This is a genomic window from Pseudomonas sp. KB_12 (genome assembly GCF_052114545.1).
Lineage (GTDB): Bacteria > Pseudomonadota > Gammaproteobacteria > Pseudomonadales > Pseudomonadaceae > Aquipseudomonas > Aquipseudomonas brassicacearum.
Genome location: NZ_JBFREY010000031.1, coordinates 1 through 57,671, shown reverse-complemented (window position 1 = coordinate 57,671; position 57,671 = coordinate 1). Strand labels below are relative to the sequence as shown.

At 62.4% G+C, this 57,671-nt stretch carries 48 protein-coding genes (1 of these 48 running past the window's edge); 28 read left to right on the top strand and 20 right to left on the bottom strand.

Annotated features, from left to right (window positions below; translation table 11 throughout):
* The 6 genes from AB4Z20_RS22165 to AB4Z20_RS22140 form a co-directional block, all read left to right on the top strand.
* On the top strand, window positions 1-606 hold the 3' portion of the coding sequence (locus AB4Z20_RS22165) for a TIGR01777 family oxidoreductase (protein ID WP_013692020.1). It extends 837 nt beyond the left edge of the window; the window shows 606 of its 1,443 coding nt (coding positions 838-1,443); its start codon lies beyond the left edge, outside the window; it ends in the stop codon at window positions 604-606.
* A 9-nt stretch (window positions 607-615) separates the two neighbouring features.
* The gene (locus AB4Z20_RS22160) at window positions 616-3,051 is read left to right on the top strand and encodes a PEP-utilizing enzyme (RefSeq protein WP_442090600.1); all 2,436 of its coding nucleotides are present in this window, start codon (window positions 616-618) and stop codon (window positions 3,049-3,051) included.
* Between the two features lie 605 nt (window positions 3,052-3,656).
* Window positions 3,657-4,433 (top strand): efflux RND transporter periplasmic adaptor subunit, encoded by a 777-nt coding sequence (locus AB4Z20_RS22155; protein WP_214511037.1) that lies wholly within the window; start codon window positions 3,657-3,659, stop codon window positions 4,431-4,433.
* Entirely contained in the window at window positions 4,430-5,749 is a 1,320-nt protein-coding gene (locus AB4Z20_RS22150) for an efflux RND transporter periplasmic adaptor subunit (protein ID WP_442090599.1), read from the top strand. Before AB4Z20_RS22155 ends, AB4Z20_RS22150 begins: the two co-directional genes overlap by 4 nt.
* Before the next feature lies 1 nt (window position 5,750).
* Window positions 5,751-7,847: a biotin/lipoyl-binding protein gene (locus tag AB4Z20_RS22145; protein ID WP_442090598.1), complete on the top strand. Its 2,097-nt coding sequence runs from the start codon at window positions 5,751-5,753 to the stop codon at window positions 7,845-7,847.
* A gap of 9 nt (window positions 7,848-7,856) precedes the next feature.
* On the top strand, window positions 7,857-8,348 hold the full coding sequence (locus AB4Z20_RS22140) for a GNAT family N-acetyltransferase (protein ID WP_442090597.1): 492 nt from the start codon (window positions 7,857-7,859) through the stop codon (window positions 8,346-8,348).
* A gap of 162 nt (window positions 8,349-8,510) precedes the next feature.
* Here AB4Z20_RS22140 and AB4Z20_RS22135 read toward each other — a convergent pair whose 3' ends face one another.
* Complete coding sequence (locus tag AB4Z20_RS22135) at window positions 8,511-8,822, bottom strand: DUF6916 family protein (RefSeq protein ID WP_253470839.1); 312 nt, start codon at window positions 8,820-8,822, stop codon at window positions 8,511-8,513.
* Window positions 8,823-8,868: 46 nt separating this feature from the next.
* The gene (locus AB4Z20_RS22130) at window positions 8,869-9,456 is read right to left on the bottom strand and encodes a phage tail protein (protein ID WP_253470841.1); all 588 of its coding nucleotides are present in this window, start codon (window positions 9,454-9,456) and stop codon (window positions 8,869-8,871) included.
* A gap of 302 nt (window positions 9,457-9,758) precedes the next feature.
* Here AB4Z20_RS22130 and AB4Z20_RS22125 point away from each other — a divergent pair, with 302 nt between their 5' ends.
* From AB4Z20_RS22125 to AB4Z20_RS22105, 5 genes are read left to right on the top strand one after another with little or no spacing between them, the layout of a single operon-like run.
* Window positions 9,759-10,604: a sulfotransferase family protein gene (locus AB4Z20_RS22125; protein ID WP_214511031.1), complete on the top strand. Its 846-nt coding sequence runs from the start codon at window positions 9,759-9,761 to the stop codon at window positions 10,602-10,604.
* Between the two features lie 52 nt (window positions 10,605-10,656).
* Window positions 10,657-17,895, top strand: coding sequence for an Ig-like domain-containing protein (locus tag AB4Z20_RS22120; RefSeq protein ID WP_442090596.1), 7,239 nt, complete (start codon window positions 10,657-10,659; stop codon window positions 17,893-17,895).
* Between the two features lie 39 nt (window positions 17,896-17,934).
* On the top strand, window positions 17,935-19,449 hold the full coding sequence (locus tag AB4Z20_RS22115) for a TolC family protein (RefSeq protein ID WP_253470845.1): 1,515 nt from the start codon (window positions 17,935-17,937) through the stop codon (window positions 19,447-19,449).
* 12 nt (window positions 19,450-19,461) lie between these two features.
* A complete protein-coding gene (locus tag AB4Z20_RS22110; protein ID WP_442090595.1) occupies window positions 19,462-20,247 on the top strand; it encodes an aspartyl/asparaginyl beta-hydroxylase domain-containing protein in 786 nt (261 codons plus the stop codon).
* Window positions 20,235-21,176, top strand: coding sequence for a sulfotransferase family protein (locus tag AB4Z20_RS22105; RefSeq protein WP_442090594.1), 942 nt, complete (start codon window positions 20,235-20,237; stop codon window positions 21,174-21,176). The genes AB4Z20_RS22110 and AB4Z20_RS22105 overlap by 13 nt, the downstream gene beginning before the upstream one ends.
* Before the next feature lie 129 nt (window positions 21,177-21,305).
* Here the strand turns inward: AB4Z20_RS22105 and AB4Z20_RS22100 are convergent, their stop codons facing one another.
* Together AB4Z20_RS22100 and AB4Z20_RS22095 are read right to left on the bottom strand one after the other, a co-directional pair.
* Window positions 21,306-22,067, bottom strand: a complete 762-nt coding sequence (locus AB4Z20_RS22100) for a slipin family protein (protein ID WP_212798493.1) — start codon at window positions 22,065-22,067, stop codon at window positions 21,306-21,308.
* A 1-nt stretch (window position 22,068) separates the two neighbouring features.
* Window positions 22,069-22,593, bottom strand: a complete 525-nt coding sequence (locus AB4Z20_RS22095; protein WP_442090593.1) for an NfeD family protein — start codon at window positions 22,591-22,593, stop codon at window positions 22,069-22,071.
* A gap of 148 nt (window positions 22,594-22,741) precedes the next feature.
* Here AB4Z20_RS22095 and AB4Z20_RS22090 point away from each other — a divergent pair, with 148 nt between their 5' ends.
* From AB4Z20_RS22090 to AB4Z20_RS22055, 8 genes are all read left to right on the top strand, one after another.
* A complete protein-coding gene (locus AB4Z20_RS22090) occupies window positions 22,742-22,987 on the top strand; it encodes a DUF2789 domain-containing protein (RefSeq protein ID WP_214511025.1) in 246 nt (81 codons plus the stop codon).
* Window positions 22,988-23,200: 213 nt separating this feature from the next.
* The gene (locus AB4Z20_RS22085; protein WP_018608891.1) at window positions 23,201-23,782 is read left to right on the top strand and encodes an alpha/beta hydrolase; all 582 of its coding nucleotides are present in this window, start codon (window positions 23,201-23,203) and stop codon (window positions 23,780-23,782) included.
* A gap of 47 nt (window positions 23,783-23,829) precedes the next feature.
* Entirely contained in the window at window positions 23,830-24,765 is a 936-nt protein-coding gene (locus AB4Z20_RS22080) for a sigma 54-interacting transcriptional regulator (RefSeq protein ID WP_442090592.1), read from the top strand.
* 336 nt (window positions 24,766-25,101) lie between these two features.
* Window positions 25,102-25,884, top strand: a complete 783-nt coding sequence (locus tag AB4Z20_RS22075; RefSeq protein WP_442090591.1) for a MetQ/NlpA family ABC transporter substrate-binding protein — start codon at window positions 25,102-25,104, stop codon at window positions 25,882-25,884.
* Between the two features lie 504 nt (window positions 25,885-26,388).
* The gene (locus AB4Z20_RS22070; RefSeq protein ID WP_214511022.1) at window positions 26,389-27,054 is read left to right on the top strand and encodes an amino acid ABC transporter permease; all 666 of its coding nucleotides are present in this window, start codon (window positions 26,389-26,391) and stop codon (window positions 27,052-27,054) included.
* Entirely contained in the window at window positions 27,035-27,694 is a 660-nt protein-coding gene (locus AB4Z20_RS22065; RefSeq protein WP_442090590.1) for an amino acid ABC transporter permease, read from the top strand. Before AB4Z20_RS22070 ends, AB4Z20_RS22065 begins: the two co-directional genes overlap by 20 nt.
* Complete coding sequence (locus AB4Z20_RS22060) at window positions 27,691-28,473, top strand: amino acid ABC transporter ATP-binding protein (protein ID WP_253470853.1); 783 nt, start codon at window positions 27,691-27,693, stop codon at window positions 28,471-28,473. The genes AB4Z20_RS22065 and AB4Z20_RS22060 overlap by 4 nt, the downstream gene beginning before the upstream one ends.
* Entirely contained in the window at window positions 28,470-29,351 is an 882-nt protein-coding gene (locus AB4Z20_RS22055) for a transporter substrate-binding domain-containing protein (protein ID WP_253470856.1), read from the top strand. The genes AB4Z20_RS22060 and AB4Z20_RS22055 overlap by 4 nt, the downstream gene beginning before the upstream one ends.
* Before the next feature lie 133 nt (window positions 29,352-29,484).
* On the opposite strand, the gene AB4Z20_RS22050 is transcribed toward AB4Z20_RS22055, so the two are convergent.
* A complete protein-coding gene (locus AB4Z20_RS22050) occupies window positions 29,485-30,645 on the bottom strand; it encodes an AAA family ATPase (protein ID WP_442090589.1) in 1,161 nt (386 codons plus the stop codon).
* A gap of 240 nt (window positions 30,646-30,885) precedes the next feature.
* Between AB4Z20_RS22050 and AB4Z20_RS22045 the strand changes: the two genes are divergently transcribed.
* The 3 genes from AB4Z20_RS22045 to AB4Z20_RS22035 are packed head-to-tail and all read left to right on the top strand — an operon-like array spanning window position 30,886 to window position 36,094.
* Window positions 30,886-31,989 (top strand): efflux RND transporter periplasmic adaptor subunit, encoded by a 1,104-nt coding sequence (locus AB4Z20_RS22045; protein WP_253470861.1) that lies wholly within the window; start codon window positions 30,886-30,888, stop codon window positions 31,987-31,989.
* Complete coding sequence (locus AB4Z20_RS22040; RefSeq protein ID WP_253470862.1) at window positions 31,986-33,050, top strand: efflux RND transporter periplasmic adaptor subunit; 1,065 nt, start codon at window positions 31,986-31,988, stop codon at window positions 33,048-33,050. Before AB4Z20_RS22045 ends, AB4Z20_RS22040 begins: the two co-directional genes overlap by 4 nt.
* Entirely contained in the window at window positions 33,047-36,094 is a 3,048-nt protein-coding gene (locus AB4Z20_RS22035) for an efflux RND transporter permease subunit (RefSeq protein ID WP_442090588.1), read from the top strand. The genes AB4Z20_RS22040 and AB4Z20_RS22035 overlap by 4 nt, the downstream gene beginning before the upstream one ends.
* Before the next feature lie 157 nt (window positions 36,095-36,251).
* On the opposite strand, the gene AB4Z20_RS22030 is transcribed toward AB4Z20_RS22035, so the two are convergent.
* Complete coding sequence (locus tag AB4Z20_RS22030; protein ID WP_442090587.1) at window positions 36,252-38,471, bottom strand: heavy metal translocating P-type ATPase; 2,220 nt, start codon at window positions 38,469-38,471, stop codon at window positions 36,252-36,254.
* Between the two features lie 86 nt (window positions 38,472-38,557).
* Here AB4Z20_RS22030 and cadR point away from each other — a divergent pair, with 86 nt between their 5' ends.
* Window positions 38,558-39,004, top strand: a complete 447-nt coding sequence (gene cadR, locus AB4Z20_RS22025) for a Cd(II)/Pb(II)-responsive transcriptional regulator (protein WP_003196623.1) — start codon at window positions 38,558-38,560, stop codon at window positions 39,002-39,004.
* Window positions 39,005-39,097: 93 nt separating this feature from the next.
* Here cadR and AB4Z20_RS22020 read toward each other — a convergent pair whose 3' ends face one another.
* The 3 genes from AB4Z20_RS22020 to AB4Z20_RS22010 all read right to left on the bottom strand — a co-directional run bounded on the left by AB4Z20_RS22020 (window position 39,098) and on the right by AB4Z20_RS22010 (window position 41,779).
* The gene (locus tag AB4Z20_RS22020) at window positions 39,098-40,069 is read right to left on the bottom strand and encodes a thymidylate synthase (RefSeq protein WP_253470868.1); all 972 of its coding nucleotides are present in this window, start codon (window positions 40,067-40,069) and stop codon (window positions 39,098-39,100) included.
* Between the two features lie 49 nt (window positions 40,070-40,118).
* The gene (gene lgt / locus AB4Z20_RS22015; RefSeq protein ID WP_003196626.1) at window positions 40,119-40,928 is read right to left on the bottom strand and encodes a prolipoprotein diacylglyceryl transferase; all 810 of its coding nucleotides are present in this window, start codon (window positions 40,926-40,928) and stop codon (window positions 40,119-40,121) included.
* Between the two features lie 68 nt (window positions 40,929-40,996).
* Window positions 40,997-41,779: a sulfite exporter TauE/SafE family protein gene (locus tag AB4Z20_RS22010; protein ID WP_253470878.1), complete on the bottom strand. Its 783-nt coding sequence runs from the start codon at window positions 41,777-41,779 to the stop codon at window positions 40,997-40,999.
* 351 nt (window positions 41,780-42,130) lie between these two features.
* On the opposite strand from AB4Z20_RS22010, the gene AB4Z20_RS22005 reads away from it, so the two are divergent.
* Complete coding sequence (locus tag AB4Z20_RS22005) at window positions 42,131-42,877, top strand: NRDE family protein (protein WP_258690168.1); 747 nt, start codon at window positions 42,131-42,133, stop codon at window positions 42,875-42,877.
* A 177-nt stretch (window positions 42,878-43,054) separates the two neighbouring features.
* Here the strand turns inward: AB4Z20_RS22005 and ptsP are convergent, their stop codons facing one another.
* Together ptsP and AB4Z20_RS21995 are read right to left on the bottom strand one after the other, a co-directional pair.
* Window positions 43,055-45,334, bottom strand: a complete 2,280-nt coding sequence (gene ptsP / locus AB4Z20_RS22000; RefSeq protein WP_116833926.1) for a phosphoenolpyruvate--protein phosphotransferase — start codon at window positions 45,332-45,334, stop codon at window positions 43,055-43,057.
* A gap of 22 nt (window positions 45,335-45,356) precedes the next feature.
* Window positions 45,357-45,836, bottom strand: coding sequence for an RNA pyrophosphohydrolase (locus tag AB4Z20_RS21995; RefSeq protein ID WP_003186867.1), 480 nt, complete (start codon window positions 45,834-45,836; stop codon window positions 45,357-45,359).
* Window positions 45,837-45,979: 143 nt separating this feature from the next.
* Between AB4Z20_RS21995 and AB4Z20_RS21990 the strand changes: the two genes are divergently transcribed.
* Complete coding sequence (locus AB4Z20_RS21990) at window positions 45,980-46,636, top strand: HAD family hydrolase (RefSeq protein WP_442090586.1); 657 nt, start codon at window positions 45,980-45,982, stop codon at window positions 46,634-46,636.
* 120 nt (window positions 46,637-46,756) lie between these two features.
* Here the strand turns inward: AB4Z20_RS21990 and AB4Z20_RS21985 are convergent, their stop codons facing one another.
* Together AB4Z20_RS21985 and ilvA are read right to left on the bottom strand one after the other, a co-directional pair.
* A complete protein-coding gene (locus AB4Z20_RS21985; protein WP_214511009.1) occupies window positions 46,757-47,182 on the bottom strand; it encodes a DUF2269 family protein in 426 nt (141 codons plus the stop codon).
* Between the two features lie 45 nt (window positions 47,183-47,227).
* Window positions 47,228-48,742 carry a threonine ammonia-lyase, biosynthetic gene (ilvA, locus tag AB4Z20_RS21980; RefSeq protein ID WP_214511008.1) on the bottom strand — a complete coding sequence of 505 codons (1,515 nt, stop codon included), beginning with the start codon at window positions 48,740-48,742 and terminating at the stop codon, window positions 47,228-47,230.
* 137 nt (window positions 48,743-48,879) lie between these two features.
* Here ilvA and rpiA point away from each other — a divergent pair, with 137 nt between their 5' ends.
* Window positions 48,880-49,551 carry a ribose-5-phosphate isomerase RpiA gene (gene rpiA, locus AB4Z20_RS21975; RefSeq protein ID WP_253470885.1) on the top strand — a complete coding sequence of 224 codons (672 nt, stop codon included), beginning with the start codon at window positions 48,880-48,882 and terminating at the stop codon, window positions 49,549-49,551.
* Window positions 49,552-49,721: 170 nt separating this feature from the next.
* Here rpiA and AB4Z20_RS21970 read toward each other — a convergent pair whose 3' ends face one another.
* From AB4Z20_RS21970 to AB4Z20_RS21955, 4 genes are all read right to left on the bottom strand, one after another.
* Complete coding sequence (locus tag AB4Z20_RS21970; protein WP_253470886.1) at window positions 49,722-50,639, bottom strand: SdiA-regulated domain-containing protein; 918 nt, start codon at window positions 50,637-50,639, stop codon at window positions 49,722-49,724.
* A 121-nt stretch (window positions 50,640-50,760) separates the two neighbouring features.
* Window positions 50,761-51,693 carry an SdiA-regulated domain-containing protein gene (locus tag AB4Z20_RS21965; RefSeq protein WP_253470888.1) on the bottom strand — a complete coding sequence of 311 codons (933 nt, stop codon included), beginning with the start codon at window positions 51,691-51,693 and terminating at the stop codon, window positions 50,761-50,763.
* A 234-nt stretch (window positions 51,694-51,927) separates the two neighbouring features.
* Window positions 51,928-52,593, bottom strand: a complete 666-nt coding sequence (locus AB4Z20_RS21960) for a fumarylacetoacetate hydrolase family protein (protein ID WP_214511005.1) — start codon at window positions 52,591-52,593, stop codon at window positions 51,928-51,930.
* Between the two features lie 42 nt (window positions 52,594-52,635).
* Entirely contained in the window at window positions 52,636-54,030 is a 1,395-nt protein-coding gene (locus AB4Z20_RS21955; protein WP_253470890.1) for an FAD-binding oxidoreductase, read from the bottom strand.
* 205 nt (window positions 54,031-54,235) lie between these two features.
* Here AB4Z20_RS21955 and serA point away from each other — a divergent pair, with 205 nt between their 5' ends.
* Window positions 54,236-55,465 carry a phosphoglycerate dehydrogenase gene (serA, locus tag AB4Z20_RS21950; protein WP_003186856.1) on the top strand — a complete coding sequence of 410 codons (1,230 nt, stop codon included), beginning with the start codon at window positions 54,236-54,238 and terminating at the stop codon, window positions 55,463-55,465.
* A 109-nt stretch (window positions 55,466-55,574) separates the two neighbouring features.
* Here the strand turns inward: serA and AB4Z20_RS21945 are convergent, their stop codons facing one another.
* On the bottom strand, window positions 55,575-56,000 hold the full coding sequence (locus AB4Z20_RS21945; RefSeq protein WP_253470892.1) for a DUF4399 domain-containing protein: 426 nt from the start codon (window positions 55,998-56,000) through the stop codon (window positions 55,575-55,577).
* 133 nt (window positions 56,001-56,133) lie between these two features.
* Between AB4Z20_RS21945 and AB4Z20_RS21940 the strand changes: the two genes are divergently transcribed.
* Window positions 56,134-56,694, top strand: coding sequence for a transporter substrate-binding domain-containing protein (locus AB4Z20_RS21940; RefSeq protein ID WP_214511002.1), 561 nt, complete (start codon window positions 56,134-56,136; stop codon window positions 56,692-56,694).
* Window positions 56,695-56,799: 105 nt separating this feature from the next.
* On the opposite strand, the gene AB4Z20_RS21935 is transcribed toward AB4Z20_RS21940, so the two are convergent.
* Both AB4Z20_RS21935 and AB4Z20_RS21930 read right to left on the bottom strand, forming a co-directional pair.
* Window positions 56,800-57,426, bottom strand: a complete 627-nt coding sequence (locus AB4Z20_RS21935; protein ID WP_442090585.1) for a class I SAM-dependent methyltransferase — start codon at window positions 57,424-57,426, stop codon at window positions 56,800-56,802.
* A 139-nt stretch (window positions 57,427-57,565) separates the two neighbouring features.
* On the bottom strand, window positions 57,566-57,671 hold a 106-nt coding region (locus tag AB4Z20_RS21930; RefSeq protein WP_442090604.1), incomplete at its 5' end, for an IS3 family transposase.

Here is a 57,671-nt window from a genome sequence, read left to right as displayed (position 1 = left end):
ACCTGGTTGAAAAACGCCCGGCACAAACCGGCGTTGTGGATACAGGCCTCGGCCGTCGGTTTTTACGGCGTGCGTGACGCCAGCGAAAGCCTCGATGAAAGCGCCACCCAGGGCGATGGCTTCATGGCTGAACTCTGTGTGCGTTGGGAAGCCTCAGCCCGGCCTGCCACTGAATTGGGTGTGCGGCAGGTGGTGATGCGCCTGGGTGTGGTGTTTGGCCCGGGCGGTGCTTTGTTGCCGTTGCTGATTCCATTTCGCCTGGGGTTTGGCGGGCGGATGGGTGACGGTCGGCAAATCATGAGTTGGGTGCATCGCGACGACGTGATCCAAGTGATCGCCCGGGCCTTCGATGACGAAAGCCTGAGCGGCACCTACAACCTGGTGGCGCCAGAAACGGTCAGTCAGGCACTGTTCGCTGAAAGCGTTGGCAAGGTGCTCAAGCGCCCGGTGTGGTTCCACATTCCCGCCGCGCCGGTGCGTGCCCTGGCAGGCGAAATGGCCCAGTTGTTTTTCGACGGCCAACGTGTGCTGCCAAGTCGTCTCGTCGAGGCGGGCTATACGTTCCGTTACCCGACGCTTGATGCTGCCCTGCGCGACCTGGCCTGAGGAGCGCCCATGAGCAAGCCCCGGATGTACCTGCTGGCCGGCAATGGAAGCGCCGCCGATTGGTGGGACGACGCGTTGCCGCACTTTCAGCACCACGACGTGGTGCCGCTGGAGCTGCCTGGCTTTGGCAGCAACCCCCAGGCCCCTTGCGAAGACCTGGCGGCCTACGCCCAGGCGTTGCTGGCGGCAACGGACAAGGGCAGCGCGATCATGGCGGTCGGGGTCAACGCCTTGCTGGTGCTGCATGCCTTGCAACGTCAGCCGGGGCATTTTTGTCGCAGTGTGTTGTTGGCGCCGGTGGGTGCTTTTTTATGGCAACGACGGCTGCCGGCGTTGATGTCGCCGCTGCCGATTCGCAAGACCATTCACTGGCTGCTGGCGAACAAACCGACGTTGTTTGCCCACAAATTCTCCAGCCAGGCCTGGACGCCCGCGCAGTACCAGCGCATGGGCGCCGGCTATGCTCGCTGCCGCGCCTTTGTGCCGCACTGGGACTTGGTGCGTGCCGACACCGCCTTGCCATTGCTGGAGTGGATCACCGACCCGGTCGAACTGGTGTGGGGCGATCAGGACAAGGTACTGGGCGTCGCCCAAGCGGCGGCCTGGTCGGCCATTCTGGCCCGTGCCGATTTGACCATCAGCGTGAAGCCCGGCTGGGGTCACTACCCGTGGATCGACTCACCCGCTGAGTTCGCGGCGTGGCTGGAATCGGGCGAACGTGGTTTCGTCGCGCATACCAAAGGCGGCCGCTTGCGTCTGGCGGCGTTGGCTGGGCAGCCGGTGCCTGCTGCGCTGTCGCTCAACGATTGCGCTGACCCGCGCTTGGCAAGCTTTCTGAAGAGCCAGCCGGACGCTATCTGGGCCGTGCGTTCCTCCAGTTACGGGGAGGATCAGGCCGATGCGGCCAATGCTGGCTTGAGCACCACGTTCCTGCGTGAGCCGACGCATAACGTGCCGGCACGTATTGCCGAGTTGAGTGCGGCAGGTGTCGAGGAAGTGGTGGTGCAGCGCTTCATCACACCACGGCTGTCCGGGATTGCCTTCGTGCGTCACCTGTCCGTCGAACTGGAATGGGTCGAAGGTCACTTGGAGTCCTTGGCCGACGGTCACGTGAGCCCCGAGTGCGCGATCATTTCCCGCCTCGGCGCGTCGTGGAACAGCGACACCTTCAAGCCCGCCCATGGCCTGACTGAAGACCTGCTGTGGCGTTTCCTGCAAGGCGTGCTGCGGGTCTTCCACTACGTACCCGGCGACGTTGAATGGGCCTGGGACGGCAGGCAACTCTGGCTGCTGCAATACCGGCCGATCAGCGACTACGGCTGGCGCCGCCACCTGACCGCCGCCAACATCGCCGAGATCCTGCCGCCGCAACCCAGCGTGTTGGTGGAGTACGCCCAGCGCCGCGCGGCGGCGAGCATTCCGGCGATCATGGCGCGTTGGGATTCGCGGGTGTTGCAAGACAACGAGCCTTTCACGGCGGTGTTTGGCGGCGCTTCGTATATCAACAATGATTTGTTTCTCGCCCGGCTGGCCGACTGGGGCATCAGCGCCAGCAGCTACGCCGGCGAGGTCGGCGGCGCGACTCCGCACCTGCCTTGGCGGCCCCTGCGCCTGCTGCGTTCGCTGCCGTTGTTCCTGCGCATGCAATGCATCGCCCGCGGGCATTTGCTGACGCTGGAAAACGGCTTGCGACGTTTTGATCGAGAGCTGCACGAACTGACCGGACAAGGCGCAGACGGCCAGCAACTGGCCGACTGGTTTACCCGTTTCTACGTGTTCGTGGTGCAAGGCAACCTGTGCATCGCCAGCGCCTTGGCCAGCAGTGGCGGCGACTGGCTGGGTCGGCCACCGACCGCCTACGACAATCTTGAACACAGCCCGCATCGGCTGCCCTGGGAAACCGACCCAGCGACGCCACGCCCGGCACCGACCGAGCTGCCGTTGCAGGCCTTCCCACAATGGCCCCTGACGATTCGCCTGGCCCATTCGACCGGTCTGCCAGGCTTGCGCGGTTACTACTTGCAAGTGCGCGAATGGTATCGCGACAACCTGATGCGGATTTTCTTTCGCTTGCATCACGCCATGCCGGCGGTGGACCGGGCGCATTGGTTCACCCCGCACCCGGACATTCGTAGCCGCGACGGCAGCTTCTGGCAGGACGGTCGTGAAGGCACCGAGCAGGCGAGTGGGTTCTTGATCTACCCGGGTCAGGCCCAAGGTATTTTGGGCGAGGACATCCTGCTGGAAGACACCCTGGACCCTGGCCGCCACGCCCACTATCAACGCGCCCGGGCTGTGATTGCACGCATGGGCGGACGTCTGTCTCATGGCTCGACGCTGCTGCGTGAGTTGCGCAAACCTTCGGCGGTGTTGCCTCAGGTGGATGTGGCTTGGTTGGGGCATGAGGTGGTGTATTGCGATGGGGTGTTGAGGTTGGTGGAGTAGCCAGTCTCGATCTGTCAGGTTTGGGATGTCTGGGCGAAAGTCATCGCGAGCAAGCTCGCTCCCACAGTAGGTCGGTGTTGGCCTTGCTACTTCATTCGACACAAGCCCCTTGTGGGAGCGAGCTTGCTCGCGATGGCCATCTTACTCACCCTGCGTAACGCCGAGCCCTGTGGCGAGGGAGCTTGCTCCCGCTGGGTTGCGCAGCGACCCCAAGCAATTTGAATGGGATCTGCCTGACACACCGAGGCGCCAGGGTTTGGGACTGCTGCGCAGTCCAGCGGGAGCAAGCTTCCTCGCCATGGGATGGTGTGTGTGCCTGAAGATTGGGCGCCGCCGGCACGCCTCGGGCGCTATCGCGGTGTTGCAATTGTTTATCCCGGACCGCTGTTGTGGCGAGGGAGCTTGCTCCCGCTGGGTTGCGCAGCAACCCCAAGCAATTTGAATGCGATCTGCCTGACACACCGAGGCGCCAGGATTTGGGACTGCTGCGCAGTCCAGCGGGAGCAAGCTCCCTCGCCACAGAGATTTCCCTCTCTTCACGGTTACTCCCTTGACGCCCCCCACCGCTGTCGTAGACTCCGCCCATCCGTCAGGGAGTAACGGTCATGCGACGTTTATGCAGTTGGGTTGTGGGATTGGCCTTTGTAACGTGCGGGGTTCAGGCGCAAACGTCGGCTTCCGACGATCCGTTGCTGGAGAGCAATGCTTCGGCCAGTGCGTCTGGCAACGAGGCGCGAGGGGTGCTTCGGGCGCGGGATCAGGCGGTGCTGGCCAGTGAGTTGGCCGGGCGTATCGTCGAGTTGCCGTTCAGTGAGGGCGAGTCGTTCAAGAAGGGCGACACCCTGGCGCGTTTCGATTGCTCGGCCTATCAGGCCCAGCTCAATGCGGCCCAGGCGGCCAGCCGTGGCGCGAGTGAGGAACTGGCGCATAACCGGCAATTGGCGGAATTGAAATCCGTCGGGCGTTTCGAGGTGTCGCGGGCCGAGGCCCGGCTCAGCGAGACCCAGGCGCAGTCCCAGGTGTACCAGGTCCAGGTCAAGCGCTGCAGCGTGATCGCACCCTTCGACGGGCAAGTGGTGGCGCGCAAGGTCCAGCGTTATGAAAGCGTCGCGGCCGGCGCGCCGTTGCTGGATGTGGTCGACAACCGCACCCTGGAGATCCATTTGCTGGTGCCTTCACGTTGGATGGACAGGCTCAAGCCCGGTCAACCCTTCACGTTTATCCCCGATGAAACCGGCAAGCCGTTGCAAGCGACGGTCAAGCGCCTGGGCGCGCGCATCGATGAGGGCAGCCAGACCCTGCTGCTGGTGGCGAGCGTGCCGGATGCCAGCGGCTTGCTGTCGGGCATGAGTGGCACGGCGCGTTTCGCGGAGCCCAAGTGAACGCGCCGATCACGGGCAGCGCCGAGCAGGTGTTTGCCCGCTTCCTCGACCTGGAGCGCCAGACGCGGGCCGCGCGTACCCCGGCGCAATTGAGCTACAGCCTGGTCAACGACGGCCAGGCCCTGTTCGGGTTTCGCCACGCCGCGTTATTGATTGCCGGCAAGGTCCAGGCGGTGACCGGCGTCAGCACCGTGGAACCGAATGCGCCGTTCGTGGCGTTCGTCGAGCAGGCCGTGGCGCAGTTGTTCAAGCAGGGGGTGCTGAAGCAGGCCCGGGTGATTGCCGCCGATGGGGTGAGCGAGTCCATCCGGGCAGACTGGCGAAGCCTGTCGGCCGGACAAGTGTTCTGGCTGCCGTTGATCGATCATGAGGGCCAGGTGTTCGGCGGTTTGTGGCTGGCCCGCGACCTGCCGTGGACCCCACCCGAACAAGTGCTGCTGTCGCAACTGGGCGACACCTACAGCCATGCGTGGCTGGCGCTGCAACCGCGCAAGCCGTGGCGCCTGCGCTGGACACGCAAGCGCCAGGTCGCCCTGGTGGCGGTGTTGCTGCTGGGCTTGCTGATCCCTGTGCGCCAGTCCGTGTTGGCCCCGGCCGAAGTGGTGCCGCTGGGCGGGCAGGTGGTGGCGGCGCCGTTGGATGGGGTGATCGCCGAGTTCCTGGTCAAGCCTAACCAGACCGTCAAGAACGGTGATCTGCTGCTGCGTTTCGAAAGCACCAGCCTCAAGGCTCAGGCCGACGTGGCCGAGCGTGCGTTGGGCGTGGCCGAGGCGGAACTCAAGGCCAATTCCCAGCGCTCGTTTGCCGACGCGGAGTCGAGTTCGAAGATCGATCTGCTGGCCGCCCGCGTCGAACAGAAGCGCGCCGAGCGCAACTACGCGCTTGAGCTGCTCAAGCGCAGCGAAGTCCGCGCCGAGCGCGACGGCATCGCGGTATTTGCCGACGCCGAGCGCTGGCTTGGCAAGCCCGTGCAGACCGGCGAGCGGCTGATGGAAATCGCCGATCCGAACCAGGCCGAGTTGCGTATTGAGTTGGCGGTGGGCGACGCGATTGCCCTGGAGCCCGGTGCGCAAGTGGCGTTGTTTCTCGACAGCGACCCGTTGCAGCGGCACCTGGCCTGGCTCGAACGCTCGGCGTATGAAGCGCAGCCGACCGCCGCCGGGCAACTGGCGTATCGGTTGGATGCGCGTTTCGATGCTCAAGCGCCGCGTATCGGCCTGCGAGGTACGGCGAAGGTCTTCGGCGACCGCGCGCCGCTGGCGTTGTACCTGTTGCGTCGGCCACTGGCCGGCCTGCGCCAGAGCGTAGGCCTGTAGCATGGACCTGCCGAGCCTGCGGCCGGACCTGCAACTGTCCCCGGCGGCGCCGGACCCGGACGGTTCGCCGCAGTGGACCTTGGCCGATCCGGTGCGCGGGCGCTATTTCAAGCTGGGCGCGGCGGCGATGCGCATGTTGCGGCACTGGTCCCTGGGCGATCCGGAACAGGTGTTGCAGGCGGCGAACCGCGAGCCGGGCCTGCCGCTCAATGGCGAATCGCTGGAGCAATTGCTGGGCTTCTTGCGCGGCCATGACCTGATCAGCGCGATGGACCCGCAACAGCGCGACAGCTATCTCTCCAAGACCGCCGCACAGCGCCAGAGCCTGTGGCAGATCCTGCTGCATCAATACCTGTTTTTCCGCATTCCGCTGTGGCGCCCGGACGCTTTTCTCAATCGTGCCTGGCCCTGGTTGGCGCGGTTTGGCCCCGGGATCCTGCGCTATGGCCTGCCGCTGACCCTGGGCGTGGGCATCTTCCTGGTATCGCGGGACTGGCAGCGCTTCATCGCAACGTTTCCGCACTTGTTCAGCCTGGGTGGGGCGCTGGCGTTCGGGACGGCGTTGTTCTTCGCCAAGTTGTGCCACGAATTCGGCCATGCCTTCATGGCCAAGCGCGCGGGCTGCCGTGTGCAAAGCATGGGCGTGGCATTCATGGTGCTGTTGCCGATGTTCTACACCGACGTCAGCGACGCCTGGCGAATCAATGATCGCCGCGCGCGCCTGCTGATCGGTGCCGGCGGGGTTCTGGCCGAGCTGCTGCTGGCGTGCATCGCTTTGCTGGCCTGGTCGCTGCTGCCCGACGGGCCGGCGCGCACCGCGGCGTTCATGCTGGCCAGCGCCACCTGGATCACCACGCTGGTCATCAACCTGAACCCCTTCATGCGCTTCGATGGGTATTTCCTGCTCAGTGATTTCTGGGCGGTGGATAACCTTCAAGGGCGTGCGTTCGCCCTGTGCCGCTGGCGCCTGCGCGAAGCCTTGTTCGGTTATGGCGCGGCGGCGCCGGAACCCTGGTCGCCGAAGATGCGCCGGCGTTTGCTGATGTGGGGGTATGGCTCCTGGTTGTGGCGGGCGTTGTTGTTTTTCGGGATTGCCCTGGCGGTCTATCACCTGTTCTTCAAGGTGTTGGGCATTTTTCTGATGATGGTGGAATTGGTGTGGTTCATTTTTATGCCCATCGTGAATGAATGGCGGCAATGGTGGAGTCGCCGTGAGCAGGCCCACGGCGTTCGGGTGCTCCTGAGCAGCCTGGTGGTGCTGGCGTTGCTGTTGGTGCTGTTGCTGCCCTGGCGCAGCGCGGTGGAAGTGCCGGCCATGCTCGAGGCCGGGCGGGCCAGTGCCTTGCACGCGCCGGTGGCGGCGCGGGTCAAGCAGGTGAATGTGCGCGACGGCCAGGCCGTGGCCCAGGGTGATGTGTTGATCGAGCTGGAGTCGCCGGACATGGCGTCGCGCCTGACCATCGTGCGCCGGGAAATCGAGATCCAGCAGTTGCAGATGCGCCGTCAGGCCGGGCGCAGCGAAACCGCTGCCGATGCCGGCATCATCGAACAGCAACTGGCCGAAGCGGTGGCCGAATACCGGGGACTGGTCGCCCAGCGTGAACGCCTGTTGTTGCGTGCACCCCACGCCGGCCAGGTGCGCGACTTGTTGCCGCAACTGTCGGTCGGGCGTTGGTTGTCGCCCACGCAAGCGCTGGCGCGGGTGGTGCAGACCGACTCGCGATTGCGCGGCTACTTGACCGAAGCCGAGCTTTGGCGGGTCGAGCCGGGGGCCACGGGGCGGTTCATTGCGGACGATCCGATGCGCACCTCGATTGCTGTGCAGTTGAATGAAATCGACACCAATGGCGTGGCTTGGGTCGAACAGCAAGCGTTGACGTCTGACCATCACGGGCCGATTGCGGTGCGCCGCGACTCGCAGCAACGGGCCGAGCCGGTGCAGGCGCAATACGGCGTGCGCCTGAGTGCGGTGGACGACACGTCCGCCCCAGTGCAACCGCTGCGTGGCGTGGCGGTGTTGCAGGGCAAGGGCGAGTCGGTGTTGGGAGCGGCCTGGCGTCGGTTGGCGGCGTTGGGTGTCAGGGAAAGCGGGTTCTAAGGAGCAAGCATGGATTCAGTGGCGGCAGAGGGATTGGTGGTGCGTCCATCGCGGGTCAGCGATGGACCGTTTTTGCAGGGCCTGTACCAGGCGGCGCGACCGGACCTGCAATGGATCGATGGCGAGCCTGAGCAGGTGCAGCAGGTGATTGCCCAGCAGTTCCAGGTGCAGGAGCAAGGGTTGGGCGAGAACTTCCCCAATGCCATGCATTACGTCGTGGAAAAACTCGGCACCGCTATCGGCGCCTTGAGCACGGATTTCGGCCCCAATGAAATTCGCGTGCTGTACCTGGCCTTCATCCCCCAGGCACGTGGGCAGGGGTATGGTCGGACGGTGCTGCAAGGGGTGCAGAAAGCCGCGCAACAGATCCGTTGCCCGGTGGCCACCGTGGTCTGGGTCAGCAACCCCCACGCCCGTCGGCACTACCTGGCCCTGGGCTTCGAAGTACAAGAGCGCAGCCCGGCGGCGGAGCGGTTGGTCTGGTATCCGAAAGGCAACTGAATGACGCCGTACCCCTGTGGGAGCGAGCTGTGTGGGAGCAAGGCTTGCCCGCGATGAAAACGCCGCGGTCTCTTGAGGACCGCAGCGCCTGGATCGCGAGCAAGCTTTGCTCCCACACAGTTGCTCCCACAATAGATTTGTTATGGCCTCAGGTTTTGGCGATCAGTTAAACGCGATGTAGAAATACCCCAGCGCCGGATCCCGTCCCATGGGCGGCATCCGTGACACGAACACCCCTTCTATCTTGCCCAGTTCCGGCACTTCCAACCCACAGAGCCCGTCGACGAACGCCGTACTTTCCAGGCTGTTGAATTCCACGCTGAAGGGCATGCGCTCGGTGTTCGGCAGCTTTGCCCGAGGTGTTTCGTCAAGGGTTTCGAAGCGCACCGGCAGGCAACTGCCGTCGGGCAGGGTCAGGCTGCCGGTCTGGCCCAGCAGCGGTTGGAAATGGCGGCTATGAACCTGTTGCAGCATGTCGACACTCCAAAAGGCCGGAGGGCCGCAGCCCTCCGGCGGTTCATCAGTTACGGGACGGAAAATAGCCCTGAAGGGCGATGCTGAAGTTGATGGCCAGGAACGGGTTCATGACCTCCATGGGCATGCCGTTGCCCGTGGCGGAAACCGAACCGCTGACGGCGGTGGTCACGCCTTGCAGCGGCACTGGCGAAGCGCCTATCTGGTCGGAATAGATCGCCGCCGAGCCCGGCCCGGTGCCCGAGGTGCCGATGAACGAGTTGGTGGCCGTTGGCGTATTCACCGGATTGCTGGCCGGGTTGGCCAACTGCAGGGTGGTCGAGGCGGTGATGCCCGTGAGCGTGTGGGTGTGGTTGGGTAGGTTGTTGAGCGTGGCGCTGACGTTTTCGGTGCCGGAGATTTCACCGATGACGCGCGGGGTCAGGCCCAGGCCATTGCCTTGGCCCAAGGGCAGGCGACCTTGCAGGTTGGGCAGCATGAAGGTGGTCTGGCCGTTGCCTCCGTACGTCACGCCGATCAGGGCGAACAAGGTCTGGTATTGAGAAAGGGAAAGCGTCTGACCGTTGCACAGGGCCCAATCCCTGGGTGCAAAGTTAAAGGCGAATGACTGGATAGTGCCGATGAATACTTCCATAGATTCCTCATCCTTCAGGTTATTGGTCTTGCGGTGCCCGGACGTGAAGGACAAGAGTGCGATCAGCCCGACTCCTTGTTTCCCTGGCCTGGTCACGCACGGCTGAGCGTAGACCGGGATGTTTGATTCTGCCGAACGAAGCAGGCGGAAAAATGTCGCGACACGGCTTAATCGATTCAGGTTCCCGAGCGTCTCTACCGTCCATCTTCTTTTATGGCTTGGGATGAATCTGATATCAAAGTACTACTAGGCGAAGATTGTTTCCTCGGCTACGCTTCGGCTACAAAGGGACTACAAACAAGGTGAATGGATTGCCGCAGTTTCACTTCATTTCCGGTCTACCGCGCTCAGGCTCGACCCTGCTTTCTGCCATTTTATTGCAGAACCCGCGCTTTCATGCCGGCATGACCAGTCCCGTCGGTTCGCTGTTCAGCAGCGTCCTGCAGCAATGCAGCGCCGGCAGCGAGTTCGGTTCGGTGATCGACACCGACCTGCGCCGCCGCCTGCTGCGCGGCCTCTTCGATTCCTACTACGCCGACAAATCCGACAAGCCGGTCATCTTCGACACCAACCGTCAGTGGTGCGCCCGCTTGCCTGCCTTGCAGGATCTGTTTCCCCAAGCCAAGACCATCGCCTGTGTGCGCAACGTCGCCTGGGTGCTCGACAGCCTGGAGCGGCTCTACCGTGCCAATCCGTTCGAAAACACCAAGCTGTTCAACGACGATGACGAGCGCAACACCGTCTACAGCCGCTGCGAAACCCTGGCCCAGCGCAACCGCCTGGTGGGGTTCGCCTGGACCGCGCTCAAAGAGGCCTACTACGGTGAGAACGCCGAGTCGCTGCTGATCGTTGATTACGATTTGTTGAGCCAGGCCCCGGAGCGGGTGATGCGCCTGGTGTACGAGTTCATCGGCGAGCCCTGGTTCGAGCACGATTTCAATCACTTGACCTACGACGCGCCGGCCTTCGACCAGGCCCTGGGCGTTGCCGGCCTGCACAAGGTCAAGCCCAAGGTCGCGCCGCAACCCCGGCGGACCTTGCTGCCGCCGGATCTGTTTGAAAAGTATGCCGAGTTGTCGTTCTGGCGCGATGGGTCCGCAAGCGCCGCCAATGTCATTCGTATGAAAACCGACGCCGCCATCAGCTGATTGCGGTTTTTTTCATTTGCGTGTTCAAGAAGTTCGAGTCCAGGTGATCGTCATGTGGTGGAGCAAAGGCAAATCGCGGGTAACCGAGGGCACACAGGCCCTGGCATCGCCAATGATCATGTCCCTGGAGCCGCGAATGCTATTCGACGGCGCGGTGGCGGCCACCGTGGCCGACGCTGCTCAACCGGATGCGCATCCGACGGCCGAGGCGGCCAAGACGCCCGCGGCGGACCAGCCGGCCGACACCCATGCACCCCAGGGCCAGGTCGATGCCACCGAGGCTGCCGTGCCGGGCAAGTCTGTGGTGTTCGTCGATTCCCGGGTCAAGGATTCCGCCAGCCTGCTCGAAGGCGTGGCGCCCGGTACCCAGGTCGTGCAACTGGATGCCACCAAGGACGGCTTGCAACAGATCGCCGATTACCTGGACACCCACCAGGGCATCAGCTCGGTGCAGATCATCGCCCACGGTAACGCCGGTGATTTGTGGCTGGGCAACAGCTACCTGTCGGCGGATAACGTCCAGGCCCGCAGCGAAGTGCTGGCGCAGATTGGCCAGGACATGAACGCCGGTGGCGATATCCTGATCTATGGCTGCTACACCGCCGAAGGCGAGCGTGGCCTGAGCCTGGTTGATTCGTTGGCGCAGTTGACCGGTCGCGACGTGGCGGCGTCCAACGACCGCACCGGCCTGGGCGGCGACTGGGACCTGGAAATCGCCACCGGCAATATCGAAAGTGCCAACGTGCTGTCGGCCAATGCCATGAGCGAGTACCAGTGGGGCCTGGCCACCTGGACCGCCACCAACAATCTCAATACCGGCGTGGGCTCCCTGCGCGCCGCCCTGGCGTCCGCGCAGAACGGCGACATCGTCACCTTCAACACCAGCATGACCGTCGGGCTGACCTCGGTGCTGGTGGTCAGCAAGAACGTCACCATCGACGGCGATCTCAACAATGACAACGTGGCCGACGTGACCCTGGACGGGCAATACCGCACCCAGGTCATCAACGTGACGTCCGGCACCACGGCTACCCTCGATGGCCTGGTGATCACCCGAGGCATGACGGCCGGTAACGGTGGTAACGGCGGCGACGATGCCCTGGTGTCCCAGGGTGGTGGTATCTACAACGCCGGCACCTTGACCCTGCGCAACGTTACGGTCACCGCGAACGCCGCTTCAGGCGGCGGTGGCGGCGGCGGTGTGACGCCGCAGTACGCCGGTGGCGGCGGTGGTGGCGGTGGCGCGATCACCGGCGGTACCGGCGGCAAGGGTGGCGACACGCTTAACTCCACGGGCTCCAACGGCACGGCCGGACAGGGCGGCGCCGGTGGCGGCTTCTTCAACATTGGCGGGCGTGGCGGCTCCACCACGGGGGGCGCTGGCGGTGCGGCTTATCCGGGCTACAGCACCGGTTCGGCCGGGGGCACGGCCACCAGCGGTAGCTTGTCCATCGGCGGTGGCGGCGGCGGTGACGGGTATGACAACTTCGGCGGCGACGGCGGCGGTGCGGTGGGGGGTATCTACAACGATACCGGCGCAACCCTGCGGATCATCGGCAACTCGACCATTTCCAACAACGTCGGCGCCGGCGGTGGCGGTGGTGGCGGCGGGGCTGGCGGTAGCTATCTCCAGGCGGGTGGTGCGGGTGGTGTCGGCGTCGGTGCCATCTGGAACAAAGGCTCGATCCTGATCACCGCCGCCAACTTTGCCGCCCTGGCCGGTAACGTCGGTGGCAGCGGCGTCGGTGGGACAAGCGCTGGCAGCGCGGGCGTTTCGCCGGCGTCGGTGGCCAACGTCTACGGCGATGGCGGCACCATCAACACCAACTATGTGCCAGACGAGACGCCGCCCACCGCGACCGTCGTGGTAGCCAATACCAACCTGAACTCCGGTGGCACGTCGACGGTGACCATCACCTTCTCCGAAGCCGTGACCGGCCTCACCGCGGCGGACCTGACGGTGCAGAACGGCACCGTCGGCACCTTGACCAGTAGCAACGGTGGCATCACCTGGACCGGTACGTTGACCGCGGCCAGCAACATCGCCGACACCACCAACATCATCACCCTGAACAACGCTGGCGTGGCCGACCTGGCCGGCAATGCCGGCGTGGGCACCACCGACTCGAACAATTACATCGTCAACGACACCGTGGCACCCACGGCGTCCATCGTGGTGAGCGACACGGCCCTCAGGATTGGCGAGACCTCCACGGTCACCATCACCTTCTCCGAGGCCGTCTCCGGCTTTACCACGGCCGACATGACGGTGGCCAACGGCTCGCTCAGCGGGCTGAGCACCAGCGACGGTGGCATCACCTGGACAGCCACCCTGACACCGGATGCGACGATCACCGATACCTCCAATCTCATTGTCCTGAACAACACGGGCGTGGCGGACCTCAATGGCAACGCCGGCGTGGGGACGACCAACTCCAACAACTACGCTATCGACACGCAACGCCCGACCGCCACCATCGTGGTGGCCGACACCGCGTTGAGTGTCGGCGAAACTTCGCTGGTAACCATCACGTTCAGCGAGGCGGTGAGTGGTTTCACTACCGCCGACCTGACGGTCGCCAATGGCACGGTCACCGGCCTGAGCAGCGGCGACGGAGGTATCACCTGGACCGGGACGCTCACACCAAGTGCCAGCGTCAGCGACACCACCAACCTGGTCACCCTGGATAACACCGGCATTGCCGACCTGTCCGGGAACGCCGGCAGCGGGACCACCGACTCCAACAACTACGCCGTCGATACCCAGCGCCCGACCGCCACCATCGTGGTGGCCGATACCGCGCTGAACATCGGCGAAACCTCGCTGGTGACGATTACCTTCAGCGAGGCGGTGACCGGTTTCACCCTGGCGGACATGACCGTGGCCAACGGCTCCTTGAGCGGATTGAGCAGCGGCGACGGCGGCATCACCTGGACCGCGACGCTCACTCCGAGCGCCAGCATCACCGACGCCACCAACCTGATCATCCTGGCCAATACCGGTGTGGCGGATGCGGCGGGCAACGCCGGCAGCGGCACCACCAGTTCGAACAACTATGCCGTCGACACCCAGCGTCCGACGGCGACTATCGTCGTGGCCGACAATGCCCTGAGCGTCGGCGAAACCTCGCTGGTGACCATCACCTTCAACGAAGCGGTAACAGGTTTTACCACCGCCGACCTGACGGTCGCCAACGGCACGGTCACCGGCCTGAGCAGTGGCGACGGCGGCATTACCTGGACCGGGACGCTCACGCCAAGCGCCAGCACCAGCGACACCACCAACCTGATCACCCTGGATAACACCGGCGTGACGGACTCGGCCGGCAACGCTGGCAGCGGCACCACCGATTCCAACAATTACGCCATCGACACCGTGCGTCCGACCGCCACCATCGTGGTCGCCGACACGGCCATCGCCGTTGGCGAGACATCGGTGGTGACGATCACCTTCAGCGAGCCCGTGACGGGTTTCACCCTGGCGGACCTGACCGTCGCCAACGGCAACCTGAGCGGCCTGAGCACCAGCGACAACATCACCTACACTGCGACCTTCACGCCGAGCGCTGGCATCAGCGATACCACCAACCTGATCACGCTCAATAACACGGGCGTGGTGGATGGTGCGGGCAACGTCGGCAGCGGTACCACCGACTCCAACAACTACGTCGTCGACACGCTGCGCCCGACCGCCACCATCGTGGTGGCCGACAACGATCTGAGCGTTGGCGAAACCTCGCTGGTGACCATTACGTTCTCCGAGGCGGTCAGCGGTTTCGACAATTCGGACCTGAGCATCGCCAACGGCACGTTGAGTGCGGTCAGCAGCAGTGATGGCGGCATCACCTGGACCGCCACTTTCACGCCCAACCTCGGGGTCAGCGACGCGTCCAACCTCATTGTCCTGAACAACACCGGGGTGAACGATGGGGCGGGCAACACTGGCACCGGCACGACCAGTTCCAACAACTATGCCATCGACACCAACGTGCCGACGGCGACCATCGTGGTGGCCGATACGTCCCTGAGCATCGGTGAAACCACCCTGGTGACCGTCACCTTCAACGAGGCGGTGAGCGGCTTCGACAACAGCGACCTGACCATCAGCAACGGCACCCTGAGCACCATGAGCAGCACCGACGGTGGCGTCACCTGGACGGCCACGTTCACGCCGAGCGCGAGCATTTCCGATACCAGCAACGTGATCACCCTGGACAATACCGGCTTGATCAACGGCGCGGGCAACGCCGGTGTGGGCACCACCGACTCCAACAACTACGCCGTCGATACGGTGCGTCCAACCGCGACCATCGTCGTGGCCGACACCGCGATTGCCGCTGGCGAGACCTCGCTGGTGACCATCACCTTCAGCGAGGCCGTGACGGCGTTCACCAGTGCTGACTTGACGGTCGCCAGCGGCGTGATCTCCGGGCTGAGCAGCAGCGACGGCGGCATCACCTGGACCGCGACCTTCACGCCGACCGCTGGCGTCACGGACACCAGCAACGTCATTTCGCTCAACAGTGGCGGCATCGTTGATTTGGCAGGCAACGCCAATGTCGGCACCACCGACTCCAACAACTACGCGCTGGACACCGAACGTCCGACCGCAACGATCGTGCTGGCCGATTCCAACCTCAGTGTCGGCGAAACTTCGTTGGTGACCATCACCTTCAGCGAGGCGGTCAGCGGTTTCGACAATTCGGACCTGAGCATTGCCAACGGCACCCTCAGTGCCGTCAGCAGCAGCGATGGCGGCCTGACCTGGACTGCGACCTTCACGCCGACCCTCGGCGTGCGGGATACCTCCAACCTGATCATCCTGAACAATACCGGGGTGAGTGACGCGGCGGGCAATACCGGAACCGGCACGACCAACTCGGCCAATTACGCGATCGACACGCAGGTGCCGACGGCGACCATCGTGGTGGCCGATACGTCCCTGAGCATCGGTGAAACCAGCCAGGTAACCATCACCTTCAACGAAGCGGTGAGCGGTTTCGACAACAGCGACCTGACCATCAGCAACGGCACGCTGAGCAACGTGTCGTCCTCCGATGGCGGCGTCACCTGGACGGCCACGTTCACGCCGAGCGCGAGCATTTCCGATACCAGCAACCTGATCACCCTGGACAATACCGGTGTCGTCAACGTCTCAGGCAACGCTGGCGTCGGCACCACCGATTCGAACAACTACGCCATCGACACCGTGCGCCCAACGGCAACCATCGTCGTCGCCGACACCGCCATTGCCGCCGGCGAGACCTCGCTGGTGACCATCACCTTCAACGAGGCCGTGACGGGCTTCACCGACGCCGACCTGAGCATCGCCAACGGTACGCTCAGCGGGTTGAGCAGCAGTGACGGCGGCATCACCTGGACCGCGACTTTCACTCCGACCAGCGGCGTCACGGACACCAGCAACGTCATCACCCTTGCCAACAGCGGCGTCGCCGACCTGGCGGGCAATGCGGGCAGCGGCACCACCGATTCGAACAACTACAGCGTCGACAGCCAGCGTCCGACCGCCACCATCGTGCTGAGCGATTCGGTGTTGAAACCGGGTGAAACCGCGCAGGTGACCATCACCTTCAGCGAGGCAGTGACCGGCTTCAGCAACGCTGACCTGAGCGTCGCCAACGGTACCTTGAGCGCCGTCAGCAGCAGCGATGGCGGCCTGACCTGGACCGCGACCTTCACGCCGACCCTGGGTGTGACCGACGCCAGCAACCTGATCACCCTGGACAATACCGGCGTGAGCGACGCGGCCGGAAATACCGGGACCGGCACGACCGATTCGGCCAACTATGCGGTCGAGACGCAGGTGCCGACGGCCACGATCGTGGTGGCCGACAGTGCGCTGCGCATAGGAGAAACCTCGCAGGTCACCATTACGTTCTCGGAAGCGGTGAGCGGTTTCGATAACAGCGACCTGACCATCAGCAACGGCACGCTCAGCAATGTGTCGTCCACTGACGGCGGCGTTACCTGGACGGCCACGTTCACGCCGAGCGCCAGTATTACCGACACCAGCAACCTGATCAGCCTGGACACCAGCGGCGTGGTCAACGCCTCGGGCAACAGCGGTGTCGGCGTGGTGAACTCCAACAACTACGCGATCGACACGGTTCGCCCTGGCGCCACCATCACCGTGGGCGACACCACCCTGGGCATCGGCCAGAGCACCACCGTGACCATCAGCTTCACCGAGGCGGTGTCCGGTTTCGACTTGTCGGATATGAGTGTCGCCAATGGCGTGTTGTCCAACCTTGCCAGCAGTGACGGCGGCCTGACCTGGACCGCGACCCTGACGCCGACTGCGGGCGTCAACGATGCCACCAACCTGATCCTGCTCGACGCCAGCAATGTGCAGGACCTGGCCGGCAACGCCGGCGTGGGCATCGCGATTTCCGCCAACTACGCACTCGACGCCACCCGGCCGACGGCAACCATCGTGGTCGCCGACCCGAACCTGACGGTGGGCGAGACGACCCAGGTGACCTTCACCTTCAGCGAAGCGGTGACGGATTTTGACCTGTCGGACCTCAGCGTCACCAACGGTGAACTGACCAACCTGACCACCAGTGATGGTGGCAAGACCTGGACCGCGACGTTTACACCGACGGTGAACCTCACTGATCCGAGCAACTTCATTGCCCTGGACACCAGCAACGTCAGCGACCTGTCGGGCAACGCCGGGGCCGGCGTGGCGGTGTCCAACAACTATGCGATCGACACCGTGGTGCCCAACGATGTGAAGCCGCCGCCGGAGTTCCTGACCGCCGACCCGGTCACGGTTATCCCGCCGTCCGAGGTGCCGTTGCAACCGATCGTCTTTACGCCACCGACCGGCAACCTGGGGTCGCCACTGGGCTTCCCACCGCTGTTCGAGCAACGGGACGTGGGCGGTGGCCTGCGACCGATTGGGGATATTTTCATCAACCATGGTGCGCTGGCGCCGAGTTATATCGCCCAGGTCTTCAGCACTGACGCCGCTGGCGACGGTAGCGGTCAGGGGTTCCTGGGTTTTGGTGGTGGCGATGGCGGGGTGTTTGGCAGCAGCACGCTGTCGACCCTGTTCAACCAGGACTCCGGCTCCGAGGGCGAATCGATGGACGCCTTCGACAGCCAGTCGATGCAGGGCGGCGATGTGTCCCAAGGGCTGCGCGGAATGTTCGGGGCGCCAACCCTGGGTCAACAGCTGCAACATCTCAAGGACACTGAACAGCGTCAGGTGGACAGCCTGGCAACCGCGTTACGACAGGTCGGCATCAGCCAAGTGCAGGCCTGAATTCTAAAAATATTGGGGCAGCCAGGGGCAATCCAGGGAATGAATAGAAGTCAGAAGTTATTCGGTATGAGTTTGCTGGCGTTGGTGGTGAGTGGATGTGCGGTCACCAGCGATCCGATCGAGCGTAGCGTCAGCGAACAGCGCGCTCGAACCGACCTGCAGAATATGTACAAGGATCAGGAGCCGCTCAGCGGCCCGCTGACGCTGCACCAGGCCATGGCCCGGGCAGTGAAGTACAACCTCGAAGGCCGCTTGAAGATCATGGAGGAAGCCCTGGCCAAGCGTCAGTTGGACCTGGCCAGTTTCGACATGCTGCCGCGCATGGCCCTGGACGCCGGTTATGTGGGCCGCAACAACGTCAATGCCTCCAGCAGCCAGAGCGTGGAAACCGGTACCCAGTCCCTGGAACCGTCGACCTCCCAGGACCGCGACCGCGAGGTGGCGGACCTGACCATGGTCTGGAACGTGCTCGATTTCGGCGTCAGCTACATCAGCGCCAAGCAGGCCGGGGACCAGCGCCTGATCGTGCAGGAGCGCCGGCGCAAGGTGATCAACACCATCGTCCAGGACGTGCGTTCGGCCTACTGGCGCGCCATGGCCGCCGAGCGTTTGCTCAAGCAGATCGACAGCCTGATGGCCCGGGTCGAGACGGCGCGGGACAACAGCCAGAGCATGAGCGAGCAGCGCATCGGTGACCCGGTGCAGGCCCTGGGTTACCAGCGCTCGCTGATCCAGGCTACCCGTCAACTGGAAGAGCAGCGTCGGGCGCTGTCCCTGGCCAAGACCGAACTGGCGACCCTGATCAACTTGCCCTTGGGTACCGAGCTGACCCTGGCGACCCAGGATGAATACGCCATCCCGGAACTCAAGGTCGACCTGGCCCGTCTCGAACAGGAAGCCCTGGCCAGCCGTCCGGAACTGCGCGAGCAGGATTACCAGACCCGCATCACCGCCGCCGAAACCCGCAAGGCCATGCTGCGCCTGCTGCCGGGGCTGGAGTTTTCCGCCGGCGGGCATTACGACAGCAACTCGTTCCTGGTGGAACAGGGCTGGGCCGACTATGGCGTGAAAGTCACCTGGAACCTGTTCAACGTGATTTCCGCCCCGGCGGCCATCGACGTGGCCAAGGCCGGTGAAGAAGTGGCGTCGGCGCGGCGCCAGGCGATGTCGATTGCCGTGTTGGCGCAGTTGTACGTGGCTAATGCCAACTATCGCGAAGCGCTGCGCCAGTTCAAGACCAGCCAGCAACTGGCGGATATCGACGGGCAGATTGTCGGTCAACTGCGCAACCGTCATGAGGCTGCCGGCATTGGCGAGCTGGACCTGATCCAGGGTGAACTGAACACCCTGCAGGCCGATCTGCGCCGGGACCTGGCCTACGCCGATCTGCGCAACGCTTATGGGCAGATCTTCGCCAGCGCCGGTCTCGACCCACTGCCAAACCAAGTGCAATCGACCGCAGTCCAGTCGATTGCCACGGCGCTGGCTAACCGTGAAGCGGCCTGGGCCCAGGGCGACATCACGGTGCCGACGACGGCCGCGGTGACTCAATAACCGGGCGCTGGCATGACGCGCCCGGCGTATTCCCGGCTGCCGGTGGCGGTGAACCTGCCGTTGCTGTTACAGGCACTGGCCGCCATTGAAGAGGAGCGCTGGCAGGGGCATTTCAACAGTGCCTATTACAGCGGCGACTGGAGCGGTGTGGCGCTGATTTCAGCGGCCGATGCCGTCACCGAGCTGTCGCCCGGGCGCGGCCAGCCCCTGCATCGCGCGCCGTGGTCAACGGACGGCCGCTGGCATGAGGCGTTGCGCGACTGGCCCCTGGAGATCGTCTCGGCCCGGCTGCTGCGGCTCGGCCCCGGCGGGTGCATCCACGAACATCGCGACTATGACCTGGGTGGGCCGGACGCCGACCGGCGCCTGCACGTGCCGTTGCTCAGTTCGCCTGGCGTGGACTTCTTCCTGGATGGGCAAATCATTCCGATGACGGCGGGCGAGTGCTGGTTCCTCGACTTGGCACGGCCTCATCGCGTTGTGAATCGAAGTGCTCATTCGCGGGTTCACCTGGTGCTCGATTGTCGCCCCGGGCCGTGGCTGGCCCAGCAGATTGCCGATGGGCTGCCCACCACACCCGCTGCGGGCGTCGGGCCAAGCGACTTTGTCCGTTTTCAGCAGCGCGTGGAAACGGATCCTTATCTCGCCCGAACCTTGCAGAACCTGCATGAGCTGGACGCTTTCATTGACTCCGCCCTGGCGCTGGGGGTCGAACAAGGGCTTCATTTCACCCGGGAAGAATTGCGGGCTGCGATGCGCACCGGTCGCCAGCAGTGGAGAAACCAGTGGAAGACCTGAATCTGCAGGGCTGGTTGCCGATCCGCGTATGGCAAGAGGCCGGGCTGTGGCGGGTCGATTGGTGCTGGTTTGGCGACGCGCGACTGGCGCAACCGTTCTTCGGCGACGCCGTGGAAGACGCCCTGCGCTTGCCCTTCAACCAGGCGTTCCGTCGCCAGACACCCTTGGACGTGCTCGGTCAGTGGCAACGACAAAGCCCGGGCCTGGCGCCCAGTGCGTTCATTTTCCATGCCTCCCGTTGTGGCTCGACATTGATCAGCCAGATGCTTGCCCAACTGGACGATCACATCGTCATTTCGGAACCACCGCCCCTGGATACGCTGCTGCGCAGTGATCTGCCGCTTGCCGAGCGGTGCGTGGCGCTCAAGGGCTTGATGTCGGCCTATGGGCAGCGCCGCCGAGGCGTGGAGCAACGCCTGGTGGTCAAGCTCGACGCCTGGAACATTGGTGAGTTGGCGCTGTTGCGAGAATGTTTTCCCGACACACCTTGGTTGTTCCTGTACCGCGATCCCTTGGAAATCGCCGTCTCCCATCTGCGCCGTCCTGGCATGCACATGGTGCCGGGGATGATCGGGACGAGTGTCCTGGACGATGGGTTGCCGTTCAGTAGCCCGGAAGACTTCATCTCGCGCCGGGTGGGGCGGTTGTTGGCGAGAGGTTTGGAACACTGTCAGGTATTGGGTGCAATGGCGGTCAACTACACCGAACTGCCCGAGGCGATGACGGGCCGGCTGGCGGCGTTTTTCCGGCTCGATGAGGAGCAAGGCAGGCAAGTGTTCGCCGCGGTGGGGCAGCATGCCAAGCAGCCGGCGCAGGCGTTTGTTGGCGATAGCGAGGACAAGCGCCGGGAGGCTTCGGCGTTGTTGCGTGAGCGGGTCATGCGCTGGGCGCAGGGGCCCTATGAAGCCTTGAAGTCGCTGCCCCTGTAGCGGGAACCCGCTTTTGTGGCGAGGGAGCTTGCTCCCGCTCGGTTGCGCAGCAACCGCAAAAGCTTGGGGCCGCTGCGCAGCCCAGCGGGAGCAAGCTCCCTCGCCACAGGGAAATGCTCGCACGGCGCATCAGGACTTGTTAGGCGACAACTCCGCCATCCCCTTGAGCAATTCAATCGGCAAGGGGAAGACGATGGTGGAGCTTTTATCCCCGGCAATCGAGCCCAGCGTCTGCATGTAGCGCAGCTGCATGGCGCCTGGCTGGCGGCCGAGCATTTCGGCGGCCTGCATGAGCTTTTCCGAGGCCTGCAGCTCGCCTTCGGCGTGGATCACCTTGGCCCGGCGTTCGCGCTCGGCTTCGGCTTGGCGGGCGATGGCGCGGATCATCGATTCGTTGAGGTCCACGTGCTTGATCTCGACATTTGCCACCTTGATGCCCCAGGCATCGGTCTGGGCGTCGAGCACCTGCTGGATATCGCCGTTCAATTGCTCGCGCTCGGCCAGCAGTTGGTCCAGGTCATGCTTGCCGAGGACCGCGCGCAAGGTGGTCTGGGCCAGTTGGCTGGTGGCCATGAGGAAGTTTTCGACCTGGATGATGGCTTTCTGCGGATCGAGCACGCGGAAATACAGCACCGCGTTGACCTTCACCGAGACGTTGTCGCGGGTGATCACGTCCTGGGGCGGCACGTCGAGGACAATGGTGCGCAGGTCGACGCGGATCATCTGCTGTACCACCGGAATCAGCAGGATCAACCCCGGCCCCTTGACCTGCCAGAACCGACCGAGCTGGAACACCACCGCTCGTTCGTATTCGCGCAGGATCCGGAACGTCGCACCTGCCAGTGCAATCAACAGTAACAACAGCAGCACAAAACCGATTTGCATGCCCATCTCAGACTCCTTGTGAATCAGCGGGGGCCACTTCCAGCAGCAAACCCTTGCGGGTGATGACTCGCACCGCTTGCCCAGGCCGCAGCGGCGTTGCGCTTGCCACCTGCCAGCGTTCACCTTCCAACTGGACCCAGCCATGATGATGATTGCCGGCCTGCAACGCAGTCACCATCGTGACGCTGCCCAACAGCGCCGCATCGCCGCTGACAGGCTGGCGCGGTCGTGTTTTCAACGCACGGACCAACAGGACGATCAGCAGCAAGGCGCTGACCAGGCCCAGGCCGAGCATCAGCGGAGCCGGTACATCGGCGTTGGTCAGGATGACCGCACCAATCACACACAGGACAATGCCACCCAGCCCCGCGACACCATAATTGGGCAGGGCCGCCTCGAAGACCAGCAAGGCCACGCCAACGGCAACCAGCCAGAAACCCAGGGAATCGGTGCCTGGCAGCACGAGGCCATCGGCGCCGAACGCGGGCCCGCTGATCGCCAGCAGCGCAACCGTCAACCAGTGAATGTTCACAGCACCCTCCGCAACGTGTATTCGTCGGGATGTTATTCAAAGTCTAGTCGAGTCGAGGGTTGATTGAATTTTGATCAGTCTGGCGGTCGTCGAGGGGCTAGACTGCGGAGAAACACCCCGCCATCTCCATTATGTTCAGGAGGCCCGTATGGAAACCCCAATTCACCCTCTTTCCGCATTATTCAAACAACTGGGCTTGCCCGATGACGCTCAGGGCATTGATCAATTTATAACCAGTCATTCGCCCCTCAAGCCTGGGCTGCACCTGGCCGATGCGTTTTTCTGGAGCGAGGGCCAGCGGCAAATGCTGCGCGACGAGATCCTCGAGGATGCGGACTGGGCGGAAGTGATCGACCAGTTGGATGTGTTGTTGCGCAAGGGGCGTAGCGAGTGAGACCGACGCAATACCTGTGGGAGCGAGCTTGCTCGCGATAGCGGTATGTCTGTTACATCGATGTCGACTGACCGTTCGCTATCGCGAGCAAGCTCGCTCCCACAGGGTGGAGCGTTTATTCTTTTTAGGTCTTAACAAATAGCTTCTTATTCCTTAAGTAATATAGCTCTCCTCCCTATACTCGTCCGGGAACAGACACGCAGGAGAGCACCCATGCGCAACGAATCGATTCGCTACCTGATTGTGCCGGGCTGGCAAGGATCGCCGGAAAATCATTGGCAAACCCACTGGCAGAACAGCCTGCCCAACAGTGCCAGGGTCGAGCAGGCCGACTGGGTCACGCCCCGGCGTGAAGATTGGGTCGCGGCGCTGGCCGAGGCCGTGGCCGCCGACAGCACGCCAGTGATCCTGATTGCCCATAGCCTGGGCTGCATCACGGTGGCCCATTGGGCCGCCACCGCGCCGGTGCAGTTCCTGCGGCAGGTGCGTGGGGCGTTGCTGGTGGCGCCGGCGGATGTCGAGCGGCCGGCCTGCGTTCCGGCGCTGCGCAACTTCGCGCCGATTCCCACTGATCTGTTGCCGTTCCCAAGCCAAGTGGTCAGCTCCGACAACGACGCCGCCGTGAGCGCCCCGCGCGCCCTGGAACTGGCCCGTAACTGGGGCGCCGAGGCCGGGATTCTGTCCGGGGCGGGGCATATCAACGTGAAGTCCGGTCACCAGCGTTGGGAGCAGGGTTTCGCTTACCTCTATCGCCTGCAAAACCGCATGGAGCATCACGCCCTGCGTCGCGCCTGAATTTTTAGCGCCCCCCGTCTCCCGGCGGTCTGGGGCGGGAGCCTGCCATGAGTTTGCATGAAACCTTCGGTCAGCCCTTGCTGACCTTTCCCGATGCGGAAAAAAGCCCCCTGAGCATTCGCGCCAAGGCGCTGGTGTTCGTCGACCCTCGTTCGCGGCAGTTGCGCCAGGCGTTGGAGCAACTGGCGCCGCGTGCGGTCTCGGTGCTGATACGCGGTGAAACCGGTAGCGGCAAGGAACTGCTGGCCCGGCATATCCACCGCGAAAGTGATCGCGGTGGGTTGTTTGTGTCGGTCAACTGCGGCGCCATCAGCCCGACCTACGCCGACGCCGAACTGTTCGGCTATGCCGCCGGCAGCTACAGCGGTTCGGCCAGCAGCCGGGCCGGTTGGTTTGGTTCGGCCAACGGCGGCACCCTTTACCTGGATGAAATCGGTGATTTGCCGCTGCCGATCCAGATCAAATTGCTGGCGGCCCTGGAAAACCATGAAGTCACCCGTGTGGGTGCGCATCAGCCCAGCCCGGTGGATGTCCGCCTGGTGGCAGCGACCAGCATCGACCTGGCGCAAGCGGTGGCGGCCGGGAAATTCCACGAACGGCTCTACCATTACCTTGGCGAAGGCCAACTGGAACTGCCGGCCCTGCGTGAGCGGGTGGGCGATATCCTTTCCCTGGCCGAATATTTCCTGGGCATCTACAGCCAGCGACTCGGCCTCAGCGTGCCGCTGATCAGTGACGCGGCGCAGTCCGCTCTCGAGCGGCACAGTTGGCCGGGCAACACCCGCGAGCTGGAAAACGTCATTCACTTCGCATTGCTGGTGAGCACGGGGGATGAGATTTTGCCGGAGCACTTGAATCTGCCGTCCCAGCCTTCAGCCCTGGAGCTGATTGATCAGCAGGTGGCGCAGGTCATTGCCCAGGGTTCGCAAGCCGAGCGCGAAGCCCTCAAGGCGCTGCTCAATCGATTGGAGCAAACGCTATAGATCACACCTCGCTTGGCCTGCAGGAGCTGTGTAGGAGCTGTCGAGTGCAACGAGGCTGCGATCCTTCCCCAGACAATTGAGTCGCAAGCGAAAGATCAAGATCAAGATCAAAAGATCGCAGGCTTCGCCAGCTCCTACACAGAGCGGGAGCAAGCTTCCTCGCCACAAAAACGGTGTTTTTCTATATGAGTAAATTGAATATGAACTTGAATAAAAGATATTGTTAAGGAATAAAAAATATCGGTATTGTCCGCTTCACGCCAGCGATAGCACTTCACTGGCACTCCACATTTGGCCGTCGTCCATGACGACAGTGATTTTCGATAAGGACACTGCATGAAAAAGGTTCTGTTGTTCACCGCATTGGCGGCAGCCCTGGCCTCTGGCCTGACCCAGGCCGCGGAGAAACTGGTGGTGGCTGCCACTCCAGTGCCCCACGCTGAAATCCTCGAGCTGATCAAGCCGGCCCTGGCCAAAGAAGGCGTGGACCTGGAAATCAAGGTCTTCACCGACTACGTCCAACCCAACGTACAGGTTGATCAGAAGCGCCTGGACGCCAACTACTTCCAGACCCTGCCGTACCTGACGAACTTCAACGAAGGCAAAGGCACCCATCTGGTGACCGTGGTCGGCGTTCACGTCGAACCGTTCGGCGGCTATTCGAAGAAGTACAAAAAATTGGCTGATCTGCCAAACGGCGCAACCATCGCGCTGCCTAACGAAGGCAGCAACAGCGGCCGTGCCCTGATCCTGCTGCAAAAGGCTGGCCTGATCGAGTTGAAAGACCCGAAAAACGCTTTGGCGACCCCGAAAGATATCGCCAAGAACCCGCACAACTTCAAGTTCAAGGAACTGGAGTCGGCCATGCTGCCGCGCGTGCTGGACCAGGTCGACCTGGACCTGATCAACACCAACTATGCCCTGGAAGCGGGTCTTAACCCGGCCAAGGATGCACTGGTGATCGAAGGCGCGGATTCGCCTTACGTCAACTTCCTGGTGGCCCGTCCGGACAACAAGGACAGCCCGGCCATCCAGAAACTGGCCAAGGCCCTGACCAGCCCTGAAGTGAAGGCATTCATCGAGAAAAAATACAGCGGTGCGGTACTGCCGGCGTTCTGATTCGCGCGGTAAACCCTTTCACGGTTTCAAACGCCGACGGCTGATACAGCGTCGGCGTGATCGTTCCCACGCTCCCGCGTGGGAATGCCTCTAGGGACGCTCCGCGTCCAGTGACGCGGAGCGTCACAGGCTGCATTCCCACGCAGAGCATGGGAACAATCTGCTCCTCAGGCCACCCCGCTCTTCAACGCCCGGCGCAACGCCACCAACAATTTCACTATTTCCCGCGGTTCCAGTCGCTGCGGCACTTTTACGTCAGCCATGTTTTCTTCCTTGTAATGGTGAGGGAGATGTCGAAAAAAGATCCTCCCTGCGGCGCAAGAAAAATAGTCGTCTTTACCCGTTGCGGCAAATCCGGGGGATAGTTTTTTGCGTGATATCAATATGCTTTAACGGTATTTAAATTACGCTTCTTATGCCATTAAAGTCAGTGCCTGCCGAGTAGCTATCCGCTGCCCATGGACCGCACTACCGCCGCTTACCGAGCGGCGTCCAGGATGTTCAATGAACTTCGATTACGCTTTTATCCTCAGCACCCTCCCGGCGTTTCTCAAGGCTGTGGGCGTGACGCTGCAGGTCGGCTTTATCGCCATCGCCACATCGCTGCTGGTGGCGCTGGTCAACGCGACGATCCTGGTGTTGCGCACGCCGTACCTGCAACGCCTGGTGGGGCTGTACGTGGAACTGGCGCGCAACACGCCGCTGCTCATCCAGCTGTTCTTCGTCTACTTCGCATTGCCGGCGCTGGGCATCAAGGTGTCGGGGTTTGCGGCGGCGATCATCACCATGACATTCCTGGGCGGTGCCTACCTCACGGAAGTGCTGCGTGCGGGCGTGGATGCGGTGCCCCAGGCGCAGTTGGAATCCGGTCGCTCCATCGGGCTGTCCCACGGCCAATTGTTGCGCTACGTGATCTTGCCGCAGGCCGGGATCCTCAGCCTGCCGTCGCTGTTCGCCAACTTCATTTTCCTGCTGAAGGAGACCACGGTGGTCTCGGCCGTGGCGGTGCCGGAGATTCTCTACACCACCAAAAGCTACATCGCCCTCTACTACAAGACCTACGAAATGCTCGCCGTGCTGACGCTGATTTGCGTGCTGCTGTTTTTGCCGCTGTCGCTGCTGCTCGGCCGTCTGGAAAGGAGGCTCCAGCATGGCCAGTTCGGGTCTTGAGTTGCTGTGGGTGTCGTTGCCGCAACTGGGCAAGGGCGCTGCGCAAACCCTGTCGATTTCCTTCCTGAGCATCGCCATCAGCACCATTGGCGGCGTGCTTTACGGCGTGTTGCGTACGCTGGGCGTGAAGTGGTTGGACACCGTCCTGCGGATCTACCTGGAGCTGTTTCGGGCGATCCCGGTGCTGGTCTGGTTGTACTTGCTGTTCTTCGGCTTACCGATATTTTTTGGCCTGAGCATTCCAAGTTTCTGGTGCGCGGTCCTGGTGTTGTCGTTGTGGGGCGCCAGTGAAGTCGGCGAAGTAGTGCGCGGCGCCTTGCATTCGTTGCCGCGCGGCCAACGGGAGGCAGGCTTGTCGATCGGGCTGAACGGTCCGCAACTCTACGGCCATGTACTGCTGCCGCAAGCGCTGAGACGCATGACGCCGCCGACCATCAATGTCTATACGCGCATCATCAAGACCAGCTCCCTGGCCGTGCTGATCGGCGTGGTGGACGTCATCAAGGTCGGCCAGCAGATCATCGAACGCACCTACGAATCCGTGCTGATCTACGGCGCGTTGTTCCTGTTTTTCTTTTTCATTTGCTACCCGCTCTCGGCCGCCTCGCGCGTGCTGGAGCGGCGCTGGACGCAAGCATGAGCGCATTGATCGAGTTCAAGGGTTTCAACAAGTTTTTCGGCGAGCAACAGGTGCTGGACGGCATCGACCTGCAAGTACAGCCAGGCGAAGTGATCGTCATCCTCGGCCCCAGTGGCTGCGGCAAAAGCACCTTGCTGCGTTGCCTCAACGGGCTGGAAGTGGCCCACAGCGGCAACCTGACATTCGCCGGTCGCGAGTTGCTGGACAAGGGCACCGACTGGCGCGAAGTGCGGCAGCAGATCGGCATGGTGTTCCAGAGCTACCACCTGTTCCCGCACATGAGCGTGCTCGATAACTTGCTGCTTGGCCCGGTCAAAGTGCAAAAACGCAACCGCCGCGAGGCGTGCGGCCAGGCCGAAGCCTTGCTGGCCCGAGTGGGCCTGCTGGACAAGCGCGATGCCTTTCCACGCCAGCTCTCCGGCGGCCAGCAGCAACGCATCGCCATCGTGCGTTCGCTGTGCATGAACCCCAAGGTCATGTTGTTCGATGAGGTCACCGCCGCCCTCGACCCGGAAATGGTCAAGGAGGTGCTGGAAGTCATCCAGGGCTTGGCCCGCGACGGCATGACGCTGTTGATCGTCACCCACGAAATGGCCTTCGCCCGCGCCGTGGCTGACCGTATCGTGTTCATGGATGCCGGGCGAATCCTTGAACAAAACCCTCCCGAGATTTTCTTTACGAACCCGCAAACCGCACGAGCGCAGCAGTTCCTGGAGAAGTTCTCCTACGTCGCCGCACTACCCAAAACGACTCAAACAAAGGAACTGGAACTGTCATGAAAACTGCCAAGTCTTCTCTGCTGCTACTGCCGTTGCTCGCCGCCTTCCTGCTGGCCGGCTGCAACAAAACCGAAGAACCGCCGAAGCCGAACGTCGCCGGCCAAAGCACCGCGCCGGCCGGCTACCTGGACAAAATCAAGGCGCGGGACAAGTTGATCGTCGGCGTCTTCACTGACAAGCCACCGTTTGGCTTCGTCAATGAGGCGGGGCGGTATGTCGGCTTCGATACCGATATCGGCCGTCGCTTTGCCAAGGACCTGCTCGGCGATGAAAACAAGGTCGAGTTCGTCGCGGTCGAGCCGGCGAGCCGGATTCCGTTCCTGCAAAGCGACAAGGTCGACCTGATCCTGGCCAACATGACCGTGACCCCGGAGCGCAAGGAAGCGGTGGAGTTCACCAACCCGAATCTGAAAGTCGCGGTGCAGGCGCTGGTGCCACAAGCCAGCTCGGTGAAAAGCCTCGATGACCTGGCGACCCGTACCACCATCGTCACCACCGGCACCACGGCGGATATCTGGCTGACCAGGAATCACCCGGACTGGAAACTGCTCAAGTTCGAGAAAAACTCCGAGTCCCTGCAAGCATTGGCCAACGGTCGTGGCGATGCTTATGCCCAGGACAATCTGGTGTTGTTCAGTTGGGCCAAGCAGAACCCCGGCTATCGCGTGCTGGAGCAGACGCTGGGCGCCGAAGCGCCGATCGCACCGGCGGTGAAGAAGGGCAATATCGAGCTGCGTGATTGGGTCAACGCCGAGTTGGCGAAGCTGGGTGAAGAGAAGTATTTGCTCAAGCTGTACGATCAGTACGTGCGCAAGGAATTGAGCGATGACACCAAGCCTGAGAGCGTGATCGTCGAGGGGGGCAAGTGGCAGGGGTGATTTCCTGACAATTGCAGCGCGTCGCAGACCGCATCGCGAGCAGGCTCGCTCCCACAATTGACCGAGTTGTCCCGACGGGCGCGGTCCAGTGTGGGAGCGAGCCTGCTCGCGATTGGGGTCTATCTGGTGTTGGCTAGTCCGGCCAATGCCACGCCGGCTCATCCAACACCCGTTGCCCGACAATCCCGGTCTGCCCAAGCTCTTTTTCCAGCACGATGCAATTGCAGTCTTCATCCTGCTCCAGGGCGGCGATCAGGCGCGTGGCGTGGGACACCACCCAGACCTGGCAATTGACTGAAGCCCGGATGATCAGCCGCGCCAAGGCCGGCAACAGATCGGGGTGCAGGCTGGTTTCCGGTTCATTGAGCACCATCAGCGAGGGCGGTCTTGGTGTGAGCAGGGCGGCCACCAGCAACAGATAGCGCAGGGTCCCGTCCGACAGTTCGGCGGCGGACAGCGGCCGCAGCAGGCCATGCTGTTGGAACGCGATGGCGAAACGTCCGCCTTGCAGTTTCTCGATGTGCAGTTGGGCACCGGGGAATGCGTCGCCGATGGCGGCGTGCAAGGCCTCGACGTCACCGATCTCAAGGATGGTCTGCAACGCGGCGGCCAGATCGCGTCCGTCGTGGTGCAGCACCGGCGTGCGGGTGCCCAATTGCGGTTGGCGCACCGGGGCGTCGGAATCGCTGCGAAAATGATCGTAGAAGCGCCAGCGACGAATGAACTCGCGCATCTGCAAGACCTCCGGCGAAGTGCGCAGGCTGCCGACCTGGTCGAACAGGCTGTCGAAGGTCGGCGTGTGCTGGGCCAGCACATCCCAGGAGCGGCCTTCGCGGGCACGGATCATCGGCCCGTTGCGGTCCACCAGCAGGCTGGCCGGCCGAAACACAGGGCCGGCCCAGATGCATTCGCGCTTGATTTCAGGGTCCAGTGAAAACGCTGAACGACTGGGCTCCGGCAAGCCCAGGGCGATGCAATAGCTGAAGTCCTCTCCGGCGAAGCCCAGGCGCAGGCGCTTGGTGCCCTGGCGCACAATCGCCTGGACCGGCACTTCGCCGTTACGCATGCGCCGGCTGATTTCTTCCGGCCCGGCCCAGAAGGTCGAGTCCAGTCCGCCTTCGCGGGCCAGGGCGTTGACCACCCCGCCCTGGGCCGTCTCTGCCAACAGGCGCAGGGCGCGGTACAGATTGGACTTGCCGCTGCCGTTGGGACCGGTGATCAGGTTAAGCCGGCCCAGGGGGATGACCAGCTTGTTGATCGATCGATAGTTGGCCACCGCCAATGTCTTGAGCATGGGCAGACTCCTGCTGCATGGGTTCGTAGGAGCTGTCGAGCGAAGCGAGGCTGCGATCTTTCCGAACCCCATTGATTCTCAAGTGAAAGATCAAAAGATCGCAGCCTCGCTTCGCTCGGCAGCTCCTACAGGCGGCGATCAGTTTGCCTGATTTGCTGCACCCGTTGTATTCGTGGAACCCTGTTCTAAGCTCACAGTCGTATCGTCACTGGTACGTCCGTACAACGCAAAGGAGTCTGCATGGCTGGTCCCGGAATCAAATTGATGATTGGTTTGGGCGTGTGCGTGTTGTTGACGGGGTGCGGTGATAAGAAGCCCGAAGAAAAAGCCCTGCCACGGGTTTTCGTGCAGCAAGCCGTGCCCAGCGAATACGCCGCTTCGGTGACCTTGACCGGCGATGTCCAGGCGCGGGTGCAGGCCGACCTGTCGTTTCGCGTGGGCGGCAAGATCATCGAGCGCAAGGTCGATGTCGGCGCCCGGGTTTCGGCCCGGCAAGTGCTGGCCCGGCTCGATCCGCGGGATCTGCAGACCAACGTCGACTCCGCCGAGGCCCAGGTGGCCGCCGAGCAGGCGCGGGTCAAGCAGAGTGCGGCGGCGTTCGTGCGCCAGCAGAAACTCTTGCCCAAGGGCTACACCAGCCAGAGCGAATACGACGCCGCCCAGGCTCAACTGCGCAGCAGCCAGAGTGCGCTGACCGCCGCCCAGGCCCAACTGGCCAACGCCCGCGAACAACTGAGCTACACCGCACTGATTGCCGAGGCCCCGGGCATCATCACCGCGCGCCAGGCGGAAGTCGGCCAGGTGGTGCAGGCCACGGAGCCGATCTTCAGCCTGGCCCGGGATGGCGAACGTGACGCGGTGTTCAACATCTACGAATCGCTGTTGAGCGAACCGCCGTCGGACCCTGCGATCACCATCAGTCTGCTGGATAACCCCGCCATCAAGACCACCGGCACGGTGCGCGAGATCACCCCGGCGGTGTCTGCCCAGACCGGCACCGTGCAGGTCAAGGTCACCCTCGATGATTTACCCGAAGGCATGCACCTGGGCTCGGTGGTCAGTGCCACGGCCAAATCCGCGGGCAAGACCGCCTTCGAGCTGCCCTGGTCGGCCCTGACCAAGAACCTCAGTGACCCGGCCGTGTGGCTGGTGGACGGCGAGGGCAAGGCGCAGTTGCAAACGGTGACCGTCGGCCGCTACCTGACCGGCAAAGTCATCATCAGCGATGGCCTCAAGGGCGGTGAGAAAATCATCACCGCAGGCGGGCAATTGCTACACCCGGGCGTGCGCGTCGAGATCGCTGAAAACACCTCTGGAAAAACCACGCCGGGAGCCCAGCCATGAAGCGTTTATGGATGGTTTCGGCCGGCCTCTTGCTGGCCGCCTGCTCCAAGGAAGAAGCGCCACCCGAACCGGTGCGCCCGGTGTTGTCCGTTGAAGTCAGGGCCCTCGACCAGCAGGCGCTTGGGCGGTTCGCCGGGAATATCCAGGCCCGCTACGAGAGCAACGTGGGTTTCCGCGTGCCAGGACGGATCGCCAGTCGCAATGTCGACGTCGGCGCGGAGGTGAAGAAGGGCGACCTGCTCGCCACGCTCGACCCTACCGACCAGCAGAACCAGTTGCGCGCCGCCGAGGGCGATCTGGCGCGGATCGAGGCGCAGTACATCAATGCCCAGGCCAATGCCCGCCGCCAGCAGCAATTGTTCGACCGTGGCGTCGGTGCCCAGGCGCAACTGGACATCGCCCAGACCGACCTGAAAACCACTGGCGCCTCTCTCGAACAGGCCAAGGCCTCGGTGGAGCAGGCCCGCGACCAGCTCAACTACAGCGGACTGCACACTGACCACGACGCCGTCGTCACGGCCTGGAATGCCGAAGCCGGGCAGGTGGTCACCGCCGGCCAGCAAGTGGTGACCCTGGCCCGCCCGGACATCAAGGAGGCGGTGATCGACCTGCCGGCCGGGCTGGTCGAGCGCCTGCCCACGGACGTGGTGTTCGAGGTCGCCGCGCAGTTGGACCCGAGCATCCACACCACCGCTACCGTGCGCGAGATCGAACCCCAGGCCCAGAGCGCCACCCGCACCCGCCGCGCACGCCTGACGTTGGCCGATACACCGCCAGGTTTTCGCCTGGGCACGGCCATCAGCGTGACCCTGAGCTCGACCATCGAACCGCGCATCGAGCTGCCACTCAGCGCGTTGCAAGAGATCGACGGCAAGGCGCGCATCTGGCTGGTCGACCCGCAAACCCAGACCGTCTCGCCCCGTGATGTACGGATTCTCGAACGTTCGGCCAACTCGGTGCTGGTGGCCAACGGCATCAAGGCCGGCGATCGCGTGGTCAGCGCCGGGGTGAACAGTCTCCAGCCGGGGCAGAAAGTGAAACTCGACGAGGAAGCACGATGAAAGGGCCTTTCAATCTGTCCGAATGGGCCCTGCGGCATCAGTCGTTCGTCTGGTACCTGATGTTCGTGGCATTGTTGATGGGCGTGTTTTCGTACATGAACCTGGGGCGCGAAGAAGACCCATCGTTCACCATCAAGACCATGGTCATCCAGACCCGTTGGCCTGGCGCGACCCAGGAAGAAACCCTCAGACAGGTCACCGACCGCATCGAGAAAAAACTCGAAGAGCTCGATTCCCTCGACTACGTCAAAAGCTACACCCGACCGGGGGAGTCGACGGTGTTCGTGTACCTGCTCGACACCACCGGGGCCAAGGAAATCCCCGAGATCTGGTACCAGGTGCGCAAGAAGATCAACGACATTCGCGGCGATTTTCCTGACGGCCTGCAAGGGCCCGGGTTCAACGACGAGTTCGGCGATGTCTACGGTTCGGTGTACGCCTTCACCGGCGATGGCCTGTCGATGCGCCAGTTGCGCGACTATGTCGAACAGGTGCGCGCCGAGATCCATGACGTCCCGGGCCTGGGCAAGGTCGAGATGGTGGGCGAGCAGGACGAAGTGCTCTACCTGAACTTCTCCACACGCAAACTTGCCGCCCTGGGGATCGACCAGCGCCAAGTCGTGCAAAGCCTGCAAACCCAGAACGCCGTGACCCCGGCCGGGGTCATCGACGCCGGGCCCGAGCGGATTTCCGTGCGCACGTCCGGGCAGTTCCAGTCGGAAAAAGACCTGGCCAACGTCAACCTGCGGCTCAATGACCGCTTCTATCGACTGGCCGACATCGCCGATATCAGCCGCGGTTACGTTGACCCTGCCACGCCGATGTTCCGTTTCAACGGTACACCGGCCATCGGCCTCGCCATCGCAATGAAGAAGGGCGGCAACATCCAGGATTTCGGCAAGGCGCTGCATGCGCGCATGACTGAACTGACCGCCGACCTGCCGGTGGGCGTTGGCGTGCACACCGTGTCGGACCAGGCCGAGGTGGTGGAAGAGGCAGTCGGCGGTTTTACCAGCGCCTTGTTCGAGGCGGTGATCATTGTATTGGTCGTCAGCTTCATCAGCCTTGGCGTACGGGCCGGGCTGGTGGTGGCCTGTTCGATTCCGCTGGTGCTGGCGATGGTCTTCCTATTCATGGAATACAGCGGCATCACCATGCAGCGGATTTCCCTCGGCGCGTTGATCATCGCCCTCGGCCTGCTGGTGGACGACGCGATGATCACCGTGGAAATGATGGTCACGCGCCTGGAAAAAGGCGACAGCAAGGACCAGGCCGCGACGTTCGCCTACACCTCGACAGCGTTCCCGATGCTCACCGGGACCCTGGTGACCGTGGCCGGTTTCGTGCCCATCGGCCTGAACGCCAGTTCCGCCGGTGAGTACACCTTCACCCTGTTCGCGGTCATCGCCGTGGCGATGCTGGTGTCATGGATCGTCGCGGTGTTGTTTGCCCCGGTGATCGGCGTGCACATCCTCAGCACCAACGTGAAACCCCACAGCGCCGAGCCGGGGCGGATCGGCCGGGCGTTCAACGGTGGCCTGCTGTGGGCGATGCGCAATCGCTGGTGGGCCATCGGCATCACCGTGCTGCTGTTCGTGCTGTCGGTGTTTTGCATGCGTTTTGTGCAGAACCAGTTCTTCCCGTCCTCGGACCGGCCGGAAATCCTGGTGGACCTCAACCTGCCGCAAAACGCCTCGATGGACGAGACCCGCCGGGCGGTCGATCGCCTGGAAGCGACCCTCAAGGGCGACCCGGACATCGAGCGCTGGAGCACCTACATCGGCGAAGGCGCGATTCGCTTTTACCTGCCGCTGGACCAGCAACTGCAGAACCCGTACTACGCGCAACTGGTGATTGTCAGCAAGGGCCTGGAGTCGCGCACGGCCCTCACCGAGCGCCTGCAAAAGCGTCTGCGTGAGGATTTCGTCGGGATTGGCAGCTACGTGCAGGCCCTGGAAATGGGCCCGCCGGTGGGCCGGCCGATCCAGTACCGGGTCAGCGGCAAGGACATCGACCAGGTGCGCAAGCATGCGATCGAGCTGGCCACCGAGCTGGACAAGAACTCGCACATTGGCGAAATCATTTACGACTGGAACGAACCGGGCAAGGTGCTGCGCATCGACATCGCCCAGGACAAGGCGCGGCAGTTGGGCTTGTCTTCCGATGATGTGGCCAGGCTGATGAACAGCATCGTCAGCGGCTCGCCCGTGACCCAGGTCAACGACGATATTTACCTGATCGACGTGGTTGGCCGTGCCGAAGATGCCGAGCGTGGTTCGCCGGAAACCCTGCAGAACCTGCAAATCGTCACCCCGGGCGGCAACTCGATTCCGTTGCTGGCGTTCGCCACGGTGCGCTATGAACTGGAACAGCCCTTGGTGTGGCGTCGTGACCGCAAGCCGACCATCACCATCAAGGCCGCGGTGCGTGACGAGATCCAGCCCACCGACCTGGTCAAGCAACTGCAACCGGCCATCGACAAGTTCGCCGCCGGCCTGCCAGTGGGCTACAAGGTCGCCACGGGCGGTACGGTGGAAGAGAGCAGCAAGGCCCAAGGGCCGATCGCCAGTGTCGTGCCTCTGATGCTGTTCTTGATGGCGACCTTCCTGATGATCCAGCTGCACAGCGTGCAGAAACTGTTCCTGGTGGCGAGCGTCGCGCCCCTCGGGTTGATCGGCGTGGTGCTGGCGCTGGTGCCAACGGGCACGCCCATGGGCTTCGTGGCGATCCTCGGGATCCTCGCGTTGATTGGCATCATCATCCGTAACTCGGTGATCCTGGTGACCCAGATCGATGAATACGAACGTGACGGCTACGAGCCCTGGGATGCGGTGGTGGAAGCCACCGAGCACCGGCGCCGACCGATCCTGCTCACGGCGGCTGCGGCGAGCCTGGGGATGATTCCGATTGCCCGGGAAGTGTTCTGGGGGCCGATGGCCTACGCGATGATCGGCGGGATCATCATCGCCACCCTGTTGACGCTACTGTTCCTGCCGGCGCTGTATGTGGCCTGGTACAAGATCCGCGAGCCGAAGCGTGATTGAGTTGGCCTTGAATCATGGGGGCTGCTGCGCAGCCCATCGCGAGCAAGCTTTGCTCCCACAGTGGATCGTTGCGAGTTCAGGATTTTGAACTCACTGTAGATCTGCTGTGGGAGCAAAGCTTGCTCGCGATAGGGCCCGTCCAGCCACCGAGGACTTCTTATTTGCGCAACAACCGCAACCCATTGAATACCACCAGTAAACTCACCCCCATGTCGGCGAACACCGCCATCCACATGGTGGCGAACCCGGCGAAGGTGAACCCGAGGAAAATCGCCTTGATCACCAACGCCAAGGCAATGTTCTGTTTCAGGATGCTTGAAGTCTGCCGCGACAGGCGAATGAACGCCGGGATCTTGCGCAGATCATCGTCCATCAAGGCGACATCGGCGGTTTCGATGGCCGTGTCGGTGCCGGCCGCCGCCATGGCGAAACCGATTTCCGAACGGGCCAGGGCTGGGGCGTCGTTGATGCCGTCACCGACCATGCCGACGCGGTGACCCTGGGCGTACAACGCTTCGATGGCTTGCAGCTTGTCTTCGGGCAACAGGTCGCCCCGCGCCTGGTCCATGCCCACCTGCGCGGCAATTGCGTCGGCGGTGTGGGCGTTATCGCCGGTGAGCATCAGGGTCTTGATGCCCAGGTCATGCAGTTGCCGGATGGCTTCGCGGCTGGAATCCTTCACGGTGTCGGCCACGGCAAACAGCGCCAAGGGGCCGGTAGCGTCGAGCAGCAGCACCACGGACTTGCCTTGTTTTTCCAAGGCGAAGAGTTTCTCTTCCAGTTCGGGGGAGCACAGGCCAAGGTCTTCCACGAGGTGGTGATTACCCAGGTGATAAGTCTGCCCGCCGATGTCGCCGCGCACGCCGCGCCCGGCAAGCGCCGCAAAGTTATCCACAACCTGCTGTGCCAGTTGCTTATCCACAGCCGCGTTGGCAATCGCCCGGGAAACCGGGTGGTCGGAGCGGGCCGCGAGGCTGGCGGCGAGGGCCGGAGCGGTGGTTTCCATGCTCGGGGCCAGCGCCACATAGTCGGTTTGCACCGGCTTGCCGTGGGTGATCGTGCCGGTCTTGTCCAGGGCCAGGTAGTCGAGCTTGTAGCCGCCCTCCAGGTACACGCCGCCTTTGACCAGGATGCCTTTGCGCGCGGCGGCGGCGAGGCCGCTGACAATGGTCACGGGGGTGGAAATCACCAGTGCGCAGGGGCAAGCGACCACCAGCAGCACCAGCGCCCGGTAGATCCAGTCGAACCACGCCGCACCCATGAACAGCGGTGGGATGATGGCTACAGCCAGGGCCAGGACAAACACCGCCGGGGTGTAGATTTTCGAGAACTGGTCGACGAAGCGCTGAGTCGGCGCGCGGGAGCCCTGGGCCTGTTCCACGGCGTGGATGATTCGCGCCAGCGTGGAGTGATCGGCCGCCGCGGTCACGGTGTATTCCAATTCGCCGGCCTGGTTGATGGTGCCGGCGAACACCTTGTCGCCGATGGTTTTTTCCACCGGCAGGCTCTCGCCCGTGATCGGTGCCTGGTCAATGGTCGAACGACCGGCGACCACGTCGCCGTCCAGGCCAACCCTTTCGCCCGGGCGAACCCGTACCCGCGCACCGAGTGCGATGACTTTTACGTCTTGTGCCTGCCAACTGCCATCGGCCTGTTGCACGGTGGCCTGTTCCGGGGCCATCTGCATCAGGCCGCTGATGGCGTTGCGCGCCCGGTCCAGGGATTTGGCTTCGATCAGCTCGGCCACGGTGAACAGGAACATCACCATCGCCGCTTCCGGCCATTGGCCGATCAGCACGGCGCCGGTCACGGCGATGCTCATCAACGCATTGATGTTCAGGTTGCGGTTTTTCAGGGCGATCCAGCCCTTTTTGTAGGTACCCAGGCCACCGCTGAGGATCGACACCAATGCCACCACTGCGACCACCCAGTTTGGCGCGGCGTTGGTGAAGTGGATCACCTCGGCGCCCAGGGCTGTCACGCCGGACAGCGCCAGCGGCCACCAGGGCTTGGCCGGGGCGGGCAAGTCAGGGGTAGCTTTCTCTTTGCCTGGAGTCATCGGCTCGGCCCGCATCCCTAAGGATTCGATGGCCTTGATGATCGGCGCGTCGCTCGGCAAATCGTGGGTTACGCCCAGCACGCGGTTGATCAGGTTGAAATCCAGTTGCTGCACGCCTTCGAGCTTGCCGAGCTTGTTCTGGATCAGCGTCTGTTCGGTGGGGCAGTCCATGGCTTCGATGCGGAAACTGCTCAGCCGCGCACCGTCCGTCGGCGTTTTGCCGAGGATGACCTGCGACGGGGCTGCTTTCGATGCGCAGCAGGAATGCCCGTGGTCATGGCCGTGGTCGGGTTTGTGGATGTGAAGGGAATCGCTCATCGGGTGACGTCCGTGAAAAGTGCCTGTTGCACAGTAAAGACCCTGTAGCCACTATAGGGTCAAGCACCTATTTGGGAGGTCGCAGCATGAAGATCGGAGAGCTGGCGAAAATCACCGACTGCCAGGTCGAAACCATCCGCTACTACGAGCGCGAAGGCCTGCTGCCGGAACCGGCCCGTAGCGACGGCAATTACCGCGTCTACACCCAGGCCCATGCCGAGCGGCTGACGTTCATCCGCAATTGCCGCACCTTGGACATGACCCTGGAAGAAATCCGCAGCCTCCTGGCCCTGCGCGACAGCCCCCAGGACCAGTGCGAAAGCGTCAATGCGCTGATCGACGAACACATCCAGCACGTCAAGGCCCGCATCGATGGCTTGCTGGCCTTACAGACGCAACTGATCGACCTGCGCCATCGCTGCGGCGAAGGGCCGGACCTGGATCAATGCGGGATCTTGCAGCGGTTGGAGGTGAGTGGCGCGGTGGCGCCGGAGGTGGAGCATTCGCATGTGGGGCGTAGTCACGGGCATTGAGCCCTTGCCACCAATCCCCAATACACAGAGTCGCCTATGGGAGCAAAGCTTTGCTCCCATAGGCCTGCACACAGGGGTGATGGTGGGATCCTTTTAGACCGCCATCGGCGCGGTCATCGGCGCGTGGTGCTGGTAGCCTTCGAGGGAGAAGTCGCTTGGTTCCACCAGCTCCAGCCACTCAGGCTGGTACACACCGGTCTTGGCAAACTCCGGCACACGCTCGGAAATCACCAGCTTGGGCATCGGGAACGGCTCGCGCCTGAGCTGTTCCTTAAGCATGTCCAGATGATTTTCATAGACATGGGCATCGCCGATGAAATAGGTGAACCAGCGCGGCGTGTAGCCGGTCAGGCGGCCGATCAGGCTCAGCAGCGCGGCGCCTTCGGTGAGGTTGAACGGCGTGCCCAGGCCCAGGTCGTTGGAGCGGATGTAGAGGGTCAGGGAGATTTCCTTGGTCTCGACATTCGGGTGGAACTGGTAGAGCAGGTGGCACGGCGGCAGGGCCATCTCATCGAGCTGGGCGCAGTTCCAGCCGTGGAACAGGATGCGCCGGCTGCCCGGGTCCTTGATGATGGTGTCGACGCACTGGCGAACCTGGTCGATGGCCTTGTACAGCACCACGTAGGCCTGGCCGTTTTCTTCGCCTTCGGCGATCTGCCGGTAACCCTGGGCCAGTGTCTGCTCGATGGCCGCCGGGTTGCTCAGGGGAATCTGTTTGTAGGCCGGCCATTTGCGCCATTGCACGCCGTAGATCTCGCCCAGGTCGTCTTCGCCCTGGCGGAACGGGTTGGCCAGCCACTGGGCGTTTTCGTTGGCGTTCTGGTCCCAGACCTTGCAGCCCAGGGCACGGAATTCGGCGGCATTGTTCACGCCGCGCAGAAAGCCGCACATCTCGCCGATGGCCGATTTGAAGGCCATCTTGCGAGTGGTGATGGCCGGGAAGCCTTTCTTCAGGTCATAGCGCAGCATAGCGCCGGGGAGGCTGATGGTATTTACGCCCGTGCGGTTGGCTTGTCGGGTGCCGTGCTCGATGACGTCGGCCACCAGATCGAGATATTGCTTCATGGGTTACCTGTGTCCTTGAACCCGGGGCCAGCGCCCCGGGGTTCGAATTTTAAACCTTGGCCGCCGCAGCTGGCGCACGATGATAAGCCAGCCAGATCAGCGCCAGGCCGCCGACGATCATCGGCAGGCACAGCACCTGGCCCATGGTCAGCCAGTTCCACGCCAGATAGCCGAGCTGGGCGTCCGGGACGCGGACGAACTCAACGATGAAACGGAAGATGCCGTAAAAAAGGGCGAACATACCCGACACCGCCATGGTTGGCCGCGGCTTGCGCGAAAACAGCCATAGAATCAGGAATAGTGCCACACCCTCGAGGGCGAACTGGTACAGCTGCGACGGGTGGCGCGGCAACTGCGCCGGGTCGCTGAACGGCGGGAAGATCATCGCCCACGGCACGTCGGTCGGCTTGCCCCACAGCTCGGCATTGATGAAGTTGCCGATACGCCCGGCGCCCAGGCCGATCGGCACCATCGGCGCGACGAAGTCCATCAGCTCGAAAAACGATTTGTTGTTGCGCTTGCCGAACCACAACGCCGCCAGCATCACGCCGATGAACCCGCCGTGGAACGACATGCCGCCTTTCCAGACTTCAAAGATCAGCGTCGGGTTGGCCAGGTACGCACTCAGGTCATAGAACAGCACGTAGCCCAGGCGCCCGCCGACGATCACGCCCATGGACAGCCAGAACACCAGGTCGGAGAGCTTTTCCTTGTTCCAGGTCGGGTCGAAACGGTTGAGCCGGCGCGACGCCAGCAACCAGGCGCCGCCGATGCCGACCAGGTACATCAGGCCGTACCAGTGGATTTTCAGCGGGCCGATGGCCAGGGCCACCGGATCGATCTGCGGGTAAGGCAGCATTGATATTCCTCGTAAACGTCAAAAATACCCGGGCGACGCTGCCACCTCGGGATTAAGCCAGGATTGCGTCAGAACAGGAAACTCAAGCCGACGCAGAATAGCAGGGCGGCGAACAGCCGCTTGAGCAAGCGCGGCGACAGGCGATGGGCCAGCCGCGCACCGAAGCGGGCGAAGACCATGCTGGTCAGGGCGATGCCCAGCAGCGCCGGCAAATACACAAAACCGAGACTATGGGCCGGCAGCAGCGGATCGTGCCAGCCCAGAATCATGAAACTTAAAGCACTGGCCAGGGCGATCGGCAAACCGCAGGCCGATGAGGTCGCCACCGCTTGCTGCATCGGCACGCTGCGCCAGGTCAGGAAGGGGACGGTCAACGAACCGCCGCCAATGCCGAAAATCGCCGAGGCCCAGCCGATCACCGTGCCTGCCAAGGTCAGTCCGACTTTGCCGGGCACCGTGCGGCTGGCCTTGGGCTTGAAGTCCAGGGCCAGTTGCACGGAGACGATCATGGCGAATACACCAATGATCTTTTGCAGGTGCGGGCCGGAAATCGCTTCGGCGGTGACGGCGCCGAAACCGGCACCGATCAGGATTCCAACGGTCATCCAGGCGAAAATCGGCCAGCGCACCGCGCCTTTGCGCTGGTGCTCACGCACGGCATTGACCGAGGTAAAGATGATCGATGCCAGCGAGGTGCCGACGGCCAGGTGCGTCAACACCTGCGGGTCGAAACCCTGCAGGGTGAAACTGAACACCAGCACCGGGACGATGATCATCCCGCCCCCCACGCCGAACAACCCGGCCAACACGCCGGCGCAGGCGCCGAGCAGCAGATAGAGCAAAAATTCCACCAGCGTCTCCCCGTCCATCCCTGAAATAAGAGCGGCATGGTAACGGATCGAGGGGCTTGGGCTCTACTGAAGGCGATGGATGCATGATGGAGGTATGGGTAGAGTAGGTGCAACGCGTGGTTTTTGTGGCGAGGGAGCTTGCTCCCGTTGTAGGAGCTGTGTAGGAGCTGTCGAGTGCAACGAGGCTGCGATCTCTCCACTGGCAATTGAGTCGCAAGCGAAAGATCAAGATCAAAAGATCGCAGGCTTCGCCAGCTCCTACAGAGCCCAGCGGGAGCAAGCGCCCTCGCCACAAAAGCAGTGTTCGGCTTTATTCTTTCAATGGATTGGCATTGTTAACGGGACAACCTGATGTGCCTGATCGTATTTGCCTGGCGCCCCGGCCATGCCCGGCCGCTGATCGTGGCGGCCAACCGCGACGAGTTTTATGCCCGGCCGACCTTGCCCCTGGCCCAGTGGCCTGATGCGCCCCATGTGCATGCTGGTCGCGACCTGGAGGCTGGCGGCACCTGGCTTGGCATTGGCGCCGAAGGGCGCTTTGCGGCGCTGACCAACATCCGTGACCCGGGCCAGTTACCGGCATTCAAGTCGCGCGGCGAACTGGTGGCGCGGTTCCTGACCGGCAATCTTTCGATTGCCGAGTATTTGAGCGAAATCGTGCCCCGCGCCAGCGAGTATGGCGGGTTCAACCTGCTGCTCGGCGATGGCGTCGAGTTGTGGCACCACAACGCCCGCGATGCCCAGCCGCAGCGGTTGGGCGAGGGGCTCTATGGCTTGTCGAACGCTGGGTTGAACACGCCATGGCCCAAGTTGCTCAAGGCCCGCGCGGCGCTGGGCGAGGTGCTGGACGATCCGCAGCCCGAGGCACTGCTTACGCTGCTGAACGACCCGCAGCCTGCTCCGGTGGCTGAGCTGCCTGATACGGGGGTGGGCGTGGCGACCGAGATGCTGCTATCGAGTGTGTTCATCGCCAGCCCGGCCTACGGGACGCGGGCGAGTACGGCGCTGATTGTCCATGCCGATGGGACGCGGCAGATGGTCGAGCGCAGTTTCGGGCCGCATGGGGGACATTTGGGGGAGGTGGCGCTGCACATTTGATTCAGCCCTGTAGGAGCTTGTAGGAGCTGTGTAGGAGCTGACGAGCGAAGCGAGGCTGCGATCTTTCCCCAGACACTTGAATCTCAAGCGAAAGATCAAAAGATCAAAAGATCGCAGGCTTCGCCAGCTCCTACAGAGCCCAGCGGAAGCAAGCTCCCTCGCCACAGGTGCTCGTGCCTAGAGAGTCTTGTTCGAAGCCGGATTGATCATCCGCGCCAACCCAAGGTTCTTCAGCGCCAGTTGCAAGGAGCTGTGGATCACTTGCGGGTTGTCGATGGTCATCACCTCCGCGAGCAATTCCTGGGCCTTGCTGAGGTTGATCTGGCGCAGCATCCATTTCACTTTCGGCAGGTTGGTGGCGTTCATCGACAAGCTGTCGAACCCCATCGCCATCAGCAGTACTGCGGCGGCCGGGTCGCCGGCCATTTCGCCGCAGATGCTCACCGGCTTGCCTTCGGCATGGGCGTCACGCACCACGTTCTGCAAGGCTTGTAGCACCGCCGGGTGCAGGTAGTCGTACAGATCCGCGACCCGCGGGTTGTTGCGGTCCACGGCCAGCAGGTACTGGGTCAGGTCGTTCGAGCCCACCGACAGGAAGTCCACCTGCCGTGCCAGTTCCTTGGTCTGGTACACCGCCGCCGGAATTTCGATCATCACGCCCACTGGCGGCATCGGTACATCGGTGCCTTCGTCGCGTACTTCGCCCCAAGCCCGGTGGATCAGGTGCAGGGCTTCTTCCAGTTCATGGGTGCCGGAGATCATCGGCAGCAGGATGCGCAGGTTGTTCAGGCCTTCGCTGGCCTTGAGCATGGCGCGGGCCTGGACCAGGAAGATTTCCGGGTGGTCGAGCGTCACGCGAATACCGCGCCAGCCGAGGAACGGGTTGTCTTCCTTGATCGGGAAGTAGGACAGGGACTTGTCGCCGCCAATGTCCAGGCTGCGCATGGTCACCGGTTGCGGGTGGAACGCGGCCAGTTGTTCGCGGTAGATCGCCAGCTGTTCCTTTTCGCTGGGGAAGCGCTGGTTGATCATGAACGGCACTTCGGTGCGGTACAGGCCCACACCCTCGGCGCCACGTTTCTGCGCCCGGGCCACGTCGGCCAGCAGGCCGGTGTTGACCCACAGTGGCATGCGGTGGCCGTCGAGCGTCACGCACGGCAGGTCCCGCAGCGCATCCAGGCCCAGGGACAGTTGCTTTTCTTCCTCGACCACATCGGCAAACTGCTTGCGCAGCACGTCGCTGGGGTTGGTGTAGACCTCGCCGTGGTAGCCGTCGACGATCATCTGGATGCCGTCGACCTTGGAGTACGGCAGGTCCACCAGGCCCATCACCGTCGGGATGCCCATGGCCCGGGCCAGGATCGCCACGTGGGAGTTGCCCGAACCCAATACCGAGACCAGCCCCGCCAGCTTGCCTTCGGGCACTTCGCCGAGCATGGCCGGGGTCAGCTCTTCACTGACCAGGATGGTGTTGTCGGGGTAGACCAGGGTCTGTTGGCGCTCTTGCTGCAAGTAGGCCAGCAACCGGCGGCCCAGGTCCTTGACGTCCGAGGCCCGCTCGCGCAGGTAGGCGTCGTCCATCAGTTCGAAACGGTTGACGTGGTCGGTCACCACCTGGCGCAGCGCGCCCTGGGCCCACTGACCGGTCTTGATGACGGTGGTCACTTCGCTGCCCAGGGAGGCATCGTCGAGCATCATCAGGTAAACGTCGAACAGCGCGCGCTCTTCAGGGCGCAACTGCGTCGCCAGCTTGGCCGACAGGGCGCGCATGTCGGCGCGTACGCCTTCGATGGCGGTCTTGAACAAGCCCAGCTCGGCGTCGATATCGGTGATGGCCTTGTCCGGCACCACGTCCAGGTCGGCGGGCGGCAACATGACCACCGCCGTGCCCACCGCCGCGCCGGGTGAACCCGGTACGCCGACGAACTTGGCTTCCTGGATGCCCTTGCCCTGGCGACCCAGGCCGCTGATCGAGCCGGTGGCCTCGGCGTGGGCGATAACCCCGGCCAGTTGCGCGCTCATGGTCACGAGGAAGGCTTCTTCACCTTCGTCGAACTGGCGGCGCTCTTTTTGCTGGATGACCAACACGCCGACGACGCGGCGGTGGTGGATGATCGGTGCCCCGAGGAACGAGGCGTAGCGTTCTTCGCCGGTTTCGGCAAAGTAGCGGTAGCGCGGGTGATCCGCGGCGTTTTCGAGGTTCAGGGGTTCTTCGCGTGTGCCGACCAGACCGACCAGGCCTTCATTGGGGGCCATGCTGACTTTGCCGATGGAGCGCTTGTTCAAGCCCTCGGTGGCCATCAACACAAAACGATTGGTCTCGGGATCCAGCAGGTAGACCGAGCAGACCTGGCTGCCCATGGCCTCTTTGACACGCAATACAATAATCCCCAACGCCGCCTTGAGATCCTTGGCGGAGTTAACTTCCTGGACGATCTTGCGCAGCGTATTGAGCATGGCTCGGGGTCGAACTCCGTCGTCAGTCGCGCGTCAGCAGGCGCGGGGCAAGCTCTTTGAGAGCGCGTCGGTACACTTCGCGCTTGAATGTCACCACCTGGCCCAACGGATACCAATAGCTGACCCAGCGCCAGCCATCGAACTCCGGTTTACCGGTCAAATCCATCCGCACCCGCTGCTCGTTGGAGATCAGGCGCAGGAGAAACCATTTCTGCTTCTGGCCGATGCACAGCGGTTGGCTGTGCGTCCTGACCAGGCGTTGCGGCAAACGATAGCGCAACCAGCCGCGGGTGCAGGCGAGTATTTCGACATCTTCTCGCTCAAGCCCCACTTCTTCGTTCAACTCGCGGTACAAGGCCTCTTCCGGCGTCTCCTGGGGGTTGATCCCGCCCTGAGGAAACTGCCAGGCGTCTTGATTGATACGGCGAGCCCATAGCACCTGCCCTGCATCATTCGTAAGAATGATCCCCACATTGGGGCGGAAACCATCGGGGTCGATCACGGCAACAACCTCGCAAACGCATGTCGCCGCATTGTTCCACAAAGGTTGTGAAAGCAGCAACGAGCCCGCCTAGCTTATGTGCACTCTTGTGAAAAGTCCGTATTCTGGACGCCTTTCTTCAGATTTTTCAGCGAGTAACTGCAATGCGGCTGGCTTTATTCGACTTGGATAACACATTGCTGGGCGGCGACAGCGACCACGCGTGGGGCGATTACCTGTGCGAGCGCGGTTTCCTGGACGCTGTCACCTACAAGGCACGCAACGACGAGTTCTACCAGGATTACCTGGCCGGCAAGCTCGACAACGCCGAGTACCTGAATTTTTGCCTGGAAATCCTCGGCCGTACCGAAATGGACGTGCTGGCCCAGTGGCACCTGGACTACATGCGCGACTGCATCGAGCCGATCGTGTTGCCCCAGGCCGTCGAATTGCTGGAAAAACACCGTGACGCTGGCGACAAGCTGGTGATCATCACCGCCACCAACCGCTTTGTCACCGGGCCGATTGCCGAGCGCCTGGGCGTCGAGACCCTGATCGCCACCGAGTGCGAGATGATCGACGGGCGCTACAGCGGACGCAGCACGGATGTCCCGTGCTTTCGCGAGGGCAAGGTGACCCGGCTGAACCGTTGGCTGGAAGAGACCGGGCATTCGCTTGACGGCAGCTATTTCTACAGCGACTCGATGAATGACCTGGCGCTGCTGGAGGTGGTGACGCATCCGGTGGCGGTGGATCCGGATCCGAATCTTCGGGCCGAGGCCCAGAAGCGGGGTTGGCCGGTGATTTCGTTGCGCAATTGAACTGTGGGAGCAAAGCTTGCTCGCGATTGGCATACGTACCTTTGCATCGCGTAAAGCCAATCGCGGGCAAGCCTTGCTCCCACAGAATCGCGAGCAAGCTTTGCTCCCACAGACTGTGTTTTAAACCGGCTTGGCCCCCATCAACCCCGCAATGGCGATAAAGCAGACAACACTGAACAGCGCCAAGGCAAAGGTAAACTTCCCGCTACCTCCCGGCGTCTTGCGCAATTTGTTCAGTCGCACCACCAGCCAGAACCCCGCCAGCGCCGCCACGGTGTAGAGCACGCTGGAAGCCAGCAGCCAGGTCTGCCCCAGCGACCAGCCAACCTGATGCACCATCCACCAGCCCGTGAAGGGCAGGCTTGCCAGGGCCAGGATCATCACCAGCCAGATGAACAGCCGCGGACGTTGCAGCGTGCGTGCCGCCGCCGTGGCATCGCCGTTGCGGCGTGTGCGCCAGACCCAGGCGGCCAGCCCCAGGGCACCCGCCAGCAGCAGTACGGTGGCGACGACGTGAGCGATCTTCAGCGCAGTCAATGTTTCCATTGTTGGATTTTCCTCAAGTCTTGCTCACAGCCTAGCCCGGCTTTATCAACCCAGGAACAGTTGATAGGCCGGGTTATCGCTTTCATCCCAGTATGGGTAGCCGATTTCTTCCAGGGCAGCCGGCACCAGGTGGCGCTCGTCGTGCGGCACCTGTAGTCCGGCGACCACACGACCATCCGCCGCGCCATGGTTGCGGTAGTGGAACATCGAGATGTTCCAGCGCCCGCCCAGCTTGTTGAGGAAGTTGAACAGCGCGCCCGGGCGTTCCGGGAATTCGAAACGCAGCACCACTTCGTCGATGACATGGGCCGCATGCCCGCCGACCATGTGGCGAATGTGCAACTTGGCCAGTTCATTGTCGGTCAGGTCCAGCACCGGGAAGCCTTGTTCGGTCAGGCTGGCGATCAGCGCGCTGCGCGGGTCGTTTTCCGGGTGGGTCTGCACGCCGACGAAGATGTGCGCTTCACTGCCGGTGTTGTAGCGATAGTTGAATTCGGTGATCTGGCGCTTGCCGACGGCTTCGCAGAACGCCTTGAAGCTGCCCGGCTTCTCGGGGATGGTCACGGCGATGATCGCTTCGCGGCCCTCGCCCAGTTCGGCGCGTTCGGCAACGTGGCGCAAGCGATCGAAGTTGACGTTGGCACCGGAGTCGATGGCCACCAGGGTCTGGCCGCTGACACCCCGCGACTCGACGTATTTCTTGATCCCAGCCACGCCAAGGGCGCCGGCAGGTTCGGTGATCGAGCGGGTATCGTCGTAGATATCCTTGATCGCAGCGCAGATCTCGTCGGTGCTGACGGTGATCACTTCGTCCACGTAGTGCTTGCAGATGTCGAAGGTGTGCTGGCCGATCTGTGCCACGGCGACGCCGTCGGCGAACAGCCCCACGGTCGGCAGGACCACGCGCTCGCCAGCGGCCATGGCCGCTTGCAGGCAATTGGAATCGTCCGGCTCGACGCCGATGATCTTGATGTCCGGGCGCAGGTATTTCACGTAGGCCGCGATCCCGGCAATCAGCCCGCCACCGCCCACCGGGACGAAGATCGCATCCAGGCGCCCCGGGTGCTGGCGCAGGATTTCCATCGCCACGGTGCCCTGCCCGGCAATGGTGTGGGGATCGTCATACGGGTGGATGTAGACGTAGCCTTTTTCGTCGACCAGTTTCAGCGAATAGGCCAGGGCTTCGGGGAACGAGTCACCGTGCAGCACCACCTTGCCGCCACGCGAGCGCACGCCTTCGACCTTGATTTCCGGGGTGGTCTTGGGCATCACGATGGTGGCCTTGACGCCCAGTACCTTGGCCGCCAGGGCCAGGCCCTGGGCGTGGTTGCCCGCCGAAGCCGTGACCACGCCGCGTGCGCGCTCTTCGTCGCTGAGCTGGGTCAGCTTGTTGTAGGCCCCGCGAATCTTGAACGAGAACACCGGCTGCAAGTCTTCGCGCTTGAGCAAAATGCTGTTGCCCAGCCGCTCGGAGAGCTGGCGAGCGGTCTGCAGCGGGGTTTCTACGGCAACGTCGTAAACGCGCGAGGTGAGGATCTTTTTGACGTACTGTTCGAGCATCGGAAAGCATCACTGAGCGGGTTGGGCAGGGCCAAGGAGTCTAACCCGGCTTTTAGCTGGGCGACCACACGAATCCCAAGGTTTTGTTGGGTTATACTCGCGGCCCTCTTTACTTCCTGCCCGCTTTCGGAGCCCGCATGACCCAGGATCAACTCAAACAGGCCGTGGCCCAGGCCGCCGTCGACCTCATCCTCCCGAAGCTGGATGACAAGAGCGTCGTCGGGGTTGGCACCGGCTCTACGGCCAATTGCTTCATCGACGCGCTGGCGCAACACAAGGGCGCGTTCGACGGCGCGGTCGCCAGCTCCGAAGCAACCGCCGCGCGCCTCAAGGGCCACGGAATTGCGGTGTACGAGCTCAACACCGTGAGCGACCTGGAGTTCTACATCGACGGCGCCGATGAAAGCGACGCGCACCTGAATCTGATCAAGGGCGGCGGCGCCGCCCTGACTCGCGAGAAGATCGTCGCGGCCGTGGCCAAGACCTTCATCTGCATCGCCGACGCCAGCAAACTGGTGCCGGTGCTTGGCGCGTTCCCATTGCCAGTGGAAGTCATCCCGATGGCCCGCAGTCATGTGGCCCGCGAACTGGTGAAACTGGGCGGCGACCCGGTGTATCGCGAAGGCGTGTTGACCGATAACGGCAACATCATCCTCGATGTGCACAACCTGCAGATCACCAACCCGGTGGAACTGGAAAGCCAGATCAACGCCATCGTGGGCGTGGTCACCAACGGTTTGTTCGCGGCGCGTCCGGCGGATGTGCTGCTGCTGGGGACCCCTGAAGGGGTGAAGACCCTCAAGGCTTGATCCGATGATGTGCTGGCACACTTGTGGCGAGGGAGCTTGCTCCCGCTGGGCTGCGCAGCAGCCCTTTTTTGTGAGCGCTTCGCACTCAAGCGGGAGCAAGCTCCCTCGCCACAATGATACAGGCCAGTCTTGAGTGATCAGAATTGCTCGCCACAGGGATCTTTTGCCTATCAATCGGGCTGCGGCTTCTTGAACACGTAGAACAGATTCGGCTCGCTCACCAGATACAGGTTGCCATCGTCGTCCATGGCGAGGCCTTCGGCCTGGGGCACGGTTTTTTGCAGGCCCTGGCGGCCCTTGCTCAACGACAGCGTGCTCAACGGCCGGCCGTCGATATCCAATTCGATAATCAGCCGCGACTCCTCGGACAGCGCCAGCAAATGGCCGCTGCGTTCGTCATATTGCAGGCTTGAGAGGTCGCGTACGAACAGCCCGGCATCGCGCTTGGGGTTGTTGATCACATGGACTGCATAGGACTTTTCCGGATTGTGATGGGGAAACCCATGCACTTCATAAATCAGCATCGGGTCGCGTTCCTTCGCCACGAACAGGCGTTTGCCCACCGAATCGTAGGCCAGCCCTTCGAAACCCTTGTTGCCGCTCATGTGCACGCCCAGGGTCATCTGTTCGGCTTCGGCGGCGTCGAGGAATTGGGTGTCGTCTTCCAGGCGAATCTTGATCAGGCGCTGCTGGCGCTCGTCGGTGATGACGTAGATGTCTTCGCTGATGAATTCCACCGCCTCCGGATCGCCAAAGCCGATCAGGGCGATGCGCCGCAAAATCTTGCCATCCAGCGACAACTCGACCAGCTCGGCATTTTTATTGGTGACGGTGAACAGGCTTTTGCGGATGGGATCGAACGTCAGCGCTGAAACGTCATCGTCCAGGCCGTCGATTACCTGCGCCTCGACCGTGACTCGGTATTGGTCCAGGGCGATGGCCTGTTCGCTGGTGGTTCGCCAGAGGGTGTTGAGGTTGAACCAGGCGCGTTCGAACAGGCGCAGATGCTGGCCGGCGGCAATCAGGAAGATCAGCACCAGCGTCAGCAGTATCAGGATCAAGGGTTTGGGGCGGGCGAGTCGACGCATGTTGGGGTGGGCTCGGATAAGAACAGGTGCGTGGAAATACCACGGCTGCCTGAACTGAAGCTTAATGGCTGTGTGCCACACCCTACAACGAAGGAGGATTTATCCTACAGAGTTAGTGCTGTCAGCGCTGTTTTTCGAAACGATAGAACAGATTTGGTTCGCTGACCATGTACAGATTGCCGGCCTCATCGACGGTGACGCCTTCGGCACGAGGGATTGTGTCTTTCAAGCCGTTGAAGCCGCCCAGCAAGGTCATGAAGCTGACCTGCTCGCCTTTTTCGTCCAGTTCCAGCAGCAGATGGGAGTCGGCCGAAAGCACCAGCATGTGACCGGTGCGGGGATCGATCGCCAGTGCCGAGAGGTTGCGCAGGTCCAGTTCATTGCTGACATGGATTTGCTTGTCGCCCTTGAGCAATTGGCTACCATCGCTTTTCCAGGTGAACAGCGCCGGCGGGCGTTCCTCCCCGAGCACCAGTTGCTGGTTGCGCGGGTCCCAGACGATCGCTTCGAAGCCTTTGTTCTGGTTCTTGGATGGGCCGAGGTCATAGCGGGGGAAGTCGGCGTTGTTAAGTTCGCGGGTATCGGCACCAACGTGGACGATGGTCAACGTGTGATTGCGTTCGTCGGTGATAGCCAGCAGGCCGTTTTCCATATAAGCCACGCCCTCGGGGTTGCTCCAGCCCACCAACGGCATTTTGCGCAGCACATCGCCTTGCAGGGTCAGTTCCACCAGGAACGGGTTCTTGCCCATGACGGCGAACAGCGTCTTGGTCTGCGGGTTGTAGGTCACATCGGACGCCTCGTCCTTCTCCATGCCGGGTAGCGGCTTGGCGTCGATCACGGCTTGGTAGTCCGGCAGCCAGATGCTCGCCTGGCGCTCGGCTGGGCTCTGGAAGTGTTCCGATAGCCAAAGCAGGCCGCGGTCGTCCCAATGCATCGCAAACGCCAGGCCATAGGCAGCGGCCACCGCCAGCAGCGACCAGGCATACCAGGGCAGGGCGAAGCGGGAGCGGCGGGCGGGTTTGGCGGCAGACAGTGCTTGGGTTTTGGCCATCGGGGAATGCGTTCCAGAAAATTCGGCTAGGGGAGTGGCTGGCTCAGATGCCGCATTCCCCGGAATTATCCGGATGGCATGTGAAAAAAACGGTAAATGGCGGGACAGGCCTCCATCCGTCCCCTGTGGGAGCGAGCCTGCTCGCGATAGCGGTGTGTCAGCCAACATCAATGTTGGATGTGATGGCCTCATCGCGAGCAAGCTCGCTCCCACAGGGGAGCACAGGTTTAACCGTTAACGAACGCTGCTTTCGAAGCGGCTCGCCCCCGGCAACTCCAGTACCAGCTCATCGCCTGCATTCAGCGGCCCGACGCCTGCCGGGGTGCCGCTGAGGATCACGTCGCCGGCCTGCAGCGAGAAGCAGCCGGCCATGTACTGGATCATCGGCACGATGGGGTTGAGCATCAGGCTGCTGTTGCCGTCCTGGCGCACTTCACCGTTGATGGTCAGGCGAACGGGGATGTCGGTCAGGTCGGCAAAGGTGCCGCTCGACACGAACGGTGCGAGCACCGCCGCGCCGTCGAAGGACTTGGCCACTTCCCACGGCAGGCCCTTGGCCTTGAGCTCGGCCTGCTTGTCCCGCAGGGTCAGGTCCAGGGCCGGGGCGAAGCCGGAGATCGCGTCCAGTACTTCTTCAACGCTGGGCTTGGTGGACAGCGGCTTGCCGATCAGCACGGCTATTTCCGCCTCGTAGTGCACCGAGCCACGGTCGGCAGGAATGCTGAAACCGCCTTCCAGCGGCACCACGCAACTGCCCGGCTTGATGAACAGCAAGGGTTCGGTGGGTACCGGGTTATCCAGTTCCTTTGCATGTTCGGCGTAGTTGCGGCCAATGCACACCACTTTCCCTACCGGGAAATGAATACGCGTACCGTCGACATACTGGTGCTGATAGCTCATTACCGACTCCTGCTTCTGGGATTCATCAGGTGTTTTTAGGCGTCAAATCGCGAAAATCTTGCCCGGGTTCATGATGCCGTTCGGGTCGAATACCGCCTTCACCGCTTTCATGTACTCGATTTCCACAGGTGAACGACTATAGGTCAGGTAGTCGCGCTTGGTCATGCCCACGCCGTGTTCGGCGGAAATCGAGCCGTTGTACTTCTCGACGGTTTCAAAGACCCATTTGTTCACGGTCGCGCACTTGGCGAAGAACTCATCCTTGCTCAGGTTTTCCGGCTTGAGGATGTTCAGGTGCAGGTTGCCGTCGCCGATGTGGCCGAACCAGACGATTTCGAAGTCCGGGTAGTGTTCGCCGACGATCGCGTCGATTTCCCGCAAGAAACCCGGAACCTTGGAGACAGTCACCGAGATATCGTTCTTGTACGGCGTCCAGTGGGAGATGGTTTCGGAGATGTATTCGCGCAGCTTCCACAGGTTTTGCAGTTGGGTTTCGCTCTGGCTCATCACGCCGTCCAGCACCCAGCCTTGCTCCACGCAATGCTCGAAGGTTTCCAGGGCGTGATTGGCGACTTCTTCAGTGGTGGCTTCGAATTCCAGCAGCGCGTAGAACGGGCACTCGGTTTCGAACGGTGCCGGCACGTCGCCGCGAGCGAGGATCTTGGCCAGGGCCTTGTCGGAGAAAAATTCGAAGGCGGTCAGGTCCAGCTTGCCCTGGAAGGCGTGCAGCACCGGCATGATCGAATCGAAGTCCGGTGTGCCGAGCACCATGGCGGTGAGGTTTTTCGGCGCACGGTCCAGGCGCATGGTGGCCTCGACCACGAAGCCCAGGGTGCCCTCGGCGCCGATGAACAGCTGCCGCAAGTCGTAGCCGGTGGCGTTCTTGATCAGGTCCTTGTTCAGCTCCAGCAGGTCACCCTTGCCGGTGACAACCTTCATGCCCGCTACCCAGTTGCGGGTCATGCCGTAGCGAATGACCTTGATCCCGCCGGCATTGGTGCCGATATTGCCGCCAATCTGGCTGGAACCGGCCGAGGCGAAGTCTACCGGATAGTACAGGCCATGTTCTTCGGCCTTGTTCTGCAGTTGTTTGGTGACCACGCCAGGCTGGCAGACCGCGGTGCGGTCGGTGAGGTTCACGTCGAGCACCTGGTTCATGTAGTCGAACGACACGACCACTTCGCCGTTGGCCGCCACGGCTGCGGCGGAAAGCCCGGTACGTCCGCCCGATGGCACCAGCGCGATTTTGTGCGCGTTGGCCCAGCGCACGATGGCCTGGACTTGCTCGGTGGTCTTGGGAAAAACGATGGCCGAAGGCGCAGGGGCAAAATGCTTGGTCCAATCCTTGCCGTAAGCGTTCAGGGAGTCGGCATCGGTCAAGACCTTGCCAGGCTCAACCAGGGTCTTCAGCTCATCTATCACGGCAGGATTGGTCATCGACAGAACTCTCGAACAATTCATGGTCATCCTGAGAACGCTTCACGTCGCAGGAATGAGTGTTTAGCGGGGTGCATATGCTAGCATACCGACCCCGCAGCGTAGTGCCCAACGGCTGTTCTGCGGCGACGGCTGTCACGCCGGTCGGGCCAGCATGCGCTGTCCGATTCCCTGCCATTTTTCTCCGGGACACAGGTTTACGCAGATGAGCAAGACTTCTCTCGATAAGAGCAAGATCAAGTTCCTTCTTCTCGAAGGCGTCCACCAATCGGCTGTCGACGTCCTCAAGTCGGCGGGCTACACCAGCATCGAGTACATCACCAGTTCTCTGCCGGAAGCCCAGCTCAAGGAAAAGATCGCCGATGCTCACTTCATCGGCATTCGCTCCCGTACTCAATTGACCGAAGAGATCTTCGACCACGCCAAGAAACTGGTGGCGGTCGGCTGCTTCTGCATCGGCACCAACCAGGTTGACCTCAATGCGGCGCGCGAGCGCGGCATCGCGGTGTTCAACGCGCCGTACTCCAACACCCGTTCCGTTGCCGAACTGGTGCTGGCCGAAGCGATCCTGCTGCTGCGCGGCATCCCGGAGAAGAACGCTTCCTGCCACCGTGGCGGCTGGATCAAGAGCGCGGCCAACTCCTTCGAAATCCGCGGCAAGAAGCTGGGTATCGTCGGTTACGGCTCGATCGGCACCCAATTGTCGGTACTGGCTGAAGGCCTTGGCATGCAGGTGTTCTTCTACGACACCGTGACCAAGCTGCCCCTGGGCAACGCTACCCAGGTCAACAACCTGCACGAGTTGCTGGGCATGTCCGACATCGTGACCCTGCACGTGCCGGAAACCGCTGCCACCCAGTGGATGATCGGCGAGAAGGAAATCCGTGCCATCAAGAAGGGCGGGATCCTGATCAACGCCGCGCGTGGCACCGTGGTCAAGCTCGACGCCCTGGCCGACGCGATCAAGGACAAGCACCTGATCGGCGCCGCCATCGACGTGTTCCCGGTGGAGCCACGCTCCAACGACGACATCTTCGAAAGCCCGCTGCGTGGCCTGGACAACGTGATCCTGACCCCGCACATCGGCGGTTCCACTGCTGAAGCCCAGGCCAACATCGGTCTGGAAGTGGCGGAAAAACTGGTCAAGTACAGCGACAACGGTACTTCGGTATCGTCCGTGAACTTCCCGGAAGTGGCCCTGCCGGCACACCCTGGCAAGCACCGTTTGCTGCACATCCACGAAAACATCCCGGGTGTGATGAGCGAGATCAACAAGGTCTTCGCCGAAAACGGTATCAACATTTCCGGTCAGTTCCTGCAGACCAACGAGAAAGTCGGCTACGTCGTGATCGACGTCGACGCCGAATACTCGGACCTGGCGCAAGAGAAGCTGCAGCACATCAACGGCACCATTCGTTGCCGCGTGTTGTTCTAAGCTAGCCTGGCTTGCAATAAAAAACGGGAGCCTCGCAAGGGGCTCCCGTTTTTTTTTGCCTGACAAACATGAATTTTGTGGGTGTTTGTGTTGCGTCAGCCGGTACGTGTTATTTCACATTCACCGTGATTTTCTCGGACACGATCGACGGATCGAACGGCATGTGGCCGCTGTCACCCAGGATCAATTGCAAGGTGTGCTTGCCTGGGGCCAGTTTAATGTCGGCCTGGGTTTGTGCCTTGCCGAAGTGCATGTGGTTGGCATCGTTTGGAATCGGCGCGCCAGCGGCAGGCAGTTTGTCGACATCGATGAGCAAATGGTGATGGCCGGTATTCTTGGTCACATCGCCGGCCGGGGCCAGGGCGATATCCTTGACGCCGAACTTGACCGTGAATTCCTGGGCGACGGTGGCGCCGTCTGCGGGGGAAACGATGAACACTTCTGCACCTTCGGGCGCAGGCGTCGCGGCGCTTGCCAGCATTGAAGCGCCCAGTAACAGGCCGGCCAACGCAGCACGAGACATAAAGCTTTTCATTTTTTTCTCCAGTTTTTCCATGAAATCCGCCTGGCCATGACAACTTCATGACCAATCGTTGTCGAAGCCTGCAACAACCATAGCAAAGCGAGCCTGAAACGAGCGTCGCTTGTATAAATACAAAGGAGTGACCATGCGCTTTCTGCCTGGCCTGATTTGCCTGCTACCCCTTTTGAGTCCCCTGGCTCATGCCGAACTGATCGATGACATCAATGACCGTGGCGAACTGCGCATTGCCCTCGAGGCCAACACCGCGCCCTTCAACTTCAAGGAAGACGGCAAACTCACCGGTTTCGAAGTGGAACTGGGCGAAATGCTTGCCGGTGAGCTCGATGTACGCCCCGACTTCGTGGTCACCGATGCCGGGGACCTGATGAGCGGTGTGGAGAGCGGCAAGTACGACGTCGCCATCAACCACATAGCAATGACCCCGGAACTGGCGGAACGTTTCGACACCAGCGCCGTTTACAGCCATCCGGATGCACAACTGCTGGCGAGCAAGGATGAGACGCCACGCCCGCTGGTCATGGCGCAGTCATTCCAGCCAGAAAAAAAGAGCGAACCGGCGCCGAGCCTGGTGATTCCGTTCCAGAAGGGCAACCCGGCGTTCAAGGCCAGCCTGGACAACGCCCTGACGCGTATCAAGGATGACGGACGGTTGGAGAAGTTGTCGCAGAAGTGGTTGGGTCGGTAGGAGCTGACGAGTGCAACGAGGCTGCGATCTTTCCAAGGACGCTTGAATCTCAAGCGAAAGATCAAAAGATCGCAGGCTTCGCCAGCTCCTACGAGGGATTGGTCTTCAAGGTTTACGCCAGACACTCGCCAACCAAGGCTGTTGTTCCCGCGGCAGCCCAGCCGGTCGGTAGTAATGCTCCAGTTCGACGAAGCCGGCGTCGCCAAGCAGCGTGCGCCAGGCCGCGAGGTCGTGGTAGGCGCCGAAGCGCTGGCCGTTCCAGCCCTCCTGGTTTTCGCCCCGTGGGTTTGAGCAGAACAGCACGCCGCCGGGCTTGAGCGTGGCGTGCAGTTGCTTGAGCACCCGAGGCAGTTCCTGGACAGGCACATGAAACAGCACCGCGTTGGCGAAAATCCCGTCAAAACGCTCGGCCGGCAGGTCGAGTTCCAGGAAGTCCTGTTGCCACACCTCACAGCCGCTGTCCTGGCGCGCCATCCGGGCAAACGCTTCTGAACCGTCGAGGCCGACCGCGACATGGCCCATGGCCGTGAATGTGCGCAGGTCGCGCCCCGGGCCGCAGCCCAAATCCAGGATGTGCAGCGGTGCCTGGCCCTGGATATGGCGCAGCAAGGCGTCGATGTTCTGGCTGACATCGTGATCGCGGGTGCCTTCGCGAAAGCTTTCTGCCACGGCGTTGTAATGGCCCAGGGTCGTGGCGGTGATGGTGTGCAGGTCTTCGGTGGTGTGTTTCATGATTGGGGGGCTTGAGTGGGGAGCGTCAGCCGACTATACCGCAAGCCCGCTGATCTGCCTGTGGGAGCAAAGCTTGCTCGCGATTGCGGTCGTCCAGTTTGAGGTGGTCAACTTTTTCCGGACACCTCAATCGGTGTTTTCAGGCTGTTTGCCGCTCGTACTGATTGGGCGGCAAATAGTCTAACGATGAATGCATTCGTCGTTCATTGTAGAACCGCACAATGTAATCCGTGACGTCCTTGATT

Bases quoted from the DNA above. Each gene is read 5' to 3' on its own strand.
- AB4Z20_RS22160 (WP_442090600.1), top strand. From the start codon at position 616: ATGAGCAAGCCCCGGATGTACCTGCTGGCCGGCAATGGAAGCGCCGCC.
- AB4Z20_RS22155 (WP_214511037.1), top strand. From the start codon at position 3,657: ATGCGACGTTTATGCAGTTGGGTTGTGGGATTGGCCTTTGTAACGTGC.
- AB4Z20_RS22145 (WP_442090598.1), top strand. From the start codon at position 5,751: ATGGACCTGCCGAGCCTGCGGCCGGACCTGCAACTGTCCCCGGCGGCG.
- AB4Z20_RS22140 (WP_442090597.1), top strand. From the start codon at position 7,857: ATGGATTCAGTGGCGGCAGAGGGATTGGTGGTGCGTCCATCGCGGGTC.
- AB4Z20_RS22135 (WP_253470839.1), bottom strand. From the start codon at position 8,822: ATGCTGCAACAGGTTCATAGCCGCCATTTCCAACCGCTGCTGGGCCAG.
- AB4Z20_RS22130 (WP_253470841.1), bottom strand. From the start codon at position 9,456: ATGGAAGTATTCATCGGCACTATCCAGTCATTCGCCTTTAACTTTGCA.
- AB4Z20_RS22120 (WP_442090596.1), top strand. From the start codon at position 10,657: ATGTGGTGGAGCAAAGGCAAATCGCGGGTAACCGAGGGCACACAGGCC.
- AB4Z20_RS22115 (WP_253470845.1), top strand. From the start codon at position 17,935: ATGAATAGAAGTCAGAAGTTATTCGGTATGAGTTTGCTGGCGTTGGTG.
- AB4Z20_RS22110 (WP_442090595.1), top strand. From the start codon at position 19,462: ATGACGCGCCCGGCGTATTCCCGGCTGCCGGTGGCGGTGAACCTGCCG.
- AB4Z20_RS22100 (WP_212798493.1), bottom strand. From the start codon at position 22,067: ATGGGCATGCAAATCGGTTTTGTGCTGCTGTTGTTACTGTTGATTGCA.
- AB4Z20_RS22090 (WP_214511025.1), top strand. From the start codon at position 22,742: ATGGAAACCCCAATTCACCCTCTTTCCGCATTATTCAAACAACTGGGC.
- AB4Z20_RS22085 (WP_018608891.1), top strand. From the start codon at position 23,201: ATGCGCAACGAATCGATTCGCTACCTGATTGTGCCGGGCTGGCAAGGA.
- AB4Z20_RS22080 (WP_442090592.1), top strand. From the start codon at position 23,830: ATGAGTTTGCATGAAACCTTCGGTCAGCCCTTGCTGACCTTTCCCGAT.
- AB4Z20_RS22075 (WP_442090591.1), top strand. From the start codon at position 25,102: ATGAAAAAGGTTCTGTTGTTCACCGCATTGGCGGCAGCCCTGGCCTCT.
- AB4Z20_RS22070 (WP_214511022.1), top strand. From the start codon at position 26,389: ATGAACTTCGATTACGCTTTTATCCTCAGCACCCTCCCGGCGTTTCTC.
- AB4Z20_RS22065 (WP_442090590.1), top strand. From the start codon at position 27,035: ATGGCCAGTTCGGGTCTTGAGTTGCTGTGGGTGTCGTTGCCGCAACTG.
- AB4Z20_RS22060 (WP_253470853.1), top strand. From the start codon at position 27,691: ATGAGCGCATTGATCGAGTTCAAGGGTTTCAACAAGTTTTTCGGCGAG.
- AB4Z20_RS22055 (WP_253470856.1), top strand. From the start codon at position 28,470: ATGAAAACTGCCAAGTCTTCTCTGCTGCTACTGCCGTTGCTCGCCGCC.
- AB4Z20_RS22050 (WP_442090589.1), bottom strand. From the start codon at position 30,645: ATGCTCAAGACATTGGCGGTGGCCAACTATCGATCGATCAACAAGCTG.
- AB4Z20_RS22045 (WP_253470861.1), top strand. From the start codon at position 30,886: ATGGCTGGTCCCGGAATCAAATTGATGATTGGTTTGGGCGTGTGCGTG.
- AB4Z20_RS22040 (WP_253470862.1), top strand. From the start codon at position 31,986: ATGAAGCGTTTATGGATGGTTTCGGCCGGCCTCTTGCTGGCCGCCTGC.
- AB4Z20_RS22035 (WP_442090588.1), top strand. From the start codon at position 33,047: ATGAAAGGGCCTTTCAATCTGTCCGAATGGGCCCTGCGGCATCAGTCG.
- AB4Z20_RS22030 (WP_442090587.1), bottom strand. From the start codon at position 38,471: ATGAGCGATTCCCTTCACATCCACAAACCCGACCACGGCCATGACCAC.
- cadR (WP_003196623.1), top strand. From the start codon at position 38,558: ATGAAGATCGGAGAGCTGGCGAAAATCACCGACTGCCAGGTCGAAACC.
- AB4Z20_RS22020 (WP_253470868.1), bottom strand. From the start codon at position 40,069: ATGAAGCAATATCTCGATCTGGTGGCCGACGTCATCGAGCACGGCACC.
- lgt (WP_003196626.1), bottom strand. From the start codon at position 40,928: ATGCTGCCTTACCCGCAGATCGATCCGGTGGCCCTGGCCATCGGCCCG.
- AB4Z20_RS22005 (WP_258690168.1), top strand. From the start codon at position 42,131: ATGTGCCTGATCGTATTTGCCTGGCGCCCCGGCCATGCCCGGCCGCTG.
- ptsP (WP_116833926.1), bottom strand. From the start codon at position 45,334: ATGCTCAATACGCTGCGCAAGATCGTCCAGGAAGTTAACTCCGCCAAG.
- AB4Z20_RS21990 (WP_442090586.1), top strand. From the start codon at position 45,980: ATGCGGCTGGCTTTATTCGACTTGGATAACACATTGCTGGGCGGCGAC.
- AB4Z20_RS21985 (WP_214511009.1), bottom strand. From the start codon at position 47,182: ATGGAAACATTGACTGCGCTGAAGATCGCTCACGTCGTCGCCACCGTA.
- ilvA (WP_214511008.1), bottom strand. From the start codon at position 48,742: ATGCTCGAACAGTACGTCAAAAAGATCCTCACCTCGCGCGTTTACGAC.
- rpiA (WP_253470885.1), top strand. From the start codon at position 48,880: ATGACCCAGGATCAACTCAAACAGGCCGTGGCCCAGGCCGCCGTCGAC.
- AB4Z20_RS21970 (WP_253470886.1), bottom strand. From the start codon at position 50,639: ATGCGTCGACTCGCCCGCCCCAAACCCTTGATCCTGATACTGCTGACG.
- AB4Z20_RS21965 (WP_253470888.1), bottom strand. From the start codon at position 51,693: ATGGCCAAAACCCAAGCACTGTCTGCCGCCAAACCCGCCCGCCGCTCC.
- AB4Z20_RS21960 (WP_214511005.1), bottom strand. From the start codon at position 52,593: ATGAGCTATCAGCACCAGTATGTCGACGGTACGCGTATTCATTTCCCG.
- AB4Z20_RS21955 (WP_253470890.1), bottom strand. From the start codon at position 54,030: ATGACCAATCCTGCCGTGATAGATGAGCTGAAGACCCTGGTTGAGCCT.
- serA (WP_003186856.1), top strand. From the start codon at position 54,236: ATGAGCAAGACTTCTCTCGATAAGAGCAAGATCAAGTTCCTTCTTCTC.
- AB4Z20_RS21945 (WP_253470892.1), bottom strand. From the start codon at position 56,000: ATGAAAAGCTTTATGTCTCGTGCTGCGTTGGCCGGCCTGTTACTGGGC.
- AB4Z20_RS21940 (WP_214511002.1), top strand. From the start codon at position 56,134: ATGCGCTTTCTGCCTGGCCTGATTTGCCTGCTACCCCTTTTGAGTCCC.
- AB4Z20_RS21935 (WP_442090585.1), bottom strand. From the start codon at position 57,426: ATGAAACACACCACCGAAGACCTGCACACCATCACCGCCACGACCCTG.